Below are 57671 nucleotides of genomic sequence, written 5' to 3' on the forward strand. Positions count from 1 at the left end.
TTTACGCGGATGCGCTACTGCTTCCCGAACGGGCAGCTGGATATGTATTGCAAAGATACGCCGGAAAATGCCCCTGCGCCGCTTAAGCCATGGTTTGCGATTCCGGGCCCCGTGACAAACGAATATAGCGTGGTATTTGGGCACTGGGCATCACTGGAAGGAAAAGGCACCCCGGAAAATATCTATGCGCTGGATACCGGATGCTGCTGGGGCGGGGATTTAACCTGCTTACGCTGGGAAGATAAAACCTACTTTGTCCAGCCATCCAACCGACAGCTGGATTTAGGCGAGGGAGAGGCGGTCGCCTCCTGAAGATGTTTATCCTCTCCCTTTGGGGAGAGGATAAAAACGTTAACGACGTTCCAGAATTTCGAAGCAGTAGCTGTGCGAGTTCTGCGCATCCGCATCGTGAAACTCACTGAATACGGACTCCCACTCGTCCGGATCGTAATCCGGAAAATGGGTATCCCCTTCCACTTCCGCATCAATGTGCGTCAGATACAGTTTCTGCGCTTTTGGCAGGAACTGCTCATACACGCGACCACCACCGATCACCATGATCTCTTCGGCATCGCCGCAGGCGGCAATCGCTTCATCAACGGATTTCACCCACTGCACGCGATCGTCAGTGCCCGGCTGGCTACTGATCACAATATTCTTACGACCCGGCAATGGACGACCAATCGACTCCCAGGTCAGGCGGCCCATCACTACCGGCTTGTTTAACGTAGTACGTTTAAACCATGCGAGATCGGCAGGCAGGTTCCACGGCATGGCGTTTTCCATGCCGATAACGCGGTCTACCGCCAGCGCTGCAATCAGACTGATCATTGAAAATTTCCCGGATGCAAAAAATTGCCGCCACTATACGGAAAGCTTAATCTTTCGTCGACTGGCGGCAGGGTAAAGAATTAGAAATTTTTTAATATTGCTGGCAACTCCACTTCACGCAGAGGGTTTACTCTCCGGTTCATCCGCAGGATCGCCGGTATGCTTGCCCTCTTCCGTCCCCTGCCAGCCGTGGCGCTGAACCAGCGACAGGTGATTACGATCCTCGTTGATGATTTCCGTCAGCATGGTGCTGGTGCGTTTAAACACCGCTGCGCGTTCGGTTGCCGTACTGCTCGCCATCGCCACCATCTCTTCCACCATCTCATGGTTAAAGCGGCGGAACAGATCGGCACGTTCACGCGCTTCATACGCACCAAGCCCCAGACTTTCCAGCGCCATGCGGCCAGATTTGAGCGCCCCTTCGAAGGTTTCACGTTCAGGGGCTGCCACCCCCGCCTGACGCAGCTGGATGTAGTGATCCACATCGCGCGCACGGGAGATAATGGTCAGATGCGGAAAATGCTCTTTAACCAGCTCAACCATCTGCATGCTGGTCTCAGGATCGTCGATGGCGTTAATCAGCACCTCGGCTTTCGCCGCCCCGGCGGATTCCAGCAGGTCCGCCCGGGTCGCATCACCGTAAAACACTTTCATATCGAATTTACGCAGCGTATCAACATGGTCAGGATCGTGATCGAGGATAACCATTTTCACACCGCTGGAGAGCAGTAAACGGCCGGCGATCTGCCCGAAGCGGCCAAATCCGGCGATGATCACGCGAGGCTGCTCCTCGTCGATCTCATCGGCTTCTCGCTCCTGTTCGCTTCCCGTTTTTTCCAGACGCGTCAGCAGCACCAGCAGAATTGGCGTTGCGGCCATCGACAGCGCGACCGCCAGCGTCAGCGCTTTTGCCCATTCCGGATCGAGTACATTTGCCATTTGCGCTGCGCCAAAGACCACGAAAGCAAACTCACTCCCCTGCCCCAACAGCACGGCAAACCAGCGGCGTTGCGGTTTTGGCACGTTTAACGGTCGGGCAATCAGCCACAGCATCGCCATTTTAATGACCAGGAAACCCACCAGCAGAATGATGATGCGCAGCGGGTGGGTTACCAGCGTCCCGAAGTCGATAGACATCCCGACGCCGATGAAAAACAGCCCAAGCAGCAATCCTTTAAACGGCTCGATATCGCTTTCCAGCGCGTGACGATATTCGGAGCTTGCCAGTAAGACCCCTGCGAGGAAAGCGCCCATCGCCATCGACAGCCCAGCCTCTTCAAGCAGCAATCCAAAACCAAACACCAGGAATAACGCAACGGCGCTGAATACTTCGCGCAGGCCAGAGCGAGCCACAAAGCGCAGCAACGGACGCGTTACGTAGCGCCCCAAAAGAATTACCAGCGCCAGCGCACCGACAACCTTCAGCGCAGATAAGGCAAATGCCCCCAGCGTCGTTGATGCCCCGCTGGTTGCCAGCAGCGGGATCATCGCTACCAGCGGGATGGCGGCAATATCCTGGAACAGCAGTACGGAGAAGGTGCTGCGCCCCATTTGCGAGACCGTCAGGTTACGTTCGTTCATTGCCTGCATGGCAATCGCCGTCGAGGAGAGCGCCAGCGTCATGCCAATCAGCTCTGCGACTTTCCACTCCATCCCCAGCAAAATGCAGAACCCGCCCAACAGCAGACCGCAGGCCAGCATTTGCAAAGCGCCACCGCCAAACACCGAGGCGCGCAGTTTCCACAGCCGCTGCGGATCCAATTCCAGGCCAATCACAAACAGCATCAGCACCACGCCGATTTCCGCAAAATGCAGGATTGACTCGGCATCCGTCACCAGCCGAAAGCCCCAAGGGCCAATCACACACCCGGCAATCAGATAGCCGAGCACCGAGCCCAGCCCCAGACGGACCGCCACGGGCACAATTAATGCCGCCGCGCCGAGGTAAATCAGCGCCTGTATCATCGTATGGCTATCCATTGTGCCCCTCCTGCCACTCGAGTAAGCGTTGTTTGTAGTGACGAGCCTGCGCCTGCAAGGTTTCATCGTCGCAGACAAAGGTACAGTGCATTGCAAAAGGCGGAAGCCAGTTCAGGCCACAGTAAAGGGCGGTAGCCTGGAGCGGCTGCGCCAGCACGTCAAATCCGGGGAAAGCGCCAATCTCAAAGTGGCTTTCACCCCCACCGGTGGTTACAGCCCACATCAGGCTTTTTCCCTGAAGCGCTTTGCCGTTGTGTCCGTATGCCCAACCGTGCGACAAGACTTTGTCGATCCACAATTTCAGCAGCGGAGGTGTGCTGTACCACTGCATCGGATGCTGCCAGACGATCAGATCGGCACGAGAGAGCGCCTCCTGTTCGGCGGCGACATCGATACTGAAATCAGGATAGAGTTGATAGAGGGAACGTATCTCAACGTTTTCGAGCGTCCTTGCCTGCTCAAGCATCCGTTTATTCGCATGCGAATGTTGCGGATAGGGATGCGCATAAATTATCAGAACCATGAATATGCCTGTCTTTTACTTTTCTTGTAGCATTGAGTGTAGACAGTTACCACCCCGACTTAAAGGGGCTATCTAACGGTTAAAAGTAAAACGCAAGTATTGGCAACCCATCCCACCTTACCAGCGACAGTGGCGCTAAACACGAAGAGCGATACGCGAGACAAATTCATCCTACAAAATAGTTATGGCCATTCATATTATCATCAGATATTTTTAGAGAAACTTAAGTCATTATTTAATAAATCAACCTGTACATAACCCATTGAAAAAATAATAATTTTATGCTTTTTTGTTTTAAGCTCACGCTTTAAGACGGACTAAATACGTTTTACGCACGTTATCTAATGTTCCTTCTCACTCAAATGGATGTGTACATGAGCAACAATTTCTTTAGATTAAATCATACAACCAAAACTCTTGGAAAGATATTTCCTGCCTTGTTGATATGCACCCCTGCGGTTGCATTTTCTGCAACGATTGACCAATCAACTTCTGTTCCTCAAGATTTCTCAGCCGATGCTGAATATATTATTAATAAAAACGTGACGATCTCCTCCGCTGGTAGTGAAGCGGCGGTATCGGTCTCTGGGTTTGCGATCGATAATGTCACTAACAAAGGAAATATTTCCGGTACAGGAACTGGCCTGGATATTAATACTGGCGCGCAACGTGTAGTTATTAACAATGACAGTGGTGCAACCATTTCTTCCACCACAGCGAATGCTGTGAATATTCAGTCATTACTCGGCGATTTCAACAACAATGGAAATATCATCGGTGCGGAAAATGGCATTTATGTCAGTGAAAGCTCCTCAGCAGTAAATATTACCAACACCAGCACTGGAGTGATAAAAGGAAAAACAGGCCTGAGTTCTCAGACTGGCATTGGTATTAATAACAGTGGTGCAATTATTGGTACAAGCGGTGACGCTATCACACTAGGCACTGGCAATACAAAGATATTAAACAGTGGTACCGTACAAGGAACCCAGAACGGCATTAATGTAAAAGATACGGCAAAAGTAGATATTACAAATAGCGGAACGATTAGTGGCGATACTGCGGCTATTATGTTCGCCAGCAATAAAAATAACACCCTGGTACTTGATACGGGTTCCACTCTTATCGGTGACGTTATTTCCACCAATTCCATGGGAAACACTCTCACTCTGATCGGCACCGGTACGGAAGACAGTAACTTCGTGGGTCTGAATGAAGGCGACGGTTTTGCCAGCGTAAAAATGGAGGGTGAAAGCTGGGCACTGTCGGGCGATCTCGACATTATTGGCTCTGGCGACTCCTTGCTGATAGAGACTGGCGCGTTAACCCTGTCGGGTGCGGTATCGAATACCGGTAATACGCGGGTGGCCAAAGACGCCTCGCTGCAACTGGGCGATGGCGAAAAAACTGCGACGCTCAGCGGTGGGCTCACCAACAATGGTACCGTCATTTTTAATCAGGGTAGCGATTTCACTTTCGCCACCGACATGACCGGTAGCGGTAACGTCGAAAAAGTTGATTCCAACACGCTGACCCTGACAGGCAAAAATAGCTATACAGGGAATACGGTTCTGCACGGTGGCACCACGCTTATCTCCACCGGAGCAACGCTCGGCGTCAAGGGCAGTAACGCCACCGTTACCGTTGAAAACGGTGCGACCTTTGCCACCGCAGGCGAAGTGAACAACAACATCGCGATTCTTAGCGGCGGTACGCTGGCGGCATGGAATGCAGTCCAGGGTAATTCCACGCTCAGCGCTTCCGGTGTTGATACCATCAACGGCAACGTGGCTAATGGCGGCACGCTGTTGCTGAGTGCGGCTGATAATAGCGTTGGCAATAATTTTACGATTAATGGCGACTACACCGGCTCTGACGGTAGCCAGATTGTGATGAACAGCACTCTGGGTGAAGATAACTCACCAACTGACCACCTCACCATTACGGGCAGCAGCTTCGGTCAGTCCGGCGTCAGCATTACCAACATTGGTGGCGCAGGCGCGCAAACCATTAACGGTATGGAAATTGTCAGCATTGGCGGCAGTTCCGAAGCCCAGCTGACGCTGGCAAAACCGGTCGTCGCAGGCGCCTGGGAATATAACCTCTACCAGCACAGTGACGGAAACTGGTATCTGGAATCAAAGGCGACGCCTTCTGATGATCCTTCCGACGACACCGATGACGGTGGCAATAATGATGACGGCGGTAACACCGACGGCGGTGGCAACACCGATAATGGTGGTAACACCGATGACGGTGGTAACACAGATGACGGTGGTAACACCGACAACGGCGGCAACACTGACAACGGCGGCAACACCGATAACGGCGGCAACACCGATAACGGCGGTAACACCGACAACGGCGGCAACACCGATAACGGCGGCAACACCGATAACGGCGGCAACACCGATAACGGCGGTAACAGTGCCCCGGAAGTTATGGCACCTGAAGTGGGTGCTTACTTAGGTAACTACCTTGCCGCGCAGAGCATGTTCCTGCATAAGCGCGACGATCGCGACCAGCTCACTTTCCGCAATGAAGACGATCTGAACACCTGGATGTACGTTAAGGGTCGCTATCATGAGAACGATGCGGGTGGCGATAAAGTCAGCTACGACACCACCACCACCGTTCTGCAAGTCGGCAGCGATTTCATGAGCAAGCCAATGGATAACGGCATCCTGCGTGCCGGTGGTATGTTCGGTGCAGGCCAGGCGAAGACCCACTCTGATGCGAAGCACAACGTGCGTGACGCACAGGGTAAAGTTGATGGCTTCAATGTTGGGCTGTACGCCACCTGGCAGGAAGATCAGAAATTACGTCTGGGCAGCTACGTTGATACCTGGGCCGCTTATAGCTGGTACAACAACAAAGTCACCAGCAATCGTAACGATGAAGATTACGATAGCGAAGGTTTCGCCGCGTCTGTTGAAGTCGGCCACGCGTGGGTTATCCAGTCTGAAAATGAACGTACATGGAAGATCGAGCCACAGGCGCAGGTGATCTACAGCTATCTCGATCAGGAAAATCACACCGATCGCGACGGCGTACGCGTAACCACGCTGGACAATGACAGCGTCTTTGGTCGTCTTGGCGTTAAAGCAAGCTACTTCCAGCAGAAGGACGTCAAGGCCTGGCAGCCATACGTCGCAGTTAACTGGTTGAAAGGTGCTGGTCAAAACGATCTGGCATTCAATGACGAAACCGTCAGCAACGATACGCCAGAAGATCGTGGTCAGTTAGAGCTGGGCGTAACCGGCAACCTGAACGAAACCACAACGATCTCCCTGCGTGCCAGCGGTGAGTGGGGTGAAAACAGCTATGCCGCTTACGGCGGTCATATTTTGTTAAACCATCGCTGGTAATCGATCATTCTGACGCAAAAAAAGCAGTGGCATGTGCCACTGCTTTTTTTTAGTTATCCAGCTCACCCATTGATTTAACCTGGTCACGGTTAATCTGTTCAGTTTGACCGGTTTCGGCGTTTTTGTACGATACCAGACCGGTATCGTCATCCACCTGCGGTTTCCCGTCAGTAACGATAGTTTTACCATCGGTGGTTTTTACGGCCTGATTTGACGAACAGCCCGCCACGGTGAACATTGCAGTGGCAGTCAGAACGGAAGCGATCAGTAGTTTATTTTGCATGGTGTTTTCCCCTGCTCTCAGTTGAATTTTCGTTATCGACCTAACCATTTTAGGCTAACTGACTGAAAGCGGATGAAAAACCAGAAGGTTCTTAAGATGGGTAAAGAAAACCGTAGGGCGGGTAAGCGAAGCGCCACCCGCCACTTGCCCGGCGGCGCTAACGCTAGCCGGGCCTACGCAGATTACTTGCTAATCTGAGCGTGCATTTCCTGCACCGAAATCACCTTCTCGGTGGCATCCGCATTCAGCGCCATGGCCGTCGCGAAACCGCCGTTCAGGGTGGTGTCGTAATGCACTTTATACTGGAGCGCGCTGCGGCGAATCAGCTTGGAGTCTTCAATCGCCTGGCGACCTGCGGTGGTGTTGATGATGTAGGTGTACTCACCATTCTTGATACGGTCCTGAATGTGCGGACGACCTTCATGCACCTTGTTCACCAGACGCGGGTTGATCCCAGCTTCACCCAGCACAATTGCCGTGCCGTGGGTTGCATCCAGCTCGAAGCCCTGTTTAAGCAGCTTGGCGGCCAGGTCAACCACGCGCTCTTTATCGCCTTCGCGAACGGAGAGCAGCGCACGGCCCGATTTTCTCATGGTGGAGCTGCTGCCCAGCTGTGCCTTGGCAAACGCTTCTGCGAAGGTGCGGCCCACGCCCATCACTTCCCCGGTAGAGCGCATCTCTGGCCCTAACAGTGGGTCAACGCCCGGGAATTTGTTGAACGGCAGCACCACCTCTTTCACCGAGTAGTACGGCGGGATGATTTCTTTCGTGACGCCCTGCTGAGTCAGCGTCTGGCCAGCCATCACGCGCGCCGCCACTTTCGCCAGCGGAATACCGGTCGCTTTAGAGACGAACGGTACGGTACGTGCCGCACGCGGGTTGACTTCAATCAGATAAACTTCGTTGTCTTTCACTGCGAACTGAACGTTCATCAGGCCGCGAACCTGTAGCTCGAAGGCCAGCTTCTGCACCTGCTGACGCATCACATCCTGAATCTCCTGGCTCAGGGTGTACGCAGGAAGAGAACATGCGGAGTCACCGGAGTGCACACCAGCCTGCTCGATGTGCTCCATGATGCCGCCAATCAGCACCATTTCGCCGTCGCAGATAGCGTCAACGTCGACTTCAACCGCGTCGTCGAGGAAGCGGTCGAGCAGCACTGGCGCATCGTTGGAAACGCTCACCGCCGTCTGGAAGTAGCGACGCAGGTCGGCTTCGTCATAGACGATTTCCATCGCACGGCCGCCCAGTACGTAGGATGGACGCACCACCAGCGGGTAACCAATCTCTTTCGCTTTCTCAACGGCCATTTCAATCGCGGTCACGGTGGCGTTCGCCGGCTGTTTCAGCTTGAGACGATCAACTGCCTGCTGGAAACGCTCGCGGTCTTCCGCACGGTCAATCGCGTCCGGGCTGGTGCCGATGACCGGCACACCTGCTGCTTCCAGCGCACGCGCCAGCTTCAGCGGAGTCTGGCCGCCATACTGCACGATCACGCCTTTCGGCTTCTCGATGCGCACGATTTCAAGCACGTCTTCCAGCGTAACCGGCTCGAAGTAGAGGCGGTCGGAAGTGTCGTAGTCGGTCGAGACGGTTTCCGGGTTACAGTTGACCATGATGGTCTCGTAACCGTCTTCGCGCAGCGCCAGCGAGGCATGCACGCAGCAGTAGTCGAACTCAATGCCCTGGCCGATACGGTTTGGACCGCCGCCCAGCACCATAATCTTGTCGCGGTCGACGGACGGGTTCGCCTCGCACTCATCTTCATAGGTGGAGTACATGTACGCGGTATCGGTCGAGAACTCTGCCGCACAGGTGTCCACGCGCTTGTAAACCGGGTGCAGGTCATACTGGTCGCGCAGCTTGCGGATCTCCGCTTCACGTACGCCCGCCAGTTTAGCCAGACGCGCATCGGCGAAGCCTTTACGCTTCAGCATGCGCAGGAAGTCTGCGTCCAGGCCGTTGATGCCCAGCTCTGCCACTTTCTCTTCCAGACGCACCAGCTCTTCAATCTGCACCAGGAACCAGCGGTCGATGTTAGTCAGGTTAAATACGCCGTCGACGGAGAGGCCCGCACGGAAGGCATCGGCGATGTACCAGATACGCTCTGCGCCCGCGTCTTTCAGCTCGCGGCGGATTTTGGTCAGTGCTTCCGGGTCGTCCAGGCTGACTTTCGGGTCAAAGCCGGTCGCGCCCACTTCCAGGCCACGCAGCGCTTTTTGCAGGGATTCCTGCTGCGTGCGGCCAATCGCCATGACTTCACCAACGGATTTCATCTGGGTAGTCAGACGGTCGTTCGCGCCGGCGAATTTCTCGAAGTTAAAGCGAGGAATTTTGGTCACAACGTAGTCGATGGACGGTTCGAAGGACGCTGGCGTGCGGCCACCGGTGATGTCGTTCATCAGCTCGTCAAGGGTGTAACCCACCGCCAGTTTCGCCGCCACTTTCGCAATCGGGAAGCCGGTGGCTTTGGAGGCCAGCGCGGAGGAACGGGACACGCGCGGGTTCATTTCGATAACAATCAGACGGCCGGTTTTCGGGTTCACCGAGAACTGCACGTTCGAGCCGCCGGTTTCCACGCCGATTTCACGCAGTACCGCCATCGAGGCGTTACGCATGATTTGGTACTCTTTGTCGGTCAGCGTCTGAGCTGGCGCAACGGTGATGGAGTCGCCGGTGTGGATCCCCATCGCATCGAAGTTTTCGATGGAGCAGACGATGATGCAGTTGTCGTTTTTATCACGCACCACTTCCATCTCGTACTCTTTCCAGCCAATCAGCGATTCATCAATCAGCAGCTCTTTGGTTGGGGAGAGATCCAGACCGCGTTCGCAAATCTCTTCGAACTCTTCGCGGTTGTAGGCGATACCGCCGCCGGTGCCGCCCATGGTGAATGATGGACGGATGATGCACGGATAGCCCACGTCAGCCGCGACGGCCAGCGCTTCTTCCATGTTGTGTGCGATACCGGAACGCGCGGTGTCGAGGCCAATTTTTTTCATTGCTACGTCGAAGCGACGACGGTCTTCTGCTTTATCAATCGCGTCGGCGGTTGCACCAATCATGGTCACGCCGAACTCTTCCAGCACGCCCTGACGCTCCAGCTCCAGTGCACAGTTCAGCGCCGTCTGGCCGCCCATGGTCGGCAGCACCGCATCCGGACGCTCTTTCTCGATAATTTTGCGTACCACTTCCCAGTGAATCGGCTCAATGTAGGTCGCATCTGCCATTTCCGGGTCGGTCATGATGGTGGCCGGGTTAGAGTTGACCAGGATGACGCGGTACCCCTCTTCGCGCAGGGCTTTACACGCCTGCGCGCCGGAGTAGTCAAATTCGCAGGCCTGGCCGATCACGATCGGGCCAGCGCCAAGGATCAGGATGCTTTTTATGTCTGTACGTTTTGGCATGGTCTTCTCAGCTCCTGATTATTTAGCAGTCTTACGGTATTGCTCGATAAGTTCGATGAAGTGATCGAACAGCGGCGCGGCATCGTGTGGGCCCGGGCTGGCTTCAGGGTGGCCCTGGAAGCTGAACGCAGGCTTATCGGTGCGATGGATACCCTGCAAGGTACCATCGAACAGTGACTTATGCGTCACGCGCAGGTTAGCTGGCATCGTCGCTTCATCCACAGCGAAGCCGTGGTTCTGCGCGGTGATCATTACCGTGTTGTTGTCGATATCTTTCACCGGGTGGTTACCACCATGGTGGCCGAACTTCATCTTGACGGTGTTCGCTCCGCTCGCCAGCGCCAGCAGCTGATGGCCGAGACAGATGCCGAATACCGGGATATCGGTTTCAAGGAAGGACTTAATGGCGTCGATAGCGTAGTCACACGGCGCCGGGTCGCCAGGACCGTTAGAGAGGAAGATGCCGTCCGGGTTCATCTTCAGAACATCTTCCGCAGACGTTTGTGCCGGGACGACCGTCAGGCGGCAGCCACGGTCAACCAGCATACGCAGGATGTTGCGCTTGGCACCAAAATCGTAGGCCACCACGTGGAACGGCAGCTCGCTTTCCGGTTTCGCTTCCGGCAGGTCGCCTTCCAGCGTCCAGCTTCCCTGCGTCCAGCTGTAGGCTTCTGTGGTAGTCACTTCTTTCGCCAGGTCCATCCCGTTCAGGCCCGGGAAGGCTTTCGCTTTTTCCAGCGCCAGCGCCGCATCGAGGTTGTCCCCTGCGATGATGCAGCCATTTTGTGCACCCTTCTCGCGCAGCAGACGCGTCAGCTTACGGGTATCGATATCGGCAATCGCCACAATGTTATGGCGCTTCAGGTAAGAAGAGAGGTCTTCGGTGTTGCGGAAGTTGCTGGCAATCAGCGGCAGGTCGCGAATGACCAGGCCTTGCGCATGTACCTGAGAGGATTCTTCGTCAGCCGCATTGGTGCCGACATTGCCGATATGAGGATAAGTAAGAGTAACGATTTGGCGAGAATAGGAAGGATCAGTGAGGATTTCTTGATAACCGGTCATTGAAGTATTGAAAACGACTTCCCCAACCGCCGAACCCGTTGCCCCTATGGCCCGACCGATAAACTGGGTTCCGTCTTCCAGAACCAATAGCGCTGACTTAATCAAAACACCCTCCAGAGAATATTCACTCACTTTATTTGCATATTAATTCATAACCATGTCATGAATCAATGCAAATGTGTTGCCAGCGGATTTTTGGCAAACGGCGGCATTCTGGGGATTTGCCATGTAAAAGTCAACTTAAAACGGGGATTTTGTTTATTCTTTTGCAGGCCTGATGGCTTGATTTCAAATTAAGCGGCAAAAAGATCAACTAAATCACTGTGGAAACCGCTTGCGCAGGCAGTTTAAAAGAAACAATCGTCTTGCGGGAATAAAAAGTGGACCAGATGGTCAAAATTTACAGTACAGCAACATAAAATAGCATGAAAACACTTACTTTAAATGAGTTAAATGCAATAATTCTTTGAAATAGACAAAATAAAAGGGCAATAAAATATTGCCCTATGCAATCAAACAGTTACGACTGCAATAACCACATCACGATGGGTAATAACGCTTACAAATTGTTGAGTTCGAGCACATCTCGCATTTCAAAAAGACCATTTGGCTTACCTTTTAGCCACAGTGCGGAGCGTACCGCCCCGTTTGCAAACGTCATGCGGCTGGATGCTTTATGTGTGATTTCGACCCTTTCACCAATATCGGCGAACATAGCGGTATGTTCGCCGACGATATCACCCGCGCGAACGGTGGCAAAACCAATGGTGCCAGGCACGCGCTCGCCAGTGTGACCTTCGCGAGAATAGACCGCGATGTCTTTCAAATCTTTATCCATTGCATAAGCAATCGCTTCGCCCATCGCCAGCGCCGTGCCAGATGGGGCATCGACTTTATGGCGGTGGTGCGCTTCAATAATCTCAATGTCGGTATAGTCGCCCATCACCTTCGCTGCCTTTTCCAGCAGTTTCAGCATAACGTTAACGCCTACGCTAAAGTTCGCGGCGAAGACAATTGCAATGTCGGCGGCTGCTTCCTGAATGGCCTGTTTACCGGCATCATCGAAACCGGTGGTGCCAATCACCATCCCTTTACCGTGCTGGCGGCAAAACGCCAGGTGAGTCAAAGTGCCTTCCGGACGGGTAAAGTCGATGAACACGTCAAAGTCTTCTTTTACCGCCTCCAGGTTGCTCTGCACGGTAACGCCTGTCTTGCCCGCGCCTGCCAGCTCGCCCGCATCGGAGCCCAGCAGGGATGAACCTTCACGCTCCAGCGCCGCGCCAAGTGCCACGCCATCCATCTGTAGTGCCGCCTGAATCAGCTGGCGACCCATACGTCCACCCGCGCCCGCAATGGCGACACGGATCTGTGCATCATGCATAGTTATTCTCTTACGTTAAAATGATGTAAACCGTTTTCAGATTAACCAGCCTTCGCTAAGGCTGCCAACTGAAAACACCAATAATTAGAATTTAACGTGAAACCGACTCAGATATCAGTAAAAGACATGATTTTGTCGTCACGATAAGATACGAAGCAAAAAAAAGGCCAGCACAGAAGGTGCTGGCCTTTCATCAGAAAAGAAATTATTCCACTTCGCGGGCGTCAATTCGCAGCTCTTTCGGCACTTCAAAGACAATATTCTCTTCACGGCCTTCCAGCGGCACCGCTTCGCCACCACCCAGCTCTTGCAGGCGGGCAATGACGTTTTGCACCAGAATATCTGGCGCTGAAGCACCTGCGGTAACACCGACGCAGGCCGCGTTTTTCACCCACGCTTCCTGAATGTCCGTTGCGTCGTCGATCAGAAACGCCGCTTTCCCCATACGCTGCGCCAGTTCGGCCAGACGGTTAGAGTTAGAGGAGTTTTTTGAACCGACCACCAGCACCACGTCCGCCTGTTCAGCCAACGCGCGCACGGCTTCCTGACGGTTGGTGGTTGCGTAGCAGATATCATCTTTGCGCGGCCCGACGATTTTTGGGAAGCGCTGGCGCAGGGCGTCAATCACGTCTGAGGTGTCGTCCACGGAAAGCGTCGTCTGGGTCATAAACGACAGACGCGCTTCGTTTTTCACATTCAGCGTAAAAACGTCTTCCGGCGACTCAACCAGATACATACCCCCTTCCGGGTTGCTGTACTGACCCATGGTGCCTTCAACTTCCGGGTGACCGGCATGGCCAATCAGAATCGACTCTTCACCACGACGGCTTGCACGCGCCACTTCCATATGCACCTTGGTCACTAACGGACAGGTGGCATCGAATACGGTCAGATCGCGGCTTTTGGCTTCGTTACGTACGGCCTGGGATACGCCGTGCGCGGAGAAGATGAGGATTGCGCCGTCCGGCACTTCGCTGATCTGCTCGATAAAAATCGCACCGCGCTCGCGCAGGCTGTCGACCACGTAGCGGTTGTGCACCACTTCGTGACGCACGTAAATCGGCGCGCCGTAAATCTCCAGCGCATTTTCAACAATGCTGATAGCGCGGTCTACACCGGCGCAAAAACCGCGCGGGTTAGCCAACAGGATCTGCATCTCAGTCCTCCAGCGCCGGATCGATCTCCAGCACTTCTACATCAAAATGAACGGTACGCCCGGCAAGCGGATGGTTGAAGTCAACGGTGATGGAATCCCCGTTGATTTCGCGGATCACGCCAGGCATTTCGCTGCCGTCCATAGCGGTAAAGAGCATAATCGCCCCGATCTCCGGTTCACCCGCATCCATAAACTCACGGCGCGAGAAGTACTGAATCAGATCCGGGCTTGGCACACCGAATGCCGCATCCGGCTCCAGTGAGAACGCTTTTTTCTCACCCTCTTTCAGCCCGAGAAGCTGTTGTTCGAGGCCTTCAGACAGGGAGGTGTCGCCCAGACGAAACAGCGCCGGTTTGCCATTGTTGCGGGTGGATTCGGCCGTGGAGCCGTCATCCAGCTTCAGCGTGAAATGAACGAGAACCGCGCTGTTGCTCTGTACGGATTTAGACATGCAAATTGCTCGCTTGTTTTGGGTCACCTATTGCCCGGTGGCGCTACGCTTACCGGGCCTACGGGGGCCACAAATTCTGTAGGCCGGGATCGCTACGCGTCACCCGGCTGGTTTTGTTACACCTGCTCTTTCGCGGCCGGTTTAGGCAAGAAGCCTTCCAGCACGATTAACGCTGCACCAACGCATATTGCGCTATCGGCGAGGTTAAAGGTCGCAAAGTGCCAGTCGCCGACGTAGAAGTCGATCATATCGACTACAAAGCCGTGCCACAGGCGGTCAAACAGGTTACCCAGTGCGCCACCAATGATCAGCGCGTAGGCGATGTTATTCAGCTTTTGCGTGGCCTTCGAGCGGTACATCAGCACCGCGAGCACGACGCAGATACCCATTGCGATACCTGCGAAGAACCAACGCTGCCAGCCACCGCTGTCGGCAAGGAAACTAAACGCCGCGCCGTAGTTGCGGGCGTAGTGCAGGTTAAGCGACGGGAACAGCGGGACCGTATCCCCCAGAGCGAAATTCTGGAGGATCAGGAACTTGCTGCCCAAATCAATAATCAGCACCACTACCACCAGCCACAGCCAGCGCAGTCCTGTTGAACAGAGAGTTTTACTCATCAGGCAAACTTACGTTTTTCGCCGTCGCCGGCGACGTTGCTTACACAGCGTCCGCAGATGTCTGCGTGTTCCGCCACCTGGCCGACATCGGTAGTGTAATGCCAGCAACGCGGGCATTTTTCACCATCGGCTTTGCTCAGTGCGACCTTCAGTCCTTTGAGCAGTTCGCTCTGCTGAGCATCAGCAGATGCCTCGGCATAATCCGCAACTTTCGCACCGGAGGTCAACAGGACAAATCGTAATTCATCGCCCAGCGCGGTCAGCTTCGCGGCCAGCTCAGGCTCTGCGTACAGGGTCACCGTCGCTTCCAGAGAGCCACCGACTTTCTTGTCAGCGCGCGCCTGCTCGATAACCTTGTTCACTTCGCCACGCACTTTCAGCAGCTCGTCCCAGTAGGCGTCGTTCATTGCTTCAGTGCTGGAGAGGTCGAACAGACCTTCGTACCACTCGCCGGTGAAGACATACTTCTCACGGTCGCCCGGCAGGTAACCCCAGATTTCATCTGCGGTGAAGGACATAATCGGCGCCATCCAGCGTACCAGCGCCTCTGCGATGTGGAACAGCGCGGTCTGGCAGCTACGACGCGCTACGCTGTCCGCTTTCGCGGTATACTGGCGGTCTTTGATGATGTCGAGATAAAACGACCCCATCTCAATGGAGCAGAAGCGCATCAGGCGCTGCACCACTTCGTGGAAGTCGTAAGACTCATAGGCTTTCAGAATATCTTCCTGTGCCGCTTTCGCGCAGCCTACCGCCCAGCGATCGAGCACCACCATCTCTTCCGGCTGCACCATGTCTTTTACCGGATCAAACCCGTTCAGGTTCGCCAGCAGGAAACGCGCGGTGTTACGGATACGACGATAGCTGTCAGCAGCACGTTTCAGGATCTCGTCAGACACCGCCATTTCGCCCGTGTAGTCGGTGGATGCCACCCACAGGCGTAGAATATCCGCGCCCAGCTTGTTCATCACGTCCTGCGGAGAAACGGTGTTACCGATGGATTTGGACATCTTACGGCCCTGACCATCCACGGTGAAGCCGTGGGTCAGTACCTGGCGGTAAGGTGCTTTGCCCTTCATGGCGGTGGAGATCATCAGGGATGACATGAACCAGCCGCGGTGTTGGTCGGAGCCTTCCAGATACATGTCGGCAGCGTGACCGGCGAACTCAGGGCGCACGTCAATCACGGAGGAGTGGGTAGACCCGGAGTCGAACCACACGTCCAGGGTATCCGGCACTTTCTCGTAGTTGTCCGCGTCAGCGCCCAGGATGTCACGGGAATCGAGATCCCACCACGCCTGAATGCCGTCAACTTCAACGCGCTTCGCCACCTCTTCCATCAGTTCCAGGGTGTTCGGGTGCAGTTCCTGCGTCTCTTTATGCACGAACAGCGACATCGGCACGCCCCAGGTGCGCTGACGGGAGATACACCAGTCAGGACGGTTAGCCACCATGGATTCGATACGCGCCTGGCCCCAGTCCGGGATCCACTGCACGCCTTTGATCTCTTTCAGAGACTGCTCGCGCAGGCCTTTCTGGTCCATGCTGACGAACCACTGCGGGGTCGCACGGAAGATAATCGGGGTCTTATGGCGCCAGCAGCACGGATAGCTGTGCTGCATTTTCTCAACGTGCAGCAGCGCGCCGCTGGTGCGAAGCATGTCAACGATGATGTCGTTGGCTTTAAAGACGTTGATACCGTCCAGCGCCGGGTAGGTGCCAGGCAGGTAAGAGCCATCCGGACCGACCGGGTTGGCGATTTCCAGACCGTATTTCAGGCTGATGTTGTAGTCGTCAGGACCGTGGCCGCCGGCGGTATGCACCGCACCGGTACCCGCGTCCAGCGTGACGTGGTCGCCCAGGATCGCCGGAACGTCGAAGTCCAGGAACGGGTGTTTGAAGCGCATCAGCTCCAGCGCGTCGCCTTTTACGGTACCCAGCACGCTGTAATCAGTGATGTTCGCGCGTTTAAGCACGCTTTCAACCAGATCTTTTGCCAGGATAACCGCGCGACCATCAATTTGTACCAGGGCGTACTCAAACTCACCGGACAGGGAAATGGCACGGTTGGCTGGTAACGTCCACGGGGTGGTGGTCCAGATAACCAGCGAGACTGGACCGCTTACGCCTGGCAGGCCAAATTTAGCTTTGATCGCATCCTGATCGACCGCTTCGAACGCCACGTCGATAGAAGGCGAGGTTTTGTCGTAATACTCTACTTCCGCTTCTGCCAGCGCAGAACGGCAGTCCACGCACCAGTGCACCGGCTTAGCGCCTTTATGCAGGTGACCGTTGCCGATGATTTTACCCAGCGCACGGATAATGTTGGCTTCGGTTTTGAAGTCCATGGTCAGGTACGGGTGCGACCAGTCGCCCAGCACGCCCAGACGGATGAAGTCAGCGCGCTGACCGTCAACCTGGGTGGCAGCGTATTCGCGGCATTTCGCGCGGAACTCTGCGGCGGTGAACTTCTCACCCGGCTTACCGTACTCTTGCTCGACTTTCAGCTCGATTGGCAGACCATGGCAGTCCCAGCCCGGAACATAAGGCGAGTCATATCCCGCGAGTCCTTTGGACTTCACGATAATGTCTTTCAGAATCTTGTTTACAGAGTGACCAATATGAATGCTGCCATTCGCATAGGGAGGGCCATCATGCAGAATGAAGGTTTTTTTGCCTTTTTTGGCTGCACGAATGATGCCGTACAGGTCATCATCAGTCCAACGCGCCAGCATTCCCGGTTCGCGCTTGGCGAGATCGCCGCGCATCGGGAACCCTGTTTCCGGCAAATTCAGGGTTGATTTATAGTCACTCATCAGATTCTCGGTTCCGTATTTATCACGTAGGCAGTTAAGCCGGTTCTAAAGCCCAAAAAACTCGCGGGCCGTTAATTCATCTCGCGCGATTTGCGCCTTAAGTTCATCCAGCGAAGCGAATCGCTGTTCATTGCGTATTTTTTTACGCAGTATCACATCTATATGGCGACCGTAGAGGTCCATTACAACGTCCAGCAGGTGTACTTCTAACTGTTGACGCACACCGGAAACCGTTGGACGTGTACCAATGTTGGCAACACCGTAGAAAGGCTTCTCACCCAGTCCTGCCACTTCCACCGCATAGACCCCTTTAACCGGGGAGACCTGACGACGCAGCGGTATATTCGCCGTCGGAAAACCTATCGTGCGGCCCAGCGCATCGCCATGGACCACACGACCTGAAATTGTGAACGGATGACCCAGCAGCGTTTCTGCCGTGTCCAGTTCATCGTTCGCCAGAGCCTGACGTACCGCCGTGCTGCTGACGCGCACCCCGCCCTCACAGAAGGTCATCGTACTGGTGACGTCAAACCCGTACTCCAGGCCAGCCTTCTGTAATAACAAGAAATCGCCCTGACGACCAGCGCCAAAGCGGAAATCATCGCCCACGGCGAGAAACTGCACGCCAAGCTGCCTGACCAACAGATCGCTGACAAAGTTTTGTGCGGTCAGCGCGGCAAACCGACGGTCGAAGCGTACGCACAGGACGTAGTCCACGCCGGACTCCGCCAGGTAGCGTAACTTCTCACGCAGACGCGTCAGCCGCGCGGGGGATTTCTCGCCAGCAAACAGCTCCAGCGGCTGCGGTTCGAAAATCATCACCACAACGGGCAGGCCACGCGCCTCCCCTTCTTTACGCAATCCCTGCAACAGCGCCTGATGCCCACGATGCACGCCGTCAAAATTACCAATGGTCAGTACGCACCCGTGCGGGGCTTGACTGAGATTATGTATGCCGCGTATCAGCTTCATGACTGGCTCAAAACAGTGAAAATCGCCAAAGTATACCTTGTACGGCGGTTAAGGTTAACCGGCGATTGTTCACGCGAAACAGAAAGCCGTATGATTTCATCAGGCTGACCTTTCACAGCAAAAAAATCTGCCCGAGAACTGCGATTTTTATGCCGAAAGGCTGTATTCACGAAAGACAAGCTGGTAGAATCCTGCGCCATCACTACGTAACGTAGCGTCGCTCATTAACGGCGCTTATTTGCACAAATCCATTGACAAAAGAAGGCAAAGAGGGCATATTCCTCGGCCTTTGAATTGTCCACATAGAACATATTTGGGAGTTGGACTTGGCTAATATCAAATCAGCTAAGAAACGTGCCGTTCAGTCTGAAAAGGCTCGTAAGCACAACGCAAGCCGTCGCTCTATGATGCGTACTTTCATCAAGAAAGTATACGCAGCAATCGAAGCAGGCGACAAAGCTGCAGCGCAGAACGCATTTAACGAAATGCAACCAATCGTGGATCGTCAGGCTGCTAAAGGTCTGATCCACAAAAACAAAGCAGCGCGTCATAAAGCAAACCTGACCGCGCAGATCAACAAACTGGCTTAATCGCTACTTGTTGTTGCTTGTTTGAAAGAACCCGCTTAACGCGGGTTTTTTTATGTCTTCAGATTGCCGGCGGCGTAAACAGCGCCGAGTAGTCGCGGTTGCAGATTCGCTGCACCGCCGGGTGCTGAATCATCCTTTCGGCGAATATGGCGTGATACTCTTCCATCACGTTATCCACCCTGCCAATCTCGGTAATCTTGTCGTCTGAATAGAGATCGTGCGCGTACAGCGTCGGGGCAACGAAGATAGCGTTGTGCGCCTCGCCAAAAGCCTTCATCAAAGCCGCATCGTCGAACTCACCGAGGATCTCCACGTTCAGCCCCTGCGAGTTAAACCAGTTCAGCAGCTTACGTCCGAGCATAGACCGCCTACCCGGCACCAGCAGGCGGCGCTCTTCCAGGCAAGCAGGAAACGGTTTTTCCGGCGGCGGATTAATGCACCAGAAACTGACGCCGCATTCGCCAATTTTCACCGAGAACAAGCCTTCCTGCTGCGTGGAGTCGATTGGGCAGTCCGAGATAATCATATCCAGCTTATGCTGGCTCAGCTGTTCCAGCAGCATCTCGTGAGTGGACTCAAAGCAGCGTAAATGAATCTGTTCATCTTCCACCACCGCCGCATCCAGCACACCGCTTACCAGCCGTTTGGACAACGCATCCGCCACGCCCACGTCAAAGAGCAGGTTCGACTCTTTGCGATAGTTAACGATATCCAGCATCTCCTGGCTCAGGGTGAACATCTTGTCCGCATAGCGGAACACCAGTTCGCCCAGCTCGCTCGGCTCAATGCCACGTCCTTTCCGCTTAAAAAGCTTGCCCTGTAAGCGCTCTTCCAGGGCTTTGATTTGCCCGGTAATAGTTTGTGGTGTCAGGTAGAGCGCCTCTGCCGCTCCCACGACCGAGCCCTGCTTGTAGACATGCCAGAAGTAATAGAGATGGTTATAGTTCAAATGAGACATCACGTTTTCACTCCCTGATAGTTTATCGGGAGAAGGCTTCCCTTCTCCCGGTTTCCTGTTATGCCTGGACAGCCTGTCCGGACAACTTCACCTTCAACAAGGTATAACCAATAACCGCGGCCAGTAACGACCCGATAAGAATGCCGAGTTTCGCCCAGACGATAAGCTCAGGCGCGCTGGTGCCAAACGCCAGCGTCGAGATAAAGATCGACATGGTGAATCCAATACCGCACAGCACGCCGATGGCCATAATCTGACTAAAGGTGGTTCCATTTGGCAATGACGCCAGCTTCAGCTTCAGCGCCAGCCAGCAGAACAGGCTGATACCCAGCGGCTTACCGATAAACAAACCAGCGATGATACCCAGCGGCAGCACAGAGGTGAGTCCGTCCAGGGTAACACCGGCCAGGGAAACACCCGCGTTGGCAAATGCAAACAGCGGCAGGATCATAAAGCCCACCCACGGATGAAGCACATGCTCCAGCTGTCTGGCAGGCGATTTGCCGTCCTGCTCCTTCAGCGGAATAAAGAAGCCAACGATGACGCCCGCCAGCGTGGCATGCACGCCAGACTTCAGCACCGCCGTCCACAGCACCATCCCCACCAGAATATAAATACCCGTGCGTCGGACGTTGAAGACGTTCAGCAACGCCAGCACCGCAATAGCCACGGCCGCCACGCTCAGCGACAGAACCGACAGATCGCTGGTGTAGAACAGCGCGATAATCACGATAGCGCCCAGGTCATCGATAATCGCCAGCGCCATCAGGAAAATTTTCAGTGCTACCGGGACGCGGCTACCGAGCAAGGCTAAGACCCCGAGCGCAAACGCGATATCCGTTGCGGCCGGGATCGCCCAGCCGTCACGCGCAACCGGATCCTGCCACGCAAACGCGAGAAAGAGCAACGCGGGAACGATCATCCCGCCAATCGCCGCGATCACCGGAAACGCCGCGCGCTGACGGCTGGCAAGAGAACCGATCACCAGCTCACGTTTGACCTCCAGGCCTACCAGCAGGAAGAACACCGCCATCAGCGCATCGTTGATCCACAGCAGCATGTTCTTGTTAATTTCCAGCGCCCCGACCTTCAGCTCGACGGGGGTTTCCAGAAATGCGTGATAGAGATCGCGCGTCATGCCCATATTGGCGAGCAGCATGGCGGCTGCAGCAGCAATAATCAGGATGACGCCGCCGGATGCCTCACTGCTTAAGAAACGGTGTAGTAATTTCACGTTTAAACTCTCTTTTACAACAATACCTCGGTAAAACCATAATATCAGCGCAAACAGATCGGTAAAAACAGATTAATATTGGTTATAGATTCAGTTTAACCGAGGAATAACGCTATAAAGCAAAAAGCCCGGAATCGCTTCCGGGCTTTAAAGGATAGTAACCAGCTGGCAGGTTAGCGGGTTAAATCGTCGAAGAATTTTTTGACGCCATCGAAGAAGCTTTTGGAGCGCGGGCTGTTTTTCTCACCCGTCGGGCCACCAAAACTCTCCTGAAGCTCTTTCAGCAGCTGTTTCTGCTTGTCGTTCAGGCCGACCGGCGTTTCAACGACCACGCGGCATAACAGGTCACCCTGCGCGCCACCGCGAACGGATTTAACGCCTTTGCCGCGCATGCGGAACAGCTTCCCGGTCTGGGTTTCGCCAGGGATTTTCAGGTTAACGCGACCGTCAAGCGTCGGCACTTCGATTTCGCCGCCCAGCGCCGCCATCGCAAAGTTGATCGGCACTTCACAGTACAGGTTGTTACCTTCACGCTCGAAGATGGCGTGCTGTTTAACCTGAACCTGAACGTACAGATCCCCTGCCGGTGCGCCGTGCTCGCCAGCTTCACCCTCACCTGCCAGACGGATGCGGTCGCCCGTATCCACGCCTGCCGGGATCTTAACGGACAGCGTTTTGGTTTTCTCCACACGACCGTGACCGTGGCATTTGGTGCACGGATCTTTAATCAGCGTACCGCGACCATGACAATGCGGACAGGCCTGCTGCACCGCGAAGAAGCCCTGGCGCATCTGCACCTGACCGGAACCGTGACAGGTTGGACAGGTCTGTGGCTGAGTCCCCGCTTTCGCGCCGCTGCCGTGGCAAACGTCACACTCTTCCAGCGTCGGGATACGGATCTCTTTGGTTACGCCACGAACCGCTTCTTCCAGCGTCAGGTCCATGTTATAGCGCAGATCTGCGCCGCGCGCCGCGCGCTGACGACCACGACCGCCGCCGAAGATATCGCCAAATACATCGCCAAAGATGTCGCTGAAATCAGCGCCGCCGCCGAAGCCGCCGCCACCAAATCCACCGCCGCCCATGCCGCCCTGTTCAAAGGCCGCGTGACCATACTGGTCATAAGCCGCACGTTTTTGTGCATCGGTAAGGACTTCGTAGGCTTCTTTAATCTCTTTAAATTTGGCTTCAGCCTCTTTGTCACCCTGGTTACGGTCAGGGTGGAATTTCATGGCCAGGCGCTTATATGCCTTTTTGATTTCACGCTCTTCCGCAGTTTTCGGAACGCCTAAAATCTCGTAATAGTCTTGCTTTGCCATTGGTTTTTTTAAGCCCCTTAACATGCGAGCACGGGCGTGGAGAATACTCCTACGCCCGTGCCGATTAATTACCCTGCATCAGGGCGATTATTTTTTATCTTTCACTTCTTCGAACTCAGCGTCGACAACATCGTCGTCTTTCGCGTTGTTCTGGGAAGCATCAGCGCCCGCCTGCTGCTGTGCGTGCTGCTGCTGAGCGATTTCCATCAGCTTCTGAGAAACCTGTGCCAGCTCCTGCATCTTCGCTTCAATGTCCGCTTTGTCTTCGCCTTTCAGAGACGTTTCCAGCGCGCTCAGTGCAGTTTCGATCGCAGTTTTGTCTTCCGCTGGCAGTTTATCGCCCGCTTCTTCAACCTGCTTACGGGTGCTGTGCAGCAGATGGTCACCCTGGTTACGGGTCTGAACCAGCTCTTCGAACTTACGGTCGGATTCCGCGTTAGCTTCGGCATCACGAACCATTTTTTCGATTTCCGCTTCGTTCAAGCCAGAAGATGCCTTGATGGTGATCTTCTGCTCTTTACCGCTGTTTTTGTCTTTCGCAGACACGTGCAGGATACCGTCAGCATCGATGTCGAAGGTGACTTCGATCTGTGGCATGCCGCGTGGTGCCGGGTTAATACCGTCCAGGTTGAACTGACCCAGAGATTTGTTATCCGCCGCACGCTTACGCTCACCCTGAATCACATGGATGGTTACCGCAGACTGGTTATCTTCAGCGGTAGAGAACACCTGGCTGTGTTTCGTCGGGATAGTAGTGTTTTTGTTGATGAGCGGAGTCATCACGCCACCCATGGTTTCGATACCCAGTGACAGCGGAGTAACGTCCAGCAGCAGTACGTCTTTCACTTCACCCGTCAGAACACCACCCTGAACCGCAGCACCGATAGCAACCGCTTCGTCCGGGTTCACGTCTTTACGTGGCTCTTTACCAAAGAATTCAGCAACTTTCTTCTGAACCATTGGCATACGAGTCTGACCACCTACCAGGATAACGTCCTGAATATCAGACACGGACAGGCCAGCGTCCTGCAATGCAACTTTCAGTGGCTCGATAGAACGGTTAACCAGGTCTTCTACCAGGCTTTCCAGTTTCGCACGGGTCACTTTGATGTTCATGTGTTTTGGACCGGTCGCGTCTGCGGTGATGTACGGCAGGTTCACGTCGGTCTGCTGAGCGGAAGACAGCTCGATCTTCGCTTTCTCAGCGGCTTCTTTCAGGCGCTGCATGGCCAGCGGGTCGTTACGCAGGTCAATGCCCTGATCTTTCTTAAACTCGTCAACGAGGTAGTTGATCAGACGGGTATCGAAGTCTTCACCACCCAGGTGGGTATCACCATTGGTTGCCAGAACTTCGAAGGTTTTTTCGCCGTCAACGTCGTCGATTTCGATAATAGAGATATCGAAGGTACCACCACCCAGGTCGTAAACCGCGATAGTACGGTTGCCAACTTCTTTATCCAGACCGTAAGCCAGCGCAGCTGCGGTTGGTTCGTTGATGATACGTTTTACTTCCAGACCTGCGATACGGCCAGCATCTTTGGTTGCCTGACGCTGAGCATCGTTGAAGTAAGCAGGTACGGTGATAACAGCTTCAGTTACCGGTTCACCCAGGTAATCTTCCGCGGTTTTCTTCATTTTCTTCAGCACTTCAGCAGAGATCTGCGGAGGTGCAGTTTTGGTGCCTTTCACATCAAGCCATGCATCGCCGTTATCGGCTGCGATGATTTTGTAAGGCATGATGGAAACGTCACGCTGAACTTCTTCGTCCTGGAAGCGGCGGCCAATCAGGCGTTTGATCGCAAACAGGGTGTTTTGCGGGTTTGTCACTGCCTGACGTTTAGCCGGCTGACCAACCAGAGTTTCACCATCCTGGGTATAAGCAATGATAGAAGGCGTGGTGCGATCGCCCTCGGCGTTCTCCAGCACACGTGCAGTAGTGCCATCCATAATCGCTACACAAGAGTTGGTAGTACCCAGGTCGATACCAATAATTTTACCCATCTAAACGTCTCCACTAAAAATTCAGTCAACATGTGGTTGTGTACCTGTAATAAGGGCAGAACGTGCTTTTTCAACTGCCCAGATTTGATTTTTTTCAGGTCCACACACTGCGGTTGCTTACAAGATGGGGTCACAACGGCATCCATCAAGGGGGAAGGATAAAAAATTTTTTAATTTCACCCCGATGAGATCATAGACGGCGCCGATGCCGCCCATTATGATGCCGCGCCCCGTCAGGGAGAACTGGCGCGGGTTTAACCATTTCACCATATTAATGATGATTTTTTTGAGGACTTATGGGCAACACTAAGTTGGCTAATCCGGCTCCGCTGGGCCTGATGGGTTTTGGCATGACCACCATTCTGCTGAACCTGCACAACATCGGGATGTTCCCGATGGACGGCGTAATCCTGGCGATGGGCATTTTTTACGGCGGTATCGCGCAAATTTTCGCGGGCCTGCTGGAATATAAGAAAGGCAATACCTTCGGCTTAACCGCCTTTACCTCTTACGGTTCGTTCTGGCTGACGCTGGTCGCCATTCTGCTGATGCCTAAAATGGGCCTGGCAGATGCTTCAAACGCCCATTTCCTGGGCGTGTACCTGGGACTGTGGGGCGTGTTCACCCTGTTCATGTTCTTCGGCACCCTGAAGGCGAACCGCGCGCTGCAATTCGTCTTCCTGAGCCTGACCGTGCTGTTCGCTCTGCTTGCCGCGGGTCACCTGGCGGATAACGAAGGCATCGTTCACGTTGCCGGCTGGGTCGGTCTGGTGTGCGGCGCAAGCGCTATCTACCTGGCAATGGGTGAAGTGCTGAACGAGCAGTTCGGCCGCACCGTATTACCGATTGGTGAAAAACACTGATCCCTCTGTCGTGCCCGCGTCGCGGGCACGACATCCCTCTGACTGGCGAAGCCACATCCCCAATACCAGCCCCATCAGCGATAACGCCAGCACGTACCATGCAGGTGCAAGGGGTGACAGCCCCATCAACACCGTGACCACAATCGGGGTCAGCCCACCGAAAATGGCATACGAGACGTTATAAGAGAAAGAGATGCCGGTGAAGCGTACCTCCGGCGGGAAGGCGCGGACCATTACGTACGGTACGGCGCCAACGACGCCCACGCACAGCCCGACGATGCCGTACAGCAGGAACAACTGTTCAGGATGGCTGCCCGCAAGATGGTAGAATGCCCAGCTCGACGCGGCCAGCAGCAGGCTGCCGACAATAAAGGTCACGCTGGCACCGAAACGATCCGCCGCCAGTCCCGCGGCCAGACAGCCAAAGCAGAGCATAATTGTCGCGATACTGTTCGCCTGTAACGTCACCGCAGGCGCAAAACCGTACTGTTTTTGCAGCCAGACCGGCGACATCAAAATGACCACCACGATACCCGCAGACAGCAGCCAGGTCAGAAGCATCGACACGACTACCGCTTTTTTATGCCGCACTACTACGGTTTTTACCGGCAATTCTTGCGCCAGCGCCTTCCGCTGCTGCATTTCCAGAAATACTGGCGTCTCCTGCAACCAACGTCGCAGGTACATTGCCACCAGCCCAAACGCCCCGCCCAGCAGGAACGGGATACGCCAGCCCCAGTCGTGAACGGCCTGTTGCGTCATGCTGGTATTGATGATGGTTGCAACCACGGAGCCAAGCAGGATCCCAATCGTCAGTCCTGCGGTCAGCGTTCCGCACGCAATGCCGATGCGGCGCACCGGGACGTGCTCAGCGACAAACACCCACGCGCCCGGCACTTCCCCGCCGATGGCCGCGCCCTGGAGAATACGCATCAGCAGCAGCAATAACGGGGCGATAATGCCCATCGACTCATAGGTAGGCAAAAGGCCAATCGCCAGCGTCGGCACGGCCATCAGCAGGATGCTGAGGGTAAACATCTTCTTGCGCCCAACCAGATCGCCAAAGTGCGCCATAACAATGCCGCCCAGCGGACGCGCCAGATACCCGGCAGCGAAAATGCCGAAGGTTTGCACCTGACGCAGCCATTCAGGAATATCCGCCGGGAAAAACAGCGCCCCCACGACGGCGGCGAAGAAGACAAAGATGATGAAGTCGTAAAACTCCAGCGCGCCGCCCAGAGCAGCGAGCGTGAGGGTTTTGTAGTCCTGTCGATTCAGAGGTCGGGTGTTATGTGACATAGCGAACCATTGTGCATGTGTTGTGGATTATTTTTTACAGCAATCGTAAAGAAAAAATTACTATATCGTAAATCCATTTACACGCTACTGCGGCTGGCGCTAATGTCACATTTAAAGCATTTTCAGGAGATTGTTTCGCGGCGAGCGCTTTTAGGGCGAAATGCTGCTACCACGTTGCCGTCAGTTTCCACGTACGGACCGTCAAGCAGTTGTATACAATACGGTACACTTGCAAAGATACCGTGGACGATAACGCTCCCGTCTTCGGCTTTTACTCCTTCCAGCGTTTCTTTTATCGACTTCGGCTGCCCCGGCAGGTTCAGGATCAGCGCCTGTTTGCGGATCACCCCGACCTGACGGGAAAGAATGGCCGTCGGGACAAAGTGTAGACTGATCTGGCGCATCTGTTCACCGAAGCCCGGCATTTCACGATCGGCGATAGCCAGCGTCGCGTCCGGCGTTACATCGCGGCGCGCGGGGCCGGTTCCGCCCGTCGTCAGCACAAGGTGGCAGCTCATCTCATCCACCAGCTCACACAGGGTCTGCTCGATGATCGGCTGCTCGTCCGGGATCAGGCGAGTCTGGATCTCAAACGGGGTAGTGAGCGCGCTGCCCAGCCACGCTTCCAGAGCAGGGATGCCTTTATCCTGATAAACACCGCTGGAGGCGCGGTCAGAAATCGACACTAAGCCGATGCGTAAGGTATTCATATCCATTCCATTCAAAAAGTACTGATTAAAGGGAATGATACACGCAGAGAGAAAATTCAGACAGAGGCGGGGGAAAGAGGCGTGACCGGGAATCCGGTCACGCAGAATGATTACAGCAGGTCGCCGATCATTTTTTCCAGTTTTTCCTGGTCGATAGCAAACTTACGGATACCGTCCGCCAGTTTATCTACGGCCATTGGATCCTGGTTGTGCTGCCACAGGAACTCGGACTCGGTGATGCGCTCTGGGCGCGCTTTCACTTCACCGGTGTAGGACAGCTTACGCTCGATAGCTCCTTCGCTTTCTGCCAACTCTTTCAGCAGCGCAGGGGCGATGGTCAGGCGGTCACAGCCAGCCAGCTCAATGATTTCACCGACGTTACGGAAGCTTGCGCCCATAACAACGGTCTCATAGCCGTGCTGTTTGTAGTATTCGTAGATTTCCGTCACGGAAATCACGCCTGGATCTTCAGACGCCGCATACTCTTTCTTGTCGGTGTTGGCTTTGTACCAGTCCAGAATACGGCCCACAAACGGAGAAATCAGGTATACGCCAGCTTCGGCACATGCACGCGCCTGTGCGAAGGAGAACAGCAGAGTCAGGTTACAGTTGATCCCTTCTTTTTCCAGCTGTTCAGCGGCGCGAATGCCCTGCCAGGTAGAGGCCAGTTTGATCAGGATACGGTCGTTGCTGATGCCCGCATCGTTGTACAGTTTGATCAGGCGTTTTGCTTTGGCAATAGACGCTTCGGTGTCGTAGGACAGGCGAGCATCAACTTCAGTAGAGATACGGCCAGGAACGAGCTTCAGGATTTCCAGACCGATGTTTACTGCCAGTTTGTCAGTCGCATCCACAACCTGCTGCGCGCGGTCATTGCTCTGTGCTTTTGCCCAGGTCACCGCCTCGTCGATCAGTTTGCGATACTCAGGGATCTGCGCGGCGTTAAGGATCAGAGAAGGGTTGGTTGTAGCATCCTGCGGCTGGTACAGCTTCATTGCCGCAATATCTCCGGTGTCAGCGACGACAGTGGTGAACTGACGAAGGGAGGTCAATTTATCCGTCATGATAGTGTTTCTCTTTTAACGTTCCCTGGATAATTCACACTACCGACAGCCTGCCAGCAGCGGAAAAATGACAGGTTTACTTGTTAGGGGGATGTAACCGGTCTGCCCTGATGATAACACGAGTGAGAGGCAGCGCAACCGCAGACAGTGCGCTTAGGCAGAGTATGATAAACTCAGAATATTAACAGGCTGCTAAGTAACAGCATGCACAATCAGTGGTAGCGCTTACATATTCACGTTGGCATCAACAAGAGGGACGTTAGTGCCTGATTTCTTTTTCTTTATTAACGAAGTCCTCTGGGGTTCTATCATGATATACCTGCTTTCAGGAGCAGGTATCTGGTTTACGTGGCGCAGCGGACTGATTCAGTTTCGCTATATTCGCAAATTTGGCAGAAGTCTGAAAAACAGCGTCACACCACAGCCGGGCGGCCTGACCTCGTTTCAGGCGCTCTGTACCAGCCTGGCCGCGCGCGTCGGCAGCGGTAACCTGGCCGGTGTCGCGCTGGCAATCGGCGCGGGCGGTCCGGGCGCGGTATTCTGGATGTGGGTGACGGCGATTATCGGTATGGCCACCTCCTTTGCTGAATGCTCGCTTGCGCAGCTCTACAAAGAAAAAGACGGCAACGGTCAATTTCGCGGCGGCCCCGCCTGGTATATGGCTCGCGGACTGGGAATGCGCTGGATGGGCGTCCTGTTCTCAATCTTTTTACTGATGGCCTATGGTCTTATTTTCAATACCGTTCAGGCTAATTCCGTCGCCCACGCGCTGCGCTTTGCCTTCAATTGTCCGGAGTGGCTGACGGGCAGCGCGCTTGCCCTTCTCACCCTGCTGACCATTGTGACCGGGCTGAGAGGGGTTGCCCGCCTGATGCAGTGGCTGGTTCCGCTGATGGCGCTGCTGTGGGTGTCAACCAGCCTGTTGGTATGCGCGATACATATCGACGAAGTGCCGAACGTCATCGTCACCATTTTCCAAAGCGCGTTCGGCTGGCGCGAAGCGGCTTCCGGCGCGCTGGGTTACACCCTTAGCCAGGCGCTCACTGCGGGTTTTCAGCGAGGCATGTTCTCCAACGAGGCGGGAATGGGCTCCACGCCGAATGCCGCCGCAGCGGCCGCATCCTGGCCCCCGCATCCCGCCGCGCAGGGCATTGTACAGATGATTGGCGTCTTCACAGACACCATTGTTATCTGCTCCGCCAGTGCGATGATAATGTTGCTGTCCGGCGCCGTTGAACATCCATCCGGCAGTACAGCAGGCATTCACTGGGTACAACAGGCGCTGGTCTCCCTCGTCGGCGGTTGGGGCGCAGGCCTTGTCGCCCTTGTCGTGGGGCTTTTTGCCTTCAGTTCTATTGTGGTGAACTATATCTATGCCGAGAACAACCTTATTTTCCTGAAAGTTGACTCGCGTCTGGCCCGCAACATCCTTCGCGCGGGTGTGCTGGCGATGGTATTTGTCGGTTGCCTGCTCAGCATGCCGATGATCTGGCAACTGGCGGATGTCATTATGGCGCTGATGGCCATCACCAATTTGACGGCAATTTTGCTTCTTTCACCGGTTGTGGCGCTGATCGCGCGCGATTATCTGCGTCAGCGCAAGCTCGGCGTACAGCCCGTCTTTGACGCCTCACGCTATCCCGAAATCGAATCACAAATTGCTCCTGGCACCTGGGATGATTTGCCGCGGCAATAACAGCTATCGATCAATTCAGGGCGATTTTTTGTTAAAGTCGCTCTAAATTTCCTGCAAGGACTGGATATGCTGATTCTGATTTCACCTGCCAAAACGCTCGACTACCAGAGCCCGCTCGCCACTGAGCGTTATACCCAGCCGGAATTGCTGGACTACTCGCAACAGCTGATCCACGAGGCGCGTAAGCTTTCGGCTCCGCAAATCGCTTCGCTGATGAGCATCAGTGATAAACTCGCCGACCTGAACGCCACCCGTTTTCATGAGTGGCAGCCTGACTTCACGCCCGCTAACGCCCGCCAGGCGCTGTTGGCCTTCAAAGGTGACGTCTACACTGGCCTGCAAGCAGAAACGTTTAGCGAAGCCGATTTCGATTTTGCCCAGCAGCATCTGCGCATGTTATCCGGCTTGTACGGGGTGCTGCGCCCGCTGGATCTGATGCAGCCGTATCGTCTGGAGATGGGTATCCGCCTGGAAAATGCCAAAGGCAAAGATCTGTACCAGTTCTGGGGCGATGTCATTACCGATAAGCTTAACGCGGCGCTGCAAGCCCAGGGGGACAACGTGGTGATCAACCTGGCCTCCGATGAGTACTTCAAATCGGTGAAGCCGAAAAAGCTGGATGCGGACATTATCAAGCCGGTGTTCCTCGACGAGAAAAACGGCAAATTTAAAGTGATCAGCTTCTACGCCAAAAAAGCGCGCGGTCTGATGAGCCGTTTCATCATTCAAAACCGCCTGACGAAGCCAGAGCAGCTCACTGGCTTTAACAGTGAAGGGTATTTCTTCGACGAGGCATCGTCAGGAAAAAACGAGCTGGTGTTTAAGCGTCACGAGCAATAAAAGACAACCCCGCCAGCTGGCGGGGTTTGTGTTAATGGTGCTTCCGGTCCGGCCCCGGGCGATGATCGTCATGACGGTGATGATCGTGACGATCGCGATGTTCATCGTGCGGACGCCAGTGGTTATCGCGCCAGTCATAGTGCGCTTTCCACCAGTCATGGTCGCGCCAGCGGCCGCCATCCCAGTAGTGTCCGTTATTATCCCGATCGCCAATTTGCAGTTTTACCGCAGGGACGAGGGTGATCTCAGCTGCCTGCACCGCCATGGGAGCGACCAGCATCAGTGAAAGCGCGATAAGTGCAGGTTTCAGTGTAGACATAGGTGACTCCTTATTCTTCTTGCCCAACGTGGGCCGATGTAAGGAGAGTACGTGATGGGAACGGTGGATGTTATTCTCTGCAATCCTAAACCCTAAGTAACCGCATTTATTGGGAATTTCTGCTTTTTTCCTGCTGTTTTTCTCCTTATTTTCTCCATAAAAAAGCCGGGTGGCGGCTTCGCCTTACCCGGCCTACTTTCTGAAATGTTCCAGGCCCGGTAAGGCGTAGCCGCCACCGGGCAATAAACTCACGCTCGGGTCATCATCAGCTTACGCAGTGCGGCAAAGTCTGCGGGCAGCTCATGGGACAGCAACGGCAGGTCGGCGCGCTCGGCCAGCTCTTTTGGCAGCGGCAGCGTTTCACCCAGGATCGCTTCCACGCTCTCTTTGAACTTGGCCGGATGGGCGGTACCGAGGAACAGGCCATACTCACCCGGTTGAAGCTGATCGCGCAGGGCACGATAGGCAATCGCCGCGTGCGGCTCAGAGGTATAGCCCACCGCTTTCAGCTCGCGCATGGTGGCTTTCGTGGTTTCGTCCGTCACCGCTGCGTAGCCCAGGTCGCCCAGACGCCAGACCTTACGGCGGAACAGCTCTTCCACACGCGGCCAGTTGTTAGGCTGTGACACATCCATCGCATTGGAGAGCGTGGCTTGCGTCGCGTTCGGCGCCCATTTTCCGTCCTTCAGGAAACGCGGCACGGTGTCGTTGGCGTTGGTAGCGGCGATAAAGCGCTTCACCGGCAGGCCGAGTGATTTCGCCAGCAGGCCCGCCGTCAGATCGCCGAAGTTCCCGCTTGGCACAGAAACTACCAGCTGATTGCGCGCGTCCTGCGGCAGCTGGGCCACCGCTTCGAAGTAGTAGCAGATCTGCGCCAGCAGACGGCTGATGTTGATGGAGTTGGCAGAGTTCAGCCCCAGCGCCGCCTTCAGCTCTTCGTCATCAAAGGCCTGCTTCACCAGCGCCTGGCAGGCATCGAAATCGCCGTCGATCGCCACGGTTTCAATGTTGCCCCCAAGAGTGCAGAACAGTTTTTCCTGAAGCGGGCTGATTTTGCCTTTCGGATAGAGGATCACCACGCGGACGTTTTTCAGGCCGTAGAACGCATGAGCCACCGCCGCACCGGTATCACCTGAGGTCGCGGTCAGGATGGTCACCGGTTTGTCGCCGCTGATGTGGGTCAGCATCTGCGCCATAAAGCGACCGCCGAAATCTTTGAACGCCAGCGTCGGGCCGTGGAACAGCTCCAGACAGCCAACGTCAGGCTCCACCTGCTTCACCGGGGCCGGGAAAGCAAACGCCGCGCGCACGCGCTCTTCGAGCAGCTCCTGCGGGATTTCGTCGCCAATAAACGCAGACAGAATTTTGGTGCTGCGGGTGACAAAGTCCTGCTTAAGCAGTTCATCGATTTCAGTCAGTTGAAATTCCGGCAGGTCGTGGGGGAAGAACAGCCCCTGATTTTTGCCCAAACCCTGCGTTACCGCCTGCGCAAAGCTGACCTGCTCGTTATGATCTTTAAGGTTGTAGAGTTTCATTCGTTATCCCAGTACTCGTGCGCCAGCCGTGTCCAGACGGCAAATATGAACAAAGCCTTCCTGATTTTGCAGGTAGTGTTTAGAGAGCCAGTCCGCCACGCGCTGCGCGGTGTCTGGCTTGTCGCATAAGGCGAACAGCGTCGGGCCGGAGCCGGAGATGCCGCACGCCTGTGCGCCGATATCCATGGATGCCTGTCGCGCTTCGTTAAAGCCCGGCAGCAGCTTCGTGCGATACGGCTCGGCAATAACGTCTTTCATCAGTTTCGCCGCCAGCTGCGGCTGTCGGGTATAGCAGGCATGAATAAAGCCCGCCAGATGACGCCCGTGGGCGATACAGTCCTGACGACGATACTGCGCCGGCAGGATCGCACGCGCTTCGGCGGTAGAAACCTTAATGCCCGGATAGGCAAGCACCCACAGCCACTCATCAAACCCTGGCACCTGCTGGCTGATGATGCCATTTTCTTCAATCATCAGCTGCATGCCGCCAAGGAAGCACGGCGCCACGTTATCATAATGAATGCTGCCGGAGATGCGCCCTTCCAGCTCACCCATCAGCGCCAGCAGGCGGCTGTTGTTCAGCGGCTTGCCGCAGTGCTCATTCATCGCCACCAGCGCGGCGACCACCGAGCAGGCGCTGGAGCCGAGTCCCGAACCAATCGGCATGCTCTTTTCCAGCGTCATGGCGACCGGCACGTTTTTACCGATCTCCTGACAGAAGCGTTCCCAGCACTGATAAACGATATTCTCACGCGGTTCAGGCGGCAGCTTGCTGGCAAAACGGCCGACGTTATTCAGGCTGAAGCGCTCTGCCGCCTCAACCGTTACCGTATCGCCCAGCAGCGAACCATCCACTGGCGTGACCGCCGCGCCCAGCACGTCAAATCCGACGCTCATATTGGCGCTGGAAGCCGGGGCATATACTTTAACCATCTTAAACTCCTAACTTCCATGACAGGGTACGCAGCAGATCGGCAAACACGCCCGCCGCCGTCACATCATTCCCTGCGCCATAGCCGCGAAGTACCAGCGGCAGTGGCTGATAATAATGGCTGTAGAACGCCAGGGCGTTCTCGCCGTTTTTCACCTTGTACAGCGGATCGTTGCCATCCACTTCGGCAATCTTCACGCGGCAGACGCCGTCTTCTTCAATATTGCCAACATAGCGCAATACCTTACCTTCATCACGGGCTTTCGCAACGCGGGCGGCAAAGGCGTCGTCAAGCTGCGGCAACCTGGCCATAAAGGCGCTGACGTCGCCGCTGTCATCAAATTCTGCTGGCAGCACCGGCTCAATCACGATATCCGAAAGCTCCAGCTCGCGGCCGGTTTCGCGCACCAGGATCAGCAGCTTACGCGCCACATCCATACCGGAGAGGTCGTCGCGCGGATCCGGCTCGGTGTAGCCCAGCTCGCGCGCGGCGCGGGTGGCTTCCGACAGGCTCATCCCTTCGTCCAGCTTGCCGAAGATAAACGACAGGGAGCCGGAGAGGATGCCGGAGAAACGCTGTAGTTCGTCGCCCGCGTTCAGCAGGTTTTGCAGGTTCTCGATGACCGGCAGGCCTGCGCCCACGTTGGTGTCATACAGAAACTTGCGGCGCGACTTGCTCGCCGCCAGACGCAGCTGGTGATAGTAATCCATCGACGAGGTGTTGGCCTTTTTGTTCGGCGTCACCACATGGAAACCTTCGCGCAGGAAATCCGCGTACTGATCGGCCACCGCCTGGCTGGAGGTACAGTCGACGATCACCGGGTTAAGCAGGTGATACTCTTTCACCAGACGGATCAGACGACCCAGGTTGAACGGCTCTTTCGCCTCTTCCAGTTCCGCCTGCCAGTTTTCCAGGTTCAGACCGTGGACGTTAGTCAGCAACGCTTTCGAGTTCGCAATTCCGCAGACGCGCAAATCGATATGTTTCTTCTTAAGCCACTCCTGCTGGCGCTTTACCTGCTCCAGCAGCGCGCCGCCGACGCCGCCGACGCCCACCAGGAACAGCTCAATCACCTGGTCGGTGTTGAACAGCATCTGATGCACCACGCGCACGCCGGTAGTGGCGTCATCGTTATCCACGACAACGGAAATTGAACGCTCTGATGAGCCCTGGGCAATCGCCACGATATTGATATTGGCCCGCGCCAGGGCGGCAAAGAATTTGGCGGAGATTCCGCGCAGGGTGCGCATGCCGTCGCCTACCACGGAGATCACGGCCAGACGCTCCTGAATAGAGAGCGGCTCCAGCAGCTCTTCTTTCAGCTCCAGGTAGAACTCTTCTTCCAGCGCGCGACGGGCGCGCAGGCAATCGCCCTGCGGGACGCAGAAGCTGATGCTGTATTCGGAAGAAGACTGCGTGATCAGCACCACGGAGATCCCATTACGGGACATGGCCGCAAACACGCGTGCCGCCATGCCAACCATACCTTTCATACCCGGGCCAGAGACGCTGAACATCGCCATGTTATTAAGGTTCGAAATGCCTTTTACCGGCAGGTCATCTTCATCAGCGCTGGCGCCAATCAGCGTACCCGGCGCCTGCGGATTACCGGTATTTTTAATCAGGCAAGGGATCTGGAACTGGGCAATCGGGGAGATGGTACGTGGGTGAAGCACTTTGGCGCCGAAGTAGGAAAGCTCCATCGCTTCCTGGTACGACATCGACTTCAACAGCCTGGCGTCCGGCACCTGGCGCGGGTCACAGGTATATACACCATCAACGTCAGTCCAGATCTCACAACAGTCTGCACGTAAACAGGCCGCCAGCACGGCAGCGGAGTAGTCAGAGCCGTTACGCCCCAGCACCACCAGTTCGCCCTTCTCGTTACCGGCGGTGAAGCCTGCCATCAGGATCATGTGGTCAGACGGGATTTTGCTCGCCGCAATGCGGCGTGTCGACTCGGCAATGTCGACGGTGGATTCAAGGTAGTGTCCCACAGCCAGCAGTTTTTCAACCGGATCGATGACCGTCACGTGGTGACCGCGCGCTTCCAGCACGCCCGCCATGATGGCGATAGAGAGTTTTTCACCCCGGCAAATCAGCGCCGCGTTGATGCTGTCCGGGCATTGACCCAGCAGGCTGATACCGTGAAGGACGTGTTTAATCTGGGCAAATTCGAGTTCCACGGTGCTTTTCAGCTGCGCCAGCGGGAAGCCAGGCTGGGCGTCTGCCAGCCCCTGAAGCAGTTCAGCGAAGATACGTTCGGCGTCGCTGATGTTCGGAAGTGCATCCTGGCCACCGATGGTTTTTTCAATCATCGCCACCAGGTGGTTCGTGATTTTTGCCGGGGCAGAGAGCACGGTAGCAACCTGCCCCTGCCTGGCGTTACTTTCCAGGATATCGGCAACACGCAGAAAACGCTCTGCATTTGCCACTGATGTACCGCCGAACTTCAACACTCGCATGGTTCTACCTCATTTCCTTTAGCCGAAAAAAAAGCCCGCACTGTTCAGGTGCGGGCTTTTTTCTGTTTTTCCTGTACGCGTCAGCCCGCATCGTTACCTGTGGTAATGATGATGGTTGTAGTAATGGTGGTGATGCTGATGCGTTTCATGGATGTTGTGTACTCTGTCATTATTATCTGTCTGTGCTCTATTCTTTTAGGGTTAAAGGATCGGACACCTTAAGTCAATGAATTTTTAATTTGATCACAATTCGGGACATTCTCACGTCCCGCTGCGTGCAGAATTATTTTCATCGGAATACCCCAGATGCAACCCCAGACATTAGCAGGATCGGCCATAATAAAAACTTATGACACTATTTTACTCGGCTAATTTTTTTTCAATATCATGAAGCAATCGGTGCAGCATTGCCGTGTCGCGCTGTTCAAGACGCCCCAGGCGCTGCTGTAACCAGTCCACCATTTTTTGATCGTCAGCGACGCCCAGTTGCTCGAGAAGCTTATCTGCACGAATACGCAGCGCCGCCAGCTGGTTTTCATCCGTTACTGACGCTGGCGGCTGAGAAATTTGTATTAAGGATGCTAATTGATAGCAGTACACCATCACCGCCTGCCCCAGATTGAGTGACGGATAATCCGCCACCATCGGCGCGCCCGTCAGCACGTCAGCCAGTTCCAGTTCTTCGTTAGTCAGCCCGGAATCTTCTCGCCCAAACACCAGCGCGGCTTTCTCCAGCCACTGGCTTTTCTCTTCCAGCATTGGCACCAGTGCAGCAGGCGTGGCGTAATAATGAAACTTCGCCCGGCTGCGCGCGGTCGTCGCGACGGTAAACGAAATATCGTGCAGCGCCTCAGCGAGCGTAGCGTAAGTGGTTATATTATCGAGAATATCACCCGAACCGTGCGCCACCCATCGCGCAGCAGGCTCCAGATGCGCCGTGCTGTCTACGATACGCAAATCGGTAAAACCCATGGTCTTCATGGCACGCGCCGCAGCGCCAATATTTTCAGCTCTTGCTGGTGCCACCAGCACAATCGACAGATGCATTTATGCTCTCTATTTAATCAGTTAGCAGGTAAAAAAGTGATTCACTTCAACATATTACGCAGCACGAATTTACAATTTTGCAACACAAATCACCGAAATAGCGTTTCATAACAATTAAAAAAAGCTAAACTATTTTGTGGCTGAACAATCAGTTAGAATGTTAACAGAAGTCCATTATCCTTATGTTTTGTAATGATAATGACCTTATGAATACTCTTTTCCGATTGGATTCGTACCGTTTATCAATCAATGTCCGCAACTAGTTGGTTTATTGAAAAATTGTGACAAAGGCTAGCATTCAGCTACGATGATTTCATCAAACTGTTAACGTGCTACAATTGAACTTGATATATGTCAACGAAGCGTAGTTTTATTGGGTGTCCGGTGTCACTTAGCCTGTTATGTTGCTGTTAAAATGGTTAGGATGACAGCCGTTTTTGACACTGTCGGGTCCAAAGGGAAAGTACCCACGACCAAGCTAATGATGTTGTTGACGTTGATGGAAAGTGCATCAAGAACGCAATTACGTACTTTAGTCACGTTAAGCCGATCATGTTAATTTGCGACATGCATCAGGCAGGTCAGGGACTTTTGTACTTCCTGTTTCGATTTAGTTGGCAATTTAGGTAGCAAACATGCAGACCCCGCACATTCTTATCGTTGAAGACGAGTTGGTAACACGCAACACGTTAAAGAGCATTTTCGAAGCAGAAGGCTACGATGTCTTTGAAGCGACCGATGGCGCAGAGATGCATCAGATCCTTTCTGAAAATGATATCAACCTGGTGATTATGGATATCAATCTGCCGGGCAAAAACGGGCTTCTTCTGGCGCGCGAACTGCGTGAACAGGCGAACGTCGCGTTGATGTTCCTGACAGGCCGTGACAACGAGGTTGATAAAATTCTTGGTCTGGAAATCGGCGCGGATGACTACATCACCAAGCCGTTCAACCCTCGCGAGTTAACCATTCGTGCACGCAACCTGCTGTCCCGCACCATGAATCTGGGTACGGTCAGTGAAGAGCGTCGTAGCGTCGACAGCTACAAATTCAACGGCTGGGAACTTGATATCAATAGCCGTTCGCTGATTAGCCCGAACGGTGAGCAGTACAAACTGCCGCGCAGTGAATTCCGCGCGATGCTGCACTTCTGCGAAAACCCGGGCAAGATCCAGTCCCGTGCAGAACTGCTGAAGAAAATGACCGGTCGTGAGTTGAAGCCACACGATCGTACCGTTGACGTAACCATCCGTCGTATTCGTAAACATTTCGAATCTACGCCTGATACGCCGGAAATCATCGCCACGATCCATGGTGAAGGCTATCGTTTCTGCGGTGACCTCCAGGAGTAATCCTCCCGTCACGCAGTAAAAAACGGCGCTTTTGCGCCGTTTTTTTTATCAATGCCACGGCATAATCGGCACCGCGCTAATCGCGTTTTTCGGTGAGCCTTCCACAACTTTGTCGGAATAAGCCAGATAAGCCAGTGTGTTGCGCTTCGCGTCATAAAAACGGACCACCTGTAGCTTTTTGAACACCAGCGAGGTCCGTTTCTGGAATACAACGTCGCCCTGCGCTTTGCCGTTTTTAATTTTGTCACTCAATTCCACCGGACCAACCTGCTGGCAGGAGATGGCCGCGTCAGACGTGTCTTCAGCCAGCCCCAGGCCGCCTTTAATCCCGCCGGTCTTCGCCCGGCTGACATAGCAGGTGACGTTTTTAACGTCCGGATCGTCAAAGGCCTCCACCACAATTTTGTGGTCCGGCCCAAACATTTTAAACACGGTGTCCACGGAGCCAATTTGCTCCGCCTGTGCCACGCGCCCTGCCATCAGGGCCAGTGCTGCAAAGACTAAAACCTTGTATTTCATATTGTTACCATTCATAAAAATTACGCTGAGCGATTATTCAACAGGTTAGATAAAAATGTAGCAAGATCACAGGATTAGAATATATCCGCACTTAAATCACCACAAAAAGCATTTATGCGCAAAAAAAACACTGAATGCTAAAACGTCAAAAAATGCTATTATCCGCTAACCTGTAAACAGGCACCTGCGGCAGTTTTAAGGATGAGGATAGTATATGGATCAGGCTGGAATTATTCGCGACCTGCTCACCTGGCTGGAAGGTCATCTCGACCAGCCTTTGTCACTGGATAATGTGGCGGCAAAAGCAGGCTATTCCAAGTGGCATCTGCAAAGGATGTTCAAGGATGTCACCGGTCATGCTATCGGTGCCTATATTCGCGCACGTCGTTTATCAAAGTCTGCTGTCGCGTTGCGCCTGACCGCGCGACCAATCCTGGATATTGCCCTGCAATATCGCTTCGATTCACAGCAAACCTTCACTCGCGCCTTTAAAAAACAGTTCTCGTTAACGCCAGCGCTTTATCGCCGCTCGCCGGACTGGAGCTCCTTTGGTATGCGTCCGCCGCTGCGTCTGGGCGAGTTTGCGATGCCAAAATATGAAATCATCACCCTGCCGGAAACGCACCTGGTCGGCACCACGCAGAGCTACTCCTGTTCCCTGGAGCAGATCTCCGAGTTCCGCCATCAGATGCGCGTTCAGTTCTGGCGCGAATTTTTAAGCCACGCTCCGGCGATCCCGCCGATTCTGTATGGCCTGAACGAAACGTATCCAAGCCAGGAAAAAGACGACGAGCAGGAAGTGTTCTATACCACGGCGCTGACGCCTGACATGGCGAACGGTTACATTCATGGCTCGAAGCCTGTCGTGCTGGAAGGCGGCGAGTATGTGATGTTCTCATACGAAGGGCTAGGAACGGGCGTTCAGGAGTTCATCCTGACCGTTTACGGGACCTGCATGCCAATGCTGAATCTGAATCGCCGTAAAGGTCAGGACATTGAGCGCTACTATCCGGCGCAAGATGCAAAACCGGAAGAAGGCCCTATCAATCTGCGGATGGAATTCCTGATTCCGGTACGTCGTTAACGCTGCAACTCATCCAGTGCAGGGGCATCAAGATGCGAAATGTCCCCTGCCATCTCAACCACCCACCCCGATGCCAGCCAGGCACTTTCCTGATAGTCGATACGGGAAATGGAACAGTTGCGCAGACGCAAACGGCGCTCGGCGTAAGCTGGCAGCCCCAGAATGGTACTCACCAGGCAACCCAGCGCGATACCGTGGCTCACCAGCAGCGGTCGGCTACCTGCCGGGAGTTTCAGGCACTCGGCCAGCGCGGCATGCATGCGCACGCTCAGCTCCTGCATGGATTCCCCCTCAGGGATGCGACCATCTTCAGTGCCGTTCACCAGCGTGCGACGCCAGCCTTCTTCGGTTTCCGTCAGCGTATCGATAGGGCGTTTTTCCAGCACGCCCATATCCAGCTCGCGCAGGCGCGGTTCAAGGGTCACGTCGCAGCCACAGGCATCGGCGATGATGCGTGCCGTCTGCTGCGTGCGGCCTAAATCACTGGAGATGACGTGAGTGATACCCAGCGTTCTGGCGCGCTCCGCCACCTGCCACGCTTGCTGCACACCTTTGTCGGTGAGAGGACTGTCTGACTGGCCTTGAATACGTCGCTCGGCGTTCCACTGCGTTTCACCGTGGCGAACAAGGTATACCTGTAACATGCTTTTTTTCCGTTATACTGCGATGAATTTTTTAAATCGAGCTTAATTATGCACCATGTTGTCTCTGCTACCACCAATCCTGCCAAAATTCAGGCAATTCTAAGGGCATTTGAAGAGATCTTCGGCGAAGGATCCTGCCATATTGACGCCGTCGGCGTCGAGAGCGGTGTGCCGGAACAGCCGTTTGGCAGCGAGGAAACACGCGCTGGCGCACGAAATCGCGTGGCGAATGCAAAAGCCGCCGCGCCAGATGCTGACTTCTGGGTCGCGATTGAAGCAGGTATCGACGAAGGGGCGACCTTCAGCTGGGTTGTCATCGAAAGCCGCGAGCAGCGCGGCGAAGCGCGTTCAGCCACGCTGCCGCTGCCGGAGGTCATACTGGAGAAAGTCCGCGCGGGTGAGGCGCTGGGGCCGGTAATGTCGCACTACACCGGCATTGATGAGATTGGTCGTAAAGAGGGGGCGATTGGCGTCTTTACCGCGGGCAAGCTCACCCGTTCGAGCGTTTACCACCAGGCCGTTATTCTGGCGTTAAGTCCGTTCCATAACGCGATTTATCGTTAAGTTTGTAGGCCGGATAAGGCGAAGCCGTCATCCGGCGTTTTTAAGCAATACCGCTTCCAGCCACTGACGCAGTTCAACCGGCGCCGACTTCAGGCTGTTTGAACCCCGGGTAATCGTCGCGATGCCCGCGCCCAGCTCGTTTTTCAGTTCACGCTGGCTCATTTCGCCACGCAGCAGTTCCTCAATAATGCGTACCCGTGTACCCAGCGCTTCACGCTCGTCTGGCGTCAGCATCAGCTGTAGCAAGGGTAAATGCAGATCTTTGTCGTAAGACTGGCGGAGCAACTCCACAAAACGAAGCCACTCCTGATGACGCTGTTCGGCCATGGCCGAGGAATACGGGGAATGCTGGGTCATGTTATGCTGCCTCTTGTACTCATTAACGAGTACAGCATAACACAACCCGCGCCGATCAGTAACGTCTCTGCCACTCGGCATCGCTCATCAGGGCATCTTTCTCCCCCATGAAGTGCCGATAGTAGGCGTCATACGCCAGCACGTTCTTCACATATCCGCGCGTTTCCGAGAACGGAATGCTCTCGACGAACGCCACGGCGTCGAGTCGCCCTGCGCTGTTGCCAAGCCATGTCCGCACGCGGCCTGGCCCGGCGTTGTACGCGGCTGACGCGAAGATGCGGTTATTACCGAACTGCTGATAGACGTACTGCAAGTAGCTGGTACCGATGTTGATGTTGGTCTCCGGATCCAGCAGCTGGGACGGGCTGCTGTAGCCTGGGATATTAAACATCTTCACCGTGTGCGTCGCGGTGCCCGGCATAATTTGCATCAGGCCGCTGGCCCCCACCGGCGAACGCACTTTCGGGTTCCAGGCGCTTTCCTGACGGGCAATGGCCATCGCGTAGCTTTGCGGAATATCTTTGCCGCTGGTGTAGCGATCGAACAGATCCTTATAAGCCAGCGGGAAACGCTCTTCGAGATGATCCCACAGCTTGCCGGCGATCGTCGCCTGCACGCTCAGATCCCACCAGCGATTATCAAACGCATAGCGGGCGAGCTGCGCCTTCTCGTCGGTGGTACGGCTGGTGACCAGGTTGGCCCATTCGCTGCGCGCGGTATTATCCAGATTCCAGTACATCAGCTCGCGCACGCGCGCCATTTCCGGACCCTGCGTCAGCGCCGGGTTCGCGTTGGCTGGCGCTTTGTCGATCTTCAGGGTGTACTCCTCACCCAGACGTTGCGCCGCCGCCATCGGGTAGAAGCCGCGCTGCTGCATCAGGGAGTGGAGGATCGCTTTGGCTTCGTCTTCACGACCACGCTCCAGCAGCAGGTCCGCCTGCCAGTAACGCCATTCATCTTTCTCTTTAGCATCCATCGGCAGGCGCGCCAGCCAGGTATTGAGGCCACGACGATCGCCCGTTCCCAGCGCCATGCGCACGCGACGCTCCACCAGCGAGACAGAGTTTGAACGCATTACCGCGTCGTCACGCCAGCGCGCCTGTTCGTCGGTGACATCTGTTCCCATCAGTCGCCATGCCACAATATCGCGCAGTTCCTGGGTTTGATCGTCATTAAGCTGCTGGGCCTGCACCAGCTGCGGGATCATCAGCCGGGCGTTTTCCACATCCTCACGCGCCACGCTGGAAAAGGCCACCGCCGCCATCTGGCGGGTAAAATCGGTCGCGCCGGTGGTACGCGCAAACGTCAGCACGGTATTGGGATCGTTTGCCAGACTGATAACGGCAGAGGCAATGGTCTGATAATCCGCGGGCATCTGGCCCGCCAGCACGGTAACCAGCCGGGTGTTACCGGCCTTCATCGCCAGGCGAATACGTTCCAGGTAAGAGAGCGGATCCTGCTTGCCCGAGGCGCGCCAGGCGCTGAACAGCGGGTCACAGGCGTTTGGCTGGCTTTTGCCCGTCAACCACAGCTCTTTCGCGCCGGTCCAGGCTTCCTCCTGCTGACCGGTCGCCCATTTCGCATAATAGTAATTACACTGCGCTTCCGTCGCGCCCGGCTTATCCGGGCTGAAAGCCAGCAGGCCGCGCCAGTCTTCGCGACGGGCCAGCTCGTTCACAAACCGTGACTTCAGGGTGCGCGCAGGCGGCAGTGTCGGGTTCGCCTGAATGAAGTTATTTACGGTGACGGTCGGTTGATTCATGAGATCATCAGTGATCTGACGATACTCCAGATACGGATACAGCGGATAATCCTTCAGCGTCGGCATCAGCGCCTGCACGGTATCCATCTGCTTGTTGTCCCATGCCTGCTTAATCTGGGCATAGCGGTTACGTTGTTCATCCAGTGAATCGGCATGCACCGCCTGGCTTACCGCCATTACGCATACGCTGGCAGCCAGCAGACGCCAGACCACCCGTTTGGCTTTTTCCACAAGCTCTTCCTCATTGTTTTTCGTCAGTTGCAGCGTCTTGCCACGTTAAAGTTACCTCAACTTATGCTAACCAGGCATCCCACAACGCGCCACGTCATGGACACTTTTTTACCTTTCTTGCGCGTTTTAACACTCCCGACGTTCCTGGCTGGGATTAGGGCGTGAAAAAGGCTACACTTCGAGGCTGAAATTCATTCTCATCACGATAAAAGAGGCGAAGTCCAACGTGGCTCAATTCGTTTATACCATGCATCGTGTCGGCAAAGTTGTCCCGCCGAAACGTCATATTCTTAAAAATATCTCGCTGAGCTTTTTCCCGGGCGCAAAAATCGGTGTTCTGGGTCTCAACGGTGCCGGTAAGTCCACCCTGCTGCGCATCATGGCCGGCATCGATACAGACATCGAAGGTGAAGCCCGTCCGCAGCCTGGCATCAAGATCGGCTACCTGCCGCAGGAACCTCAGCTGAACCCGGAACACACCGTGCGTGAATCCGTTGAAGAAGCGGTATCCGAAGTGGTTAACGCCCTGAAAGGTCTGGATGAAGTGTATGCCAAATACGCCGAGCCGGATGCGGACTTCGACAAACTGGCCGCTCAGCAGGGCAAATTTGAAGAGATTATCCAGGCGCACGACGGTCACAACCTGAACGTGCAGCTGGAGCGCGCGGCAGATGCCCTGCGTCTGCCGGACTGGGATGCGAAAATCGCGAATCTCTCCGGTGGTGAACGCCGCCGCGTGGCGCTGTGCCGCCTGCTGCTGGAAAAACCAGACATGCTGCTGCTCGACGAACCGACCAACCACCTGGATGCGGAATCCGTGGCCTGGCTGGAGCGCTTCCTGCACGACTTCGAAGGCACCGTGGTGGCAATTACCCACGACCGCTACTTCCTCGACAACGTGGCGGGCTGGATCCTGGAGCTGGACCGCGGCGAAGGTATTCCGTGGGAAGGTAACTACTCCTCCTGGCTGGAACAGAAAGATCAGCGTCTGGCGCAGGAAGCGTCTCAGGAAGCGGCGCGTCGTAAGTCTATCGAGAAAGAGCTGGAGTGGGTTCGTCAGGGCGCGAAAGGCCGTCAGTCCAAGGGCAAAGCCCGTCTGGCACGCTTCGAAGAGCTGAACAACACCGAATACCAGAAGCGTAACGAAACCAACGAACTGTTTATCCCGCCTGGAGCACGTCTGGGGGATAAAGTGGTTGAAGTGACCAACCTGCGTAAGTCATACGGCGACCGCCTGCTGATCGACGATCTGACCTTCTCCGTACCGAAAGGCGCTATCGTGGGCATTATCGGTCCGAACGGCGCGGGTAAATCCACCCTGTTCCGCATGATGTCCGGTCAGGAACAGCCTGACAGCGGCTCTATCACCCTGGGTGAGACCGTGAAGCTGGCCTCCGTTGACCAGTTCCGTGACGCGATGGACAACAGCAAAACCGTGTGGGAAGAAGTCTCCGGCGGTCTGGATATCATGCGTATCGGCAACACCGAGATGCCAAGCCGCGCCTATGTTGGCCGCTTTAACTTCAAGGGCACCGACCAGGGCAAACGCGTGGGCGAGCTGTCTGGCGGTGAGCGTGGTCGTCTGCACCTGGCGAAGCTGCTTCAGGTTGGCGGCAACGTTCTGCTGCTCGATGAACCTACCAACGACCTGGACATCGAAACCCTGCGCGCGCTGGAAAACGCCCTGCTGGAATTCCCGGGCTGCGCCATGGTTATCTCGCACGACCGCTGGTTCCTTGACCGTATCGCAACCCACATTCTGGACTACCAGGACGAAGGTAAAGTGGAGTTCTTCGAAGGTAACTTCACCGAATACGAAGAGTACAAGAAACGCACGCTGGGCGCAGACGCGCTGGAGCCGAAGCGTATTAAGTACAAGCGTATTGCGAAATAAAAGCAAAACGGCAACTTCGGTTGCCGTTTTTTATGTTTGTTCCCTCTCCCCGTGAGGGGGCCAGAGTGAGGGCATCAGGCCGCACAGTGTGTAGGCCGGGTAAGGCGAAGCCGCCACCCGGCTTTTTTATTTGCCCACGTAATACCGCTTCACCTCATCAAACTGCATCGCAAAGTCGATATATCTCATCAGCGCAGGCGAATTGAGCTTACGGCTCGGATAGGCCAGCCAGAGATCGTTCCCCTCAACGCGCCACTCCGGTAGCACCTTTACCAGCGCGCCCTTTTCAATTTTATCTTCCAGCAGGAATGCGGGTAACAGCGTGATCCCCGCCCCGGCAATGGCGCATTCTCGGGCGTACACCAGGTTATCCGTCATGTGGGCGTTATCCGGCAGGTAGCGGTAATCCTCACTCTCGCTTCGCAGAAGCCACTCCGACCATGCCCGGTGCGTAATGCAGCGGTGATCCACCAGCTGTCGGGGATGGATTAACGGCGCCCGACGCGCCAGATAGTCAGGCGAGGCCAGCATGTAGCGCGGACAGTGCCCAATCATGCGACCAATCAGGGAAGAATCCTGCGGTTTGCCGGTGCGCAGCGCCACGTCAAAGCCCGACTCGACCAGATCCACCACATCGTCTGAAATTGATACATCCAGCGACACGTCAGGGTAGCGAAGCTGGAACTCGGCATTCATATGCGCCAGCAGCGTCGCGCCAATCCCTGCCGGACAGGTGATCCTCAGCCGTCCGCTGGGGTTTTCTCGCAGCCGCTGAATGGCATACTCCGCGCGCTCGCTGGCCGCCAGCATCTCGCGGCAGTGCACCAGATAGTGCTCGCCCGCAAACGTCAGGCTTATTCTGCGCGTCGTGCGGTTAAGCAGGCGGATCCCCACCTGCTGCTCCAGCTGGCTAATGCGCTGGCTGACGCTGGATTTCGGCAGTTCAGCCTTCTGCGCCGCCGCAGTAAAGCTGCCCATCTCAGCCACCAGCGCAAACAGCGCCATATCCTGTAGCTGTTTAAACATGATTGTTCACCCTGTACGAACGCTGAGTTCTTGATTGTCCATCTTATCATGCAACTGACCACTTAATAGACTAGCCTCAACACAACGCATTCATTGAGGAGAACATCATGTCTGTTAAAGCCATTGCCGTTAACCCAGAAAATCCCTCCACCTTCGTTGAAATTACCCCGCCGATGCCGCAGCCCGGCGAGTACGATCTGCTGGTGGAGGTGAAAGCCGTCTCCGTAAACCCGGTGGATACCAAAGTACATGCAGGCATTGCCAAAAGCGGACTGAAGGAGCCGCGCATTCTCGGGTGGGATGCCAGCGGGATCGTCAAAGCCGTCGGGGCTGGCGTCACCGGATTCAAACCGGGTGACGAAGTATGGTACGCGGGGGATATCACCCGACCGGGCAGCAATACCACGCACCAGCTTATCGATGCGCGCATTGTCGGGCACAAGCCTGCAAACCTTGGCTGGGCCTCTGCGGCAGCACTGCCGCTGACGGCGCTCACCGCGTGGGAAGGCCTGTTTGAACGGCTGAAGATTCAGGATGCCGACGCAGATAAAACGCTGCTGATAATTGGCGGCGCGGGTGGAGTCGGATCGCTGGCGATCCCGTTTGCGAAGCACAACAGCAAGGTGAAGATCGTCGCAACCGCCTCACGAGAAGATTCCGCCCGATGGTGTCGCGATCGCGGGGCTGACGTTGTCGTAGATTACCGCGACCTGAAGGGTGAACTGGCGAAACAGGGGCTCACCTTTGTGGATTACATTTTTATCCTCAACGACACCGACGGGCACTGGGATGCGGTCAGCGATCTGATTGCCCCTCAGGGACACATTTGTTCCATCGTTGAAAATGCGCATCCGCTAAACCAGGACAAGCTGAAGTCCAAATCTGCCGCCCTGCACTGGGAATTTATGTACACCCGCAGCATGTACCAAACCGCGGATATGGCGCGCCAGGGCGAGATTTTAAATGAGGTGGCGAAGCTGGTGGATAACGGCGTGGTGGAAAGCTCGCTCAGCGAAACGCTGCACGGGCTGAGCGTGGAAAGCATTACCGAAGCGCACCGCATGGTGCTGGAGGGGCATATGCGTGGGAAAGTGGTGGTTGAGTTCTGAGTGGTTTGTTCCCCCTCACCCTGCCCTCTCCCCACGGGGGAGAGGGTAAAGACAGCTCCGTGCGATCCCCTCTCCCCTTTGGGGAGAGGGTTAGGGTGAGGGGTAAGTTTTTTACCCCTGCTCACCCATCATCTCTTTCACCAGCTCGACGCAGCGCAGGAAACGGGTGTCGTAATCCGACTCTTCCACATGCACAAACTCAACGTTGTTCTCGTTAAGCATCTCCACCAGCATGGTCTGGAACTCACGCCTGTCCACCGAGCTGCCCAGGCTGCGCATGCCGTCGGCTACCCATGGGGTGTTGTTTTCCAGCAGGATAACCAGATCAAAGCGGTATTCATCAATCAGCGCCTGCACAAACGGGTGCTCGCGCCCCTCGTACTTTTTACAGAATGCCTGCGTGGTGACGAAATCGGTATCAATAAACGCGACTTTATTGGCGTATTTCACCGCAAAATCAATGTACTGGGCATGACCAAGCGCGATTTTATCGTAGTCGGAATACTGTAATGCCATCTCGTCACCACCGAGGTGTGAGAAGACGTAATCGCGGCCATACTCCCACGCACTGGTGGTATTGAAGATATTCGCCAGCTTATTCACCAGCGTCGATTTCCCGCTCGACTCGCCGCCGAGGATCGCCACCGTACGCACGAAGAACGGCTTCACCTCGGTCGGAATGTAGTCCCAGTAGCGGAACGGGTTCTCGCGGATCTGCGCCCCGCTGATGTTCATAAAGGTGCGTTTAGGATCGATCAGCACGGTTTCGATACCCAGATGCTCGCGGAACTGTGGCGCGTCGGACTCTTCAGAGGTGTAGATCCAGTTAGGCGCAATGCCCTTCTCTTCCATAAACGCTTTGATGCCGTTGCTCCACACGTCCCAGCCGTGCGGGTACGGCTCCATGCCCTCTTCGTTAAAGGCATGAATACGAATATTTTTCTGATACTTAAAGGTCTGAAGCAGCCAGCGCAGGCGGTCCGGCACGGTGGGCTGCTGCGACATGGCGCTGTCTTCAAACAGCTGGCGATCGCGGGTTTCATCATAACCCATGATGATATGCAGCTCGTCGACCTGGCTACAGGCGCGCTGGATCAGATAGATATGCCCGGTATGCAGCGGGTAGAACTTACCGAACACCACGCCAATGTTCTTTTGCATCCGCGGAAATTCAAGCCCCAGAAAACGGTGCAGCGCTTCCAGCTTCTGCGCGCTGGGGCTTTTGATTTTGGCGTTCAGCAGTTGGCTCAGGTAGCCCTTGGTCATGCCGCTGGCGTCCGCTACCTGCTGTAACGTGCAGCCCTTCTGGCGGATAGCGGTCTTGATGTAGTCAAATGATGACATAAATTACGGTGCCTCCTGCAAAATCGAATACGTAATTATAAGTCGTCAAAGACATTTAACGCATCTGCGAGTTTTTTAACGCCAAAAACCTGCATCCCTTCCGGGATTTTTTTCGGCACGTTGGCGGCCGGAACAATTGCGCGGCGGAAGCCATGTTTTGCCGCTTCGGAGATACGCTCCTGACCGCTCGGCACCGGGCGAATTTCGCCCGCCAGCCCTACTTCGCCAAATACCACCAGATCCTGCGGCAACGGTCTGTCGCGCAGGCTGGAGACCATCGCCAGCAACAGCGCCAGATCCGCGCTGGTTTCCGTAACCTTCACCCCACCAACCACGTTGACGAACACGTCCTGATCCGCCATTTGCAGGCCGCCGTGACGGTGCAACACCGCCAGCAGGATCGCCAGGCGGTTCTGTTCCAGACCGACCGCCACGCGCCGCGGATTACCCATCATCGAGTGATCCACCAGCGCCTGAATTTCAACCAGCAGCGGACGCGTCCCCTCCCACAGCACCATCACCGAACTACCGGACGTAATTTCGTCGCCACGGCTCAGGAAGATGGCCGACGGGTTGCTGACTTCGCGCAGCCCCTGCTCGGTCATGGCAAACACGCCCAGTTCATTCACCGCGCCGAAGCGGTTTTTATGGCTGCGCAGGGTACGAAAACGGGAATCCGCATCGCCGTCGAGCATCACCGAGCAGTCGATACAGTGCTCAAGCACTTTCGGGCCGGCCAGCGAGCCGTCTTTGGTGACGTGGCCCACCATCACTATCGCTACGCCGCGCGTTTTGGCAAAGCGCGTTAAGTACGCAGCCGTTTCACGCACCTGCGCCACGCTCCCCGGTGACGACTGAATGTCCGCCATGTGCATCACCTGGATGGAGTCGATCACCATGAGCTTCGGCTGCTCTTCTTCGGCGATCATGCAGATCTGCTCGATGCTGGTTTCCGAGAGCATATTCAGATTGCCGGTCGGCAGACCGAGGCGGTGCGCGCGCATCGCCACCTGCTGGAGTGACTCTTCGCCCGTGACGTACAGGGTTTTCATCTGTTCGGCGAGCTTGCAGAGCGTTTGCAGCAGCAGGGTGGATTTACCCGCGCCCGGGTTACCGCCGATGAGAATAGCGCTGCCCGGCACTACGCCACCGCCGAGCACGCGGTCAAATTCTTTGAATCCGGTTGAGAAGCGCGGCAGCGCCTCAAGGCTGATATCCGAAAGTTTTTGTACCTTCGACACGCCTGCATTGCCCGCATAGCCGCTCAGGCGTACATTGCGGGCCACGCTCGGCGAAGCCGCCACACCACGCACTTCGGTGATGGTGTTCCAGGCATGACAGGCGCTGCATTGCCCCTGCCAGCGCGGATAATCCGCACCACATTCATTACAGACAAATGCGCGTTTTGGAGCTTTCGCCACGGTTTACCTCGTTATTTCTGTGCGGTCTGCGCTCCGGATAGCGCTGACGCTTACCCGGCCTACAAAAGCAGGCCGCTATTTTTGATTAATGCTGCCGGAGAGAATGCAGAACACGCCCATCAGGTCAGCATGACGGATAGTGACTTCCGTCTTTTCATTCACTTTCGGCTTGGCATGGTAGGCGATACCCAGTCCGGCAACTTTGATCATCGGCAGATCGTTCGCGCCATCGCCGATGGCGACGGTCTGTTCGACCGGAATGGTGTATTTCTCCGCCAGACGCGTCAGCGTATTGGCTTTGTACTGCGCATCCACGATGTCGCCAATCACTTGTCCGGTGAGTTTTCCGTCCATGATCTCCAGCTCGTTTGCCACCACGGTGGTCAGACGCAGCTTGTCACGCAGGTAATCGGCAAAGAAGGTGAACCCACCGGAGGCAATCGCCACTTTCCAGCCGAGCGTCTCCAGCTTGAGCACCAGCTGCGTCAGCCCTGGCATCAGGGGCAGTTCATCGCGCACCTGACGCAAAATGTTCGCATCGGCTCCCTTCAGGGTCGCCACGCGTTGTCTCAGGCTAGCGGTGAAATCCAGCTCGCCGCGCATCGCGCGCTCGGTGACTTCCGCCACCAGCTCGCCGCTGCCCGCCAGTTTAGCGATCTCGTCGATACATTCGATCTGAATGGCGGTAGAGTCCATGTCCATCACCAGCAGGCCCGGCGTTTTCAGATGCGGGATCTTGCCGAGCGGGGCTACGTCCAGCCCGGCGTCGTGCGCCAGACGCGTGGCGCGCTGCGTCAGGGAACCCGCCAGGCGAATAACCTGATAATCTTCCACGCACCAGGCCGCAACGATGACCATCGCTGCGCCCAGTTTAGTTTGATACTGGGTGAGGCGTTGCTTATCCAGGCCGCGTCCGTACAGCAGCCAGCCGCTACGGCCAGCGTGGTAATCGAGAGGCATCACCTCATCGCCACTTAAAGAGAGCGGCAATCCTGGCCATAAAGAGACATCCGTTGGCAGGTCGCACCAGGTAATGTTCGGCATTGAAGCTCCTGTAATTTCGTTCGCGCCGGAAGGTTCCAGAGGGAAAATAACGCATGAGGCTACCCTGTAACCATCACTTCTGGCAACATTAAGCCGTAAATTTTAAGCAGGTGGAATATGGCTCGCGCAAAACTGAAATTCCGGCTTCATCGCGCCGTGATTGTCCTGATCTGTCTCGCACTATTAGTGGCGCTTATGCAGGGGGCATCCTGGTTTAGCCAGAATCACCAACGACAGCGTAACCCACAGTTTGAAGAACTGGCCCGTACGCTGGCGCGCCAGGTGACGCTCAACGTTGCGCCGTCTATGCGCACCGAAACGCCGGATGACAAGCGGATAGCGCAGGTATTGCGCCAGCTTACGGAAAACAGCCGCATTCTGGATGCGGGCGTGTACGATGAACAGGGCGACCTGATTGCCCGCGCGGGTGAGCATGTCGACGTGCGCGACAGGCTGGCGCTGGACGGCAAAAAAGCTGGCGGTTATTTCAATCAACAAATCGTTGAACCCATTCAGGGCAAGAATGGCCCACTCGGCTATTTACGTCTGACACTCGACACCCACACCCTGCCAACCGAAGCCAAACAGGTGGATAACACCACCAATATTTTGCGCCTGATGCTGCTGCTCTCGCTGGCGATTGGCGTGGTACTGGCGCGCACGCTGCTGCAAGGCAAGCGCACCCGCTGGCAGCAGTCGCCGTTCCTGTTAACCGCCAGCAAGTCAGTTCCCGAAGAGGAAGAGAGCGAGAAGAAAGAATAGTGATAAAGTAGGCGGATGATTCGGAAAAGGAACTCTGCCATGTCGACGTTACGCCTGCTTATCTCTGACTCTTACGATCCCTGGTTTAATCTCGCGGTGGAAGAGTGCATCTTCCGCCAGATGCCCGCCACCCAGCGCGTCCTGTTTCTCTGGCGCAACGCTGATACGGTCGTTATTGGCCGCGCGCAAAATCCGTGGAAAGAGTGTAACACCCGCCGTATGGAAGAGGACAACGTCCGCCTGGCGCGCCGCAGCAGCGGCGGCGGTGCGGTGTTCCACGATCTCGGCAACACCTGCTTTACCTTTATGGCGGGCAAGCCGGAATACGACAAAACCATCTCGACCTCCATTGTGCTCAACGCGCTCAATTCGCTCGGCGTGACGGCTGAAGCCTCGGGTCGTAACGATCTGGTAGTGAAAACACCTGAAGGCGACCGGAAAGTGTCAGGCTCAGCCTACCGCGAAACGATGGATCGCGGATTCCACCACGGCACATTATTGCTGAATGCCGATCTGAGCCGTCTGGCAAACTATCTGAACCCGGACAAGAAAAAGCTCCAGGCGAAAGGCATTACCTCCGTGCGCGGTCGCGTGGCGAATCTGGTGGATCTGCTGCCGGGGATTACTCATGAGCAGATTTGCGACGCGATCCGTGAAGCCTTCTTCGAACATTACGGTGAGCGGGTAGAAGCTGAAGTGATCTCCCCTGACAAAACACCGGACCTGCCCAACTTCGCGGAAACCTTTGCGCGCCAGAGCAGCTGGGAGTGGAACTTCGGTCAGGCACCGGCGTTTTCACACCTGCTGGATGAGCGATTTACATGGGGCGGCGTTGAGCTGCACTTTGACGTGGAGAAGGGCCATATTACCCGCACGCAGGTCTTTACGGATAGTCTCAATCCTGCACCGCTGGAGGCGCTGGCCGCACGTTTACAGGGCTGTCTGTATCGGGCGGATATGTTGCAGCAGGAGTGTGATGCATTGATTGGGGATTTTCCGGAGCAGGAAAAAGAGCTGCGGGATGTATCGGCGTGGATTGCTCAGGCCGTGCGCTAAGTGCAAACTGGTGCCCTCACCCCAACCCTCTCCCACAGGGCTGAGGGATCCCCAGTAATTTTTTTATGCAGAAGCGATAAAGTTGCTTTCTAAATGACTGAGGGCTGTCAGCGATGCCCTGGTCCGGCTGTAAATCGCTGAGGCGTTTCCTGCAGGCCGGGGCGAGGCGCAGGGATGCGCCGAGAGGGCGGCTTTACAGGGACGTTGCCTCCGCCCGTACCCGATAAGCCGGAAGGAATAAGCCGAGGGCACCGCGAAGCGGCGATTTACCGCCGGGAGCCCGGGTCGCCAGGGTGGTGGCGACTGAGCCACCCTGGCACGTTCACCGGTCATGTCATTACAGAGTAGCAAGGAACATAAAGTGAACGGAATGACCACCACCGCCGTATGTTCCCCTCACCCTAACCCTCTCCCCGGAGGGGCGAGGGGATTGCTCAGTGCTCGCATTAATTTGTGGGGAACCCTCAGCCCACAGGGAGAGGGAGGGAAGAGACAGAATTACTCTTTATCGCCCAGCAGAACGGATTCCAGCGCGATTTTGATCATGTCGTTGAAGGTGGTCTGACGCTCGGCAGCGGTGGTCTGCTCGTGAGTACGGATATGGTCAGACACGGTGCAGATGGTCAGCGCTTTCGCACCGAATTCAGCCGCCACGCCGTAGATACCGGCCGCTTCCATTTCTACGCCCAGAATGCCGTATTTTTCCATCACGTCGAACATGTCGCCTTCTGGCGAGTAGAACAGATCGGCAGAGAACAGGTTGCCCACGCGCGCGTCAACGCCCAGCGCTTTTGCTGCGTCAACCGCGTTACGCACCATGTCAAAATCAGCGATGGCCGCAAAGTCATGATCTTTAAAGCGAATGCGGTTGACTTTAGAGTCGGTGCACGCGCCCATGCCGATCACCACGTCACGCAGCTTAACGTCCATGCGCACCGCGCCGCAGGAGCCGACACGGATGATTTTCTTCACACCGAAATCGGTGATCAGCTCTTTGGTGTAGATGGAGCAGGATGGGATACCCATGCCGTGACCCATCACGGAGATTTTGCGGCCTTTATAGGTACCGGTGAAGCCCAGCATGCCACGCACGTTGTTCACTTCACGCACGTCTTCGAGGAAGGTTTCAGCAATGTGCTTCGCGCGCAGCGGGTCGCCCGGCATCAATACGACGTCAGCGAAATCACCCATTTCTGCATTAATGTGAGGAGTTGCCATCTTCAGTTCCTTTTACATTGTTGTTTTTGCCGGGTGGCGGCTGCGCCTTACCCGGCCTACATTCTGTTCTCCCTCTCCCTGTGGGAGAGGGTCGGGGTGAGGGCATCAGGCCTCACCCAATCCGTTTAGAACATAGCCTTGCCATATTCCATGTCAGACGTACCAAAGTATTTCGCAATCGTCTGGCCGATGTCCGCGAAGGTTTCACGATGACCCAGCGAGCCCGGTTTGACTTTCGGGCCGTACACCAGCACCGGAATGTGCTCACGGGTGTGGTCGGTACCGGTCCAGGTCGGGTCACAGCCATGGTCAGCGGTCAGGATCAGAATGTCATCTTCCCCCACCAGCTCCATCAGCTCTGGCAGACGGCGGTCAAACAGCTCCAGACCCGCGGCATAACCGGCAACGTCGCGACGGTGACCCCAGGAGGAGTCGAAGTCCACGAAGTTGGTGAAGACAATGGTCTTGTCGCCCGCTTCTTTCATCTCTTTGATGGTGGCGTCGAACAGCGCATCCAGACCGGTCGCTTTGACCTTTTTGGTGATGCCGCAGTTAGCGTAGATGTCCGCGATTTTACCTACGGAAACGACCTGGCCGTCTTTCTCGTCGACGAGTTTTTGCAGCACGGTCGGCGCCGGTGGCTCCACGGCCAGATCGTGACGGTTGCCGGTACGCTGGAAGTTACCCGCTTTGTCGCCGATAAACGGACGCGCGATAACACGGCCAATGTTGTAGCCGCCTTCGGTAAGCTCTTCACGGGCGATCTCGCACAGCTCGTACAATTTATCCAGGCCAAACGTCTCTTCGTGGCAGGCGATCTGGAACACAGAGTCAGCAGAGGTATAGAAAATCGGTTTGCCGGTTTTCATGTGCTCTTCGCCGAGCTGATCCAGAATCACGGTACCGGAAGAGTGGCAGTTGCCGAGGTAGCCCGGCAGGTTGGCGCGCTTCACCAGCTTATCAAGCAGCTCCTGCGGGAAGCTGTTCTCGTGATCGGAGAAGTAACCCCAGTCAAACAGCACCGGCACGCCAGCGATTTCCCAGTGACCGGACGGCGTATCTTTACCGGAAGAGAGCTCGTGCGCCCACGCGTAGGCGCCCACCACTTCCGCGTTTCCGTCCATACCGGCTGCGATTTTACCGGTAGAACCTTCATGCGCTTTTACCAGCCCGAGGCGGGTCAGGTTTGGCAGGTTCAGAGGGCCTTTACGACCGTTGTCCGCTTCGCCTTTTGCACAGGCTTCCGCGATGTGACCCAGGGTATCGGAACCCACGTCACCAAAACGTTCTGCATCTTCGGTTGCGCCGATGCCGAATGAGTCCAGCACCATAATAAATGCACGTTTCATAATTGTTCTCCGTACTTAGTGCTTCATAAAAATGCGATCAGATCAGTATACCGCTATTCAGTGATACGACGATAGACCGTCGGTGTGGTTTCCGGTGCTTTATCGTCAAGAGTTATTGCCGCCTTCACCGCTTTCGCCGCGTCCTGCCAGCTGGCTTCGTCTTTCGCGTGGATCACCGCCAGCGGACGTTGGCCGTCAACGCTGTCGCCCAGACGGGCCATATCGGTAAAGCCGACGCTGTAATCAATGGTGTCCGATGCCTGACGACGACCGCCGCCCATAGACACGACCGCCATGCCGAGCGCGCGGGTATCCATAGCCGAGACAAAGCCTTCACTGTCCGCATAGACCGCTTTGCTGAGCATCGCGGTGGGCAGGTATTTCGCGTAGTTTTCCACGAAGTCGGTCGGGCCTTTCTGCGCCGCCACCATCCGACCAAAGATCTCCGCCGCTTTGCCGTTGTCCAGCACAGCCTGAAGCTTCGCGCGCGCGTCAGCGTCGTCTTTGGCCAGCTTGCCGGAGATGAGCATCTCAACGCACAGCGCCATGGTGACATCGAACAGGCGCGGGTTACGGTATTCGCCTGTGAGGAACTGCACGGCCTCGCGGACTTCAACGGCGTTACCGGCGCTGGACGCCAGCACCTGGTTCATGTCCGTCAGCAGTGCGGTGGTGCGCACGCCCGCGCCGTTGGAAACGCCAACGATCGCTTCAGCCAGCGCCTCAGAGAGTTCATAGGTCGGCATAAACGCGCCGCTGCCCACTTTCACATCCATCACCAGTGCGTCCAGCCCTTCCGCCAGCTTTTTGGCGAGGATAGAGGCGGTGATCAGCGGGATGGAGTCTACGGTCGCGGTAATGTCACGCGTCGCGTAGAAACGCTTGTCTGCTGGCGCAAGAGAGCTGGTCTGGCCGATAATCGCCACGCCAACGTCTTTAATAATGTCGCGGAAGCGGTTGTCATCCGGGAAGATATCGAAGCCCGGAATGGCTTCCAGTTTGTCGAGCGTACCGCCGGTATGACCCAGGCCGCGCCCGGAAATCATCGGGATGTAACCGCCGCAGGCTGCCACCATCGGGCCAAGCATCAGGGAGGTCACGTCGCCCACGCCGCCGGTGGAGTGTTTGTCCACAATCGGGCCGTTGAGGTTAAGGCTTTTCCAGTCCAGAACGGTTCCTGAATCTCGCATCGCCATGGTCAGGGACACGCGCTCAG

50 protein-coding genes, 1 pseudogene and 1 other annotated feature (2 of these 52 only partly in view) are annotated in these 57671 nt (G+C 55.5%); of the genes and pseudogenes, 13 read left to right on the forward strand and 38 right to left on the reverse strand.

All coding sequences use genetic code 11. The features are described from left to right. Positions 1–312: the 3' end of a bis(5'-nucleosyl)-tetraphosphatase (symmetrical) ApaH gene (gene apaH / locus SK51_RS00760; RefSeq protein WP_022647017.1), read on the forward strand. 537 nt of this gene lie to the left of the window's left edge; 312 of the gene's 849 nt are visible here — the last part of the coding sequence; its start codon lies beyond the left edge, outside the window; the stop codon is at positions 310–312. A 39-nt stretch (positions 313–351) separates the two neighbouring features. On the opposite strand, the gene folA is transcribed toward apaH, so the two are convergent. The 3 genes from folA to kefF form a co-directional block, all read right to left on the reverse strand. Then, complete coding sequence (folA, locus tag SK51_RS00765) at positions 352–831, reverse strand: type 3 dihydrofolate reductase (RefSeq protein WP_003856431.1); 480 nt, start codon at positions 829–831, stop codon at positions 352–354. A gap of 114 nt (positions 832–945) precedes the next feature. Beyond that, a complete protein-coding gene (gene kefC / locus SK51_RS00770; RefSeq protein WP_022647016.1) occupies positions 946–2811 on the reverse strand; it encodes a glutathione-regulated potassium-efflux system protein KefC in 1866 nt (621 codons plus the stop codon). Then, the gene (gene kefF / locus SK51_RS00775; RefSeq protein ID WP_023305423.1) at positions 2804–3334 is read right to left on the reverse strand and encodes a glutathione-regulated potassium-efflux system oxidoreductase KefF; all 531 of its coding nucleotides are present in this window, start codon (positions 3332–3334) and stop codon (positions 2804–2806) included. Before kefF ends, kefC begins: the two co-directional genes overlap by 8 nt. Positions 3335–3696: 362 nt before the next feature. On the opposite strand from kefF, the gene SK51_RS00780 reads away from it, so the two are divergent. Further along, on the forward strand, positions 3697–6702 hold the full coding sequence (locus tag SK51_RS00780; RefSeq protein WP_379949790.1) for an autotransporter family protein: 3006 nt from the start codon (positions 3697–3699) through the stop codon (positions 6700–6702). Positions 6703–6751: 49 nt separating this feature from the next. On the opposite strand, the gene SK51_RS00785 is transcribed toward SK51_RS00780, so the two are convergent. From SK51_RS00785 to SK51_RS25820, 10 genes and pseudogenes are all read right to left on the reverse strand, one after another. Then, on the reverse strand, positions 6752–6985 hold the full coding sequence (locus SK51_RS00785; protein ID WP_023305421.1) for a YgdI/YgdR family lipoprotein: 234 nt from the start codon (positions 6983–6985) through the stop codon (positions 6752–6754). A gap of 182 nt (positions 6986–7167) precedes the next feature. Beyond that, positions 7168–10392: a carbamoyl-phosphate synthase large subunit gene (gene carB, locus SK51_RS00790; RefSeq protein WP_022647013.1), complete on the reverse strand. Its 3225-nt coding sequence runs from the start codon at positions 10390–10392 to the stop codon at positions 7168–7170. A gap of 18 nt (positions 10393–10410) precedes the next feature. Further along, complete coding sequence (gene carA / locus SK51_RS00795; protein WP_023299297.1) at positions 10411–11559, reverse strand: glutamine-hydrolyzing carbamoyl-phosphate synthase small subunit; 1149 nt, start codon at positions 11557–11559, stop codon at positions 10411–10413. Between the two features lie 454 nt (positions 11560–12013). Next, on the reverse strand, positions 12014–12835 hold the full coding sequence (dapB, locus tag SK51_RS00800) for a 4-hydroxy-tetrahydrodipicolinate reductase (RefSeq protein WP_023305420.1): 822 nt from the start codon (positions 12833–12835) through the stop codon (positions 12014–12016). A 205-nt stretch (positions 12836–13040) separates the two neighbouring features. Beyond that, positions 13041–13991, reverse strand: a complete 951-nt coding sequence (gene ispH, locus SK51_RS00805; RefSeq protein WP_022647010.1) for a 4-hydroxy-3-methylbut-2-enyl diphosphate reductase — start codon at positions 13989–13991, stop codon at positions 13041–13043. A gap of 1 nt (position 13992) precedes the next feature. Beyond that, a complete protein-coding gene (gene fkpB, locus SK51_RS00810) occupies positions 13993–14442 on the reverse strand; it encodes an FKBP-type peptidyl-prolyl cis-trans isomerase (protein ID WP_022647009.1) in 450 nt (149 codons plus the stop codon). 116 nt (positions 14443–14558) lie between these two features. Then, on the reverse strand, positions 14559–15059 hold the full coding sequence (gene lspA / locus SK51_RS00815) for a signal peptidase II (protein ID WP_023299295.1): 501 nt from the start codon (positions 15057–15059) through the stop codon (positions 14559–14561). Next, positions 15059–17875 (reverse strand): isoleucine--tRNA ligase, encoded by a 2817-nt coding sequence (gene ileS / locus SK51_RS00820; RefSeq protein WP_032676685.1) that lies wholly within the window; start codon positions 17873–17875, stop codon positions 15059–15061. Before ileS ends, lspA begins: the two co-directional genes overlap by 1 nt. Positions 17876–17920: 45 nt before the next feature. Beyond that, complete coding sequence (gene ribF / locus SK51_RS00825; protein WP_023299293.1) at positions 17921–18847, reverse strand: bifunctional riboflavin kinase/FAD synthetase; 927 nt, start codon at positions 18845–18847, stop codon at positions 17921–17923. A gap of 7 nt (positions 18848–18854) precedes the next feature. Then, positions 18855–19072: pseudogene (locus tag SK51_RS25820) on the reverse strand (DUF2575 domain-containing protein). A 101-nt stretch (positions 19073–19173) separates the two neighbouring features. Between SK51_RS25820 and rpsT the strand changes: the two are divergent. Then, positions 19174–19437 carry a 30S ribosomal protein S20 gene (gene rpsT / locus SK51_RS00830; RefSeq protein WP_003856458.1) on the forward strand — a complete coding sequence of 88 codons (264 nt, stop codon included), beginning with the start codon at positions 19174–19176 and terminating at the stop codon, positions 19435–19437. 58 nt (positions 19438–19495) lie between these two features. On the opposite strand, the gene nhaR is transcribed toward rpsT, so the two are convergent. The 4 genes from nhaR to dnaK all read right to left on the reverse strand — a co-directional run bounded on the left by nhaR (position 19496) and on the right by dnaK (position 24949). After that, the gene (nhaR, locus tag SK51_RS00835; RefSeq protein ID WP_003856462.1) at positions 19496–20395 is read right to left on the reverse strand and encodes a transcriptional activator NhaR; all 900 of its coding nucleotides are present in this window, start codon (positions 20393–20395) and stop codon (positions 19496–19498) included. A 58-nt stretch (positions 20396–20453) separates the two neighbouring features. Beyond that, complete coding sequence (nhaA, locus tag SK51_RS00840) at positions 20454–21629, reverse strand: Na+/H+ antiporter NhaA (RefSeq protein WP_023305418.1); 1176 nt, start codon at positions 21627–21629, stop codon at positions 20454–20456. A 173-nt stretch (positions 21630–21802) separates the two neighbouring features. Then, positions 21803–22948 (reverse strand): molecular chaperone DnaJ, encoded by a 1146-nt coding sequence (gene dnaJ, locus SK51_RS00845; protein WP_008502040.1) that lies wholly within the window; start codon positions 22946–22948, stop codon positions 21803–21805. A gap of 87 nt (positions 22949–23035) precedes the next feature. Beyond that, complete coding sequence (gene dnaK, locus SK51_RS00850) at positions 23036–24949, reverse strand: molecular chaperone DnaK (RefSeq protein ID WP_006810169.1); 1914 nt, start codon at positions 24947–24949, stop codon at positions 23036–23038. 296 nt (positions 24950–25245) lie between these two features. On the opposite strand from dnaK, the gene satP reads away from it, so the two are divergent. Then, a complete protein-coding gene (gene satP, locus SK51_RS00860; RefSeq protein WP_022647004.1) occupies positions 25246–25812 on the forward strand; it encodes an acetate uptake transporter in 567 nt (188 codons plus the stop codon). On the opposite strand, the gene SK51_RS00865 is transcribed toward satP, so the two are convergent. From SK51_RS00865 to tal, 3 genes are all read right to left on the reverse strand, one after another. After that, positions 25789–27111 carry an MFS transporter gene (locus tag SK51_RS00865; RefSeq protein WP_023305417.1) on the reverse strand — a complete coding sequence of 441 codons (1323 nt, stop codon included), beginning with the start codon at positions 27109–27111 and terminating at the stop codon, positions 25789–25791. The genes satP and SK51_RS00865 overlap by 24 nt on opposite strands. A 122-nt stretch (positions 27112–27233) precedes the next feature. Further along, positions 27234–27821, reverse strand: a complete 588-nt coding sequence (gene mog, locus SK51_RS00870) for a molybdopterin adenylyltransferase (protein ID WP_003856479.1) — start codon at positions 27819–27821, stop codon at positions 27234–27236. A 110-nt stretch (positions 27822–27931) separates the two neighbouring features. Continuing rightward, a complete protein-coding gene (tal, locus tag SK51_RS00875) occupies positions 27932–28885 on the reverse strand; it encodes a transaldolase (protein ID WP_003856481.1) in 954 nt (317 codons plus the stop codon). 262 nt (positions 28886–29147) lie between these two features. Between tal and SK51_RS00880 the strand changes: the two genes are divergently transcribed. Both SK51_RS00880 and yaaA read left to right on the forward strand, forming a co-directional pair. Continuing rightward, the gene (locus tag SK51_RS00880; protein WP_023299289.1) at positions 29148–30581 is read left to right on the forward strand and encodes an alanine/glycine:cation symporter family protein; all 1434 of its coding nucleotides are present in this window, start codon (positions 29148–29150) and stop codon (positions 30579–30581) included. A 66-nt stretch (positions 30582–30647) separates the two neighbouring features. Further along, on the forward strand, positions 30648–31421 hold the full coding sequence (gene yaaA, locus SK51_RS00885) for a peroxide stress protein YaaA (protein ID WP_022650381.1): 774 nt from the start codon (positions 30648–30650) through the stop codon (positions 31419–31421). 31 nt (positions 31422–31452) lie between these two features. On the opposite strand, the gene SK51_RS00890 is transcribed toward yaaA, so the two are convergent. From SK51_RS00890 to yjjY, 7 genes are all read right to left on the reverse strand, one after another. Beyond that, a complete protein-coding gene (locus tag SK51_RS00890; protein WP_022646999.1) occupies positions 31453–31740 on the reverse strand; it encodes a DUF2502 domain-containing protein in 288 nt (95 codons plus the stop codon). A gap of 248 nt (positions 31741–31988) precedes the next feature. Next, positions 31989–33275, reverse strand: coding sequence for a threonine synthase (gene thrC, locus SK51_RS00895; protein ID WP_003856490.1), 1287 nt, complete (start codon positions 33273–33275; stop codon positions 31989–31991). A 3-nt stretch (positions 33276–33278) separates the two neighbouring features. After that, on the reverse strand, positions 33279–34208 hold the full coding sequence (gene thrB, locus SK51_RS00900; RefSeq protein ID WP_023299286.1) for a homoserine kinase: 930 nt from the start codon (positions 34206–34208) through the stop codon (positions 33279–33281). Between the two features lies 1 nt (position 34209). Beyond that, positions 34210–36672, reverse strand: a complete 2463-nt coding sequence (gene thrA, locus SK51_RS00905; protein ID WP_023305415.1) for a bifunctional aspartate kinase/homoserine dehydrogenase I — start codon at positions 36670–36672, stop codon at positions 34210–34212. A 24-nt stretch (positions 36673–36696) separates the two neighbouring features. After that, positions 36697–36814, reverse strand: a sequence feature (Thr leader region). Next, on the reverse strand, positions 36753–36821 hold the full coding sequence (thrL, locus tag SK51_RS23700) for a thr operon leader peptide (protein ID WP_015572623.1): 69 nt from the start codon (positions 36819–36821) through the stop codon (positions 36753–36755). (Overlaps the previous feature by 62 nt.) A 211-nt stretch (positions 36822–37032) precedes the next feature. Next, entirely contained in the window at positions 37033–37719 is a 687-nt protein-coding gene (locus SK51_RS00910; RefSeq protein WP_032676684.1) for a tRNA/rRNA methyltransferase, read from the reverse strand. A gap of 399 nt (positions 37720–38118) precedes the next feature. Then, positions 38119–38259, reverse strand: a complete 141-nt coding sequence (yjjY, locus tag SK51_RS25125) for a YjjY family protein (RefSeq protein WP_001541509.1) — start codon at positions 38257–38259, stop codon at positions 38119–38121. 95 nt (positions 38260–38354) lie between these two features. Here yjjY and arcA point away from each other — a divergent pair, with 95 nt between their 5' ends. After that, positions 38355–39071, forward strand: coding sequence for a two-component system response regulator ArcA (arcA, locus tag SK51_RS00915; RefSeq protein WP_003856501.1), 717 nt, complete (start codon positions 38355–38357; stop codon positions 39069–39071). Positions 39072–39119: 48 nt separating this feature from the next. On the opposite strand, the gene creA is transcribed toward arcA, so the two are convergent. Continuing rightward, the gene (gene creA / locus SK51_RS00920) at positions 39120–39590 is read right to left on the reverse strand and encodes a protein CreA (protein WP_003856503.1); all 471 of its coding nucleotides are present in this window, start codon (positions 39588–39590) and stop codon (positions 39120–39122) included. Between the two features lie 214 nt (positions 39591–39804). On the opposite strand from creA, the gene robA reads away from it, so the two are divergent. Continuing rightward, positions 39805–40674: an MDR efflux pump AcrAB transcriptional activator RobA gene (gene robA, locus SK51_RS00925; protein ID WP_022646995.1), complete on the forward strand. Its 870-nt coding sequence runs from the start codon at positions 39805–39807 to the stop codon at positions 40672–40674. On the opposite strand, the gene gpmB is transcribed toward robA, so the two are convergent. After that, on the reverse strand, positions 40671–41318 hold the full coding sequence (gpmB, locus tag SK51_RS00930; RefSeq protein WP_006810187.1) for a 2,3-diphosphoglycerate-dependent phosphoglycerate mutase GpmB: 648 nt from the start codon (positions 41316–41318) through the stop codon (positions 40671–40673). The genes robA and gpmB overlap by 4 nt on opposite strands. A 48-nt stretch (positions 41319–41366) precedes the next feature. On the opposite strand from gpmB, the gene yjjX reads away from it, so the two are divergent. Further along, positions 41367–41882, forward strand: a complete 516-nt coding sequence (gene yjjX, locus SK51_RS00935; RefSeq protein WP_022646994.1) for an inosine/xanthosine triphosphatase — start codon at positions 41367–41369, stop codon at positions 41880–41882. 27 nt (positions 41883–41909) lie between these two features. Here yjjX and trpR read toward each other — a convergent pair whose 3' ends face one another. Continuing rightward, complete coding sequence (trpR, locus tag SK51_RS00940; protein ID WP_003856511.1) at positions 41910–42239, reverse strand: trp operon repressor; 330 nt, start codon at positions 42237–42239, stop codon at positions 41910–41912. Positions 42240–42294: 55 nt separating this feature from the next. Then, complete coding sequence (sltY, locus tag SK51_RS00945) at positions 42295–44232, reverse strand: murein transglycosylase (protein ID WP_023305413.1); 1938 nt, start codon at positions 44230–44232, stop codon at positions 42295–42297. Positions 44233–44458: 226 nt separating this feature from the next. Between sltY and ettA the strand changes: the two genes are divergently transcribed. Then, positions 44459–46126, forward strand: coding sequence for an energy-dependent translational throttle protein EttA (gene ettA, locus SK51_RS00950; RefSeq protein WP_014882470.1), 1668 nt, complete (start codon positions 44459–44461; stop codon positions 46124–46126). A 126-nt stretch (positions 46127–46252) separates the two neighbouring features. Here ettA and SK51_RS00955 read toward each other — a convergent pair whose 3' ends face one another. Continuing rightward, positions 46253–47152, reverse strand: coding sequence for a LysR family transcriptional regulator (locus SK51_RS00955; RefSeq protein WP_023305412.1), 900 nt, complete (start codon positions 47150–47152; stop codon positions 46253–46255). Positions 47153–47259: 107 nt separating this feature from the next. Here SK51_RS00955 and SK51_RS00960 point away from each other — a divergent pair, with 107 nt between their 5' ends. Next, positions 47260–48261 carry a zinc-binding alcohol dehydrogenase family protein gene (locus SK51_RS00960; RefSeq protein ID WP_032676682.1) on the forward strand — a complete coding sequence of 334 codons (1002 nt, stop codon included), beginning with the start codon at positions 47260–47262 and terminating at the stop codon, positions 48259–48261. Between the two features lie 111 nt (positions 48262–48372). Here the strand turns inward: SK51_RS00960 and nadR are convergent, their stop codons facing one another. The 3 genes from nadR to serB form a co-directional block, all read right to left on the reverse strand. After that, positions 48373–49605 carry a multifunctional transcriptional regulator/nicotinamide-nucleotide adenylyltransferase/ribosylnicotinamide kinase NadR gene (gene nadR / locus SK51_RS00965; RefSeq protein ID WP_003856522.1) on the reverse strand — a complete coding sequence of 411 codons (1233 nt, stop codon included), beginning with the start codon at positions 49603–49605 and terminating at the stop codon, positions 48373–48375. A 35-nt stretch (positions 49606–49640) separates the two neighbouring features. Further along, positions 49641–51026, reverse strand: a complete 1386-nt coding sequence (gene radA / locus SK51_RS00970; protein ID WP_023305410.1) for a DNA repair protein RadA — start codon at positions 51024–51026, stop codon at positions 49641–49643. 75 nt (positions 51027–51101) lie between these two features. Then, positions 51102–52070 carry a phosphoserine phosphatase gene (gene serB, locus SK51_RS00975; protein WP_032676681.1) on the reverse strand — a complete coding sequence of 323 codons (969 nt, stop codon included), beginning with the start codon at positions 52068–52070 and terminating at the stop codon, positions 51102–51104. A 117-nt stretch (positions 52071–52187) separates the two neighbouring features. On the opposite strand from serB, the gene SK51_RS00980 reads away from it, so the two are divergent. After that, positions 52188–52832, forward strand: a complete 645-nt coding sequence (locus SK51_RS00980; RefSeq protein WP_015572615.1) for a YtjB family periplasmic protein — start codon at positions 52188–52190, stop codon at positions 52830–52832. Between the two features lie 39 nt (positions 52833–52871). Further along, complete coding sequence (gene lplA / locus SK51_RS00985; RefSeq protein WP_023305408.1) at positions 52872–53888, forward strand: lipoate--protein ligase; 1017 nt, start codon at positions 52872–52874, stop codon at positions 53886–53888. A gap of 498 nt (positions 53889–54386) precedes the next feature. Here lplA and deoD read toward each other — a convergent pair whose 3' ends face one another. From deoD to deoA, 3 genes are all read right to left on the reverse strand, one after another. After that, entirely contained in the window at positions 54387–55106 is a 720-nt protein-coding gene (deoD, locus tag SK51_RS00990; RefSeq protein ID WP_003856538.1) for a purine-nucleoside phosphorylase, read from the reverse strand. 125 nt (positions 55107–55231) lie between these two features. Beyond that, positions 55232–56455, reverse strand: a complete 1224-nt coding sequence (gene deoB / locus SK51_RS00995) for a phosphopentomutase (protein ID WP_022646989.1) — start codon at positions 56453–56455, stop codon at positions 55232–55234. A gap of 53 nt (positions 56456–56508) precedes the next feature. Beyond that, positions 56509–57671, reverse strand: the 3' portion of a protein-coding gene (deoA, locus tag SK51_RS01000; RefSeq protein WP_023299277.1) for a thymidine phosphorylase. It continues 160 nt past the right edge of the window; only the last 1163 of its 1323 coding nucleotides appear in the window; its start codon lies off the right edge, out of view; it ends in the stop codon at positions 56509–56511.

Source organism: Enterobacter sp. MGH85 (assembly GCF_001037655.1).
GTDB classification, from domain to species: domain Bacteria; phylum Pseudomonadota; class Gammaproteobacteria; order Enterobacterales; family Enterobacteriaceae; genus Enterobacter; species Enterobacter intestinihominis.

Excerpts from the sequence above, each read along its gene's own strand:
- folA (WP_003856431.1), bottom strand. The coding sequence starts at position 831 with ATGATCAGTCTGATTGCAGCGCTGGCGGTAGACCGCGTTATCGGCATG.
- kefC (WP_022647016.1), bottom strand. The coding sequence starts at position 2,811 with ATGGATAGCCATACGATGATACAGGCGCTGATTTACCTCGGCGCGGCG.
- kefF (WP_023305423.1), bottom strand. The coding sequence starts at position 3,334 with ATGGTTCTGATAATTTATGCGCATCCCTATCCGCAACATTCGCATGCG.
- SK51_RS00780 (WP_379949790.1), top strand. The coding sequence starts at position 3,697 with ATGGATGTGTACATGAGCAACAATTTCTTTAGATTAAATCATACAACC.
- SK51_RS00785 (WP_023305421.1), bottom strand. The coding sequence starts at position 6,985 with ATGCAAAATAAACTACTGATCGCTTCCGTTCTGACTGCCACTGCAATG.
- carB (WP_022647013.1), bottom strand. The coding sequence starts at position 10,392 with ATGCCAAAACGTACAGACATAAAAAGCATCCTGATCCTTGGCGCTGGC.
- dapB (WP_023305420.1), bottom strand. The coding sequence starts at position 12,835 with ATGCATGATGCACAGATCCGTGTCGCCATTGCGGGCGCGGGTGGACGT.
- ispH (WP_022647010.1), bottom strand. The coding sequence starts at position 13,991 with ATGCAGATCCTGTTGGCTAACCCGCGCGGTTTTTGCGCCGGTGTAGAC.
- fkpB (WP_022647009.1), bottom strand. The coding sequence starts at position 14,442 with ATGTCTAAATCCGTACAGAGCAACAGCGCGGTTCTCGTTCATTTCACG.
- lspA (WP_023299295.1), bottom strand. The coding sequence starts at position 15,059 with ATGAGTAAAACTCTCTGTTCAACAGGACTGCGCTGGCTGTGGCTGGTG.
- ileS (WP_032676685.1), bottom strand. The coding sequence starts at position 17,875 with ATGAGTGACTATAAATCAACCCTGAATTTGCCGGAAACAGGGTTCCCG.
- ribF (WP_023299293.1), bottom strand. The coding sequence starts at position 18,847 with ATGAAGCTGATACGCGGCATACATAATCTCAGTCAAGCCCCGCACGGG.
- nhaR (WP_003856462.1), bottom strand. The coding sequence starts at position 20,395 with ATGTCTCATTTGAACTATAACCATCTCTATTACTTCTGGCATGTCTAC.
- dnaJ (WP_008502040.1), bottom strand. The coding sequence starts at position 22,948 with ATGGCAAAGCAAGACTATTACGAGATTTTAGGCGTTCCGAAAACTGCG.
- dnaK (WP_006810169.1), bottom strand. The coding sequence starts at position 24,949 with ATGGGTAAAATTATTGGTATCGACCTGGGTACTACCAACTCTTGTGTA.
- satP (WP_022647004.1), top strand. The coding sequence starts at position 25,246 with ATGGGCAACACTAAGTTGGCTAATCCGGCTCCGCTGGGCCTGATGGGT.
- SK51_RS00865 (WP_023305417.1), bottom strand. The coding sequence starts at position 27,111 with ATGTCACATAACACCCGACCTCTGAATCGACAGGACTACAAAACCCTC.
- mog (WP_003856479.1), bottom strand. The coding sequence starts at position 27,821 with ATGAATACCTTACGCATCGGCTTAGTGTCGATTTCTGACCGCGCCTCC.
- tal (WP_003856481.1), bottom strand. The coding sequence starts at position 28,885 with ATGACGGATAAATTGACCTCCCTTCGTCAGTTCACCACTGTCGTCGCT.
- yaaA (WP_022650381.1), top strand. The coding sequence starts at position 30,648 with ATGCTGATTCTGATTTCACCTGCCAAAACGCTCGACTACCAGAGCCCG.
- SK51_RS00890 (WP_022646999.1), bottom strand. The coding sequence starts at position 31,740 with ATGTCTACACTGAAACCTGCACTTATCGCGCTTTCACTGATGCTGGTC.
- thrC (WP_003856490.1), bottom strand. The coding sequence starts at position 33,275 with ATGAAACTCTACAACCTTAAAGATCATAACGAGCAGGTCAGCTTTGCG.
- thrB (WP_023299286.1), bottom strand. The coding sequence starts at position 34,208 with ATGGTTAAAGTATATGCCCCGGCTTCCAGCGCCAATATGAGCGTCGGA.
- thrA (WP_023305415.1), bottom strand. The coding sequence starts at position 36,672 with ATGCGAGTGTTGAAGTTCGGCGGTACATCAGTGGCAAATGCAGAGCGT.
- SK51_RS00910 (WP_032676684.1), bottom strand. The coding sequence starts at position 37,719 with ATGCATCTGTCGATTGTGCTGGTGGCACCAGCAAGAGCTGAAAATATT.
- arcA (WP_003856501.1), top strand. The coding sequence starts at position 38,355 with ATGCAGACCCCGCACATTCTTATCGTTGAAGACGAGTTGGTAACACGC.
- creA (WP_003856503.1), bottom strand. The coding sequence starts at position 39,590 with ATGAAATACAAGGTTTTAGTCTTTGCAGCACTGGCCCTGATGGCAGGG.
- robA (WP_022646995.1), top strand. The coding sequence starts at position 39,805 with ATGGATCAGGCTGGAATTATTCGCGACCTGCTCACCTGGCTGGAAGGT.
- gpmB (WP_006810187.1), bottom strand. The coding sequence starts at position 41,318 with ATGTTACAGGTATACCTTGTTCGCCACGGTGAAACGCAGTGGAACGCC.
- yjjX (WP_022646994.1), top strand. The coding sequence starts at position 41,367 with ATGCACCATGTTGTCTCTGCTACCACCAATCCTGCCAAAATTCAGGCA.
- trpR (WP_003856511.1), bottom strand. The coding sequence starts at position 42,239 with ATGACCCAGCATTCCCCGTATTCCTCGGCCATGGCCGAACAGCGTCAT.
- SK51_RS00955 (WP_023305412.1), bottom strand. The coding sequence starts at position 47,152 with ATGTTTAAACAGCTACAGGATATGGCGCTGTTTGCGCTGGTGGCTGAG.
- SK51_RS00960 (WP_032676682.1), top strand. The coding sequence starts at position 47,260 with ATGTCTGTTAAAGCCATTGCCGTTAACCCAGAAAATCCCTCCACCTTC.
- nadR (WP_003856522.1), bottom strand. The coding sequence starts at position 49,605 with ATGTCATCATTTGACTACATCAAGACCGCTATCCGCCAGAAGGGCTGC.
- serB (WP_032676681.1), bottom strand. The coding sequence starts at position 52,070 with ATGCCGAACATTACCTGGTGCGACCTGCCAACGGATGTCTCTTTATGG.
- SK51_RS00980 (WP_015572615.1), top strand. The coding sequence starts at position 52,188 with ATGGCTCGCGCAAAACTGAAATTCCGGCTTCATCGCGCCGTGATTGTC.
- lplA (WP_023305408.1), top strand. The coding sequence starts at position 52,872 with ATGTCGACGTTACGCCTGCTTATCTCTGACTCTTACGATCCCTGGTTT.
- deoD (WP_003856538.1), bottom strand. The coding sequence starts at position 55,106 with ATGGCAACTCCTCACATTAATGCAGAAATGGGTGATTTCGCTGACGTC.
- deoB (WP_022646989.1), bottom strand. The coding sequence starts at position 56,455 with ATGAAACGTGCATTTATTATGGTGCTGGACTCATTCGGCATCGGCGCA.